The organism is Yinghuangia soli (genome assembly GCF_021502675.1).
Lineage (GTDB): Bacteria > Actinomycetota > Actinomycetes > Streptomycetales > Streptomycetaceae > Yinghuangia > Yinghuangia soli.
Genome location: NZ_JAKFHA010000001.1, coordinates 396,855 through 452,381, shown reverse-complemented (window position 1 = coordinate 452,381; position 55,527 = coordinate 396,855). Strand labels below are relative to the sequence as shown.

At 72.4% G+C, this 55,527-nt stretch carries 56 protein-coding genes (1 of these 56 cut by a window edge); 34 read left to right on the top strand and 22 right to left on the bottom strand.

The features are described from left to right. The 7 genes from LZ495_RS01895 to LZ495_RS01865 form a co-directional block, all read left to right on the top strand. Positions 1–207, top strand: partial view of an enoyl-CoA hydratase/isomerase family protein gene (locus LZ495_RS01895; protein WP_235050044.1) — the final stretch only. The gene continues 636 nt to the left of window position 1, outside the view; only the last 207 of its 843 coding nucleotides appear in the window; its start codon lies beyond the left edge, outside the window; its stop codon occupies positions 205–207. 7 nt (positions 208–214) lie between these two features. Next, entirely contained in the window at positions 215–1,510 is a 1,296-nt protein-coding gene (locus LZ495_RS01890) for an acyl-CoA dehydrogenase family protein (protein ID WP_235050043.1), read from the top strand. A 3-nt stretch (positions 1,511–1,513) separates the two neighbouring features. Beyond that, positions 1,514–2,269 carry an enoyl-CoA hydratase/isomerase family protein gene (locus LZ495_RS01885; RefSeq protein WP_235050042.1) on the top strand — a complete coding sequence of 252 codons (756 nt, stop codon included), beginning with the start codon at positions 1,514–1,516 and terminating at the stop codon, positions 2,267–2,269. Beyond that, positions 2,266–3,087 carry an enoyl-CoA hydratase/isomerase family protein gene (locus tag LZ495_RS01880; RefSeq protein WP_235050041.1) on the top strand — a complete coding sequence of 274 codons (822 nt, stop codon included), beginning with the start codon at positions 2,266–2,268 and terminating at the stop codon, positions 3,085–3,087. The genes LZ495_RS01885 and LZ495_RS01880 overlap by 4 nt, the downstream gene beginning before the upstream one ends. Further along, complete coding sequence (locus tag LZ495_RS01875) at positions 3,078–4,586, top strand: class I adenylate-forming enzyme family protein (RefSeq protein ID WP_235050040.1); 1,509 nt, start codon at positions 3,078–3,080, stop codon at positions 4,584–4,586. The genes LZ495_RS01880 and LZ495_RS01875 overlap by 10 nt, the downstream gene beginning before the upstream one ends. Further along, complete coding sequence (locus LZ495_RS01870) at positions 4,583–6,166, top strand: AMP-binding protein (RefSeq protein ID WP_235050039.1); 1,584 nt, start codon at positions 4,583–4,585, stop codon at positions 6,164–6,166. The genes LZ495_RS01875 and LZ495_RS01870 overlap by 4 nt, the downstream gene beginning before the upstream one ends. A gap of 229 nt (positions 6,167–6,395) precedes the next feature. Continuing rightward, entirely contained in the window at positions 6,396–7,271 is an 876-nt protein-coding gene (locus LZ495_RS01865) for a helix-turn-helix domain-containing protein (protein ID WP_235050038.1), read from the top strand. A gap of 104 nt (positions 7,272–7,375) precedes the next feature. Here LZ495_RS01865 and LZ495_RS01860 read toward each other — a convergent pair whose 3' ends face one another. Beyond that, positions 7,376–8,038, bottom strand: a complete 663-nt coding sequence (locus LZ495_RS01860) for an ATP-grasp domain-containing protein (protein ID WP_235050037.1) — start codon at positions 8,036–8,038, stop codon at positions 7,376–7,378. A 612-nt stretch (positions 8,039–8,650) separates the two neighbouring features. After that, positions 8,651–9,553, bottom strand: a complete 903-nt coding sequence (locus LZ495_RS01855; protein WP_235050461.1) for a LysR family transcriptional regulator — start codon at positions 9,551–9,553, stop codon at positions 8,651–8,653. Between the two features lie 190 nt (positions 9,554–9,743). Between LZ495_RS01855 and LZ495_RS01850 the strand changes: the two genes are divergently transcribed. Together LZ495_RS01850 and LZ495_RS01845 are read left to right on the top strand one after the other, a co-directional pair. Next, entirely contained in the window at positions 9,744–10,949 is a 1,206-nt protein-coding gene (locus LZ495_RS01850) for a TDT family transporter (RefSeq protein ID WP_235050036.1), read from the top strand. Between the two features lie 36 nt (positions 10,950–10,985). Beyond that, positions 10,986–11,570 carry a hypothetical protein gene (locus LZ495_RS01845; protein WP_235050035.1) on the top strand — a complete coding sequence of 195 codons (585 nt, stop codon included), beginning with the start codon at positions 10,986–10,988 and terminating at the stop codon, positions 11,568–11,570. A gap of 30 nt (positions 11,571–11,600) precedes the next feature. On the opposite strand, the gene LZ495_RS01840 is transcribed toward LZ495_RS01845, so the two are convergent. Then, positions 11,601–11,882 carry a metal-sensitive transcriptional regulator gene (locus tag LZ495_RS01840; protein ID WP_235050034.1) on the bottom strand — a complete coding sequence of 94 codons (282 nt, stop codon included), beginning with the start codon at positions 11,880–11,882 and terminating at the stop codon, positions 11,601–11,603. Between the two features lie 193 nt (positions 11,883–12,075). After that, a complete protein-coding gene (locus tag LZ495_RS01835; protein WP_235050033.1) occupies positions 12,076–13,887 on the bottom strand; it encodes a glycoside hydrolase family 3 protein in 1,812 nt (603 codons plus the stop codon). A gap of 164 nt (positions 13,888–14,051) precedes the next feature. On the opposite strand from LZ495_RS01835, the gene LZ495_RS01830 reads away from it, so the two are divergent. After that, entirely contained in the window at positions 14,052–14,705 is a 654-nt protein-coding gene (locus LZ495_RS01830; RefSeq protein WP_235050032.1) for a TVP38/TMEM64 family protein, read from the top strand. Here the strand turns inward: LZ495_RS01830 and LZ495_RS44615 are convergent. Then, entirely contained in the window at positions 14,668–15,225 is a 558-nt protein-coding gene (locus LZ495_RS44615) for a potassium channel family protein (RefSeq protein WP_235050031.1), read from the bottom strand. The two genes, LZ495_RS01830 and LZ495_RS44615, sit on opposite strands and share 38 nt — an antisense overlap. A gap of 174 nt (positions 15,226–15,399) precedes the next feature. Here LZ495_RS44615 and LZ495_RS01820 point away from each other — a divergent pair, with 174 nt between their 5' ends. From LZ495_RS01820 to LZ495_RS01810, 3 genes are all read left to right on the top strand, one after another. Next, the gene (locus tag LZ495_RS01820) at positions 15,400–15,837 is read left to right on the top strand and encodes a DUF6325 family protein (protein WP_235050030.1); all 438 of its coding nucleotides are present in this window, start codon (positions 15,400–15,402) and stop codon (positions 15,835–15,837) included. A 65-nt stretch (positions 15,838–15,902) separates the two neighbouring features. Beyond that, positions 15,903–16,211, top strand: a complete 309-nt coding sequence (locus tag LZ495_RS01815) for an SHOCT domain-containing protein (protein ID WP_235050460.1) — start codon at positions 15,903–15,905, stop codon at positions 16,209–16,211. 81 nt (positions 16,212–16,292) lie between these two features. Then, positions 16,293–16,457 (top strand): hypothetical protein, encoded by a 165-nt coding sequence (locus tag LZ495_RS01810; protein WP_235050029.1) that lies wholly within the window; start codon positions 16,293–16,295, stop codon positions 16,455–16,457. Positions 16,458–16,502: 45 nt separating this feature from the next. Here LZ495_RS01810 and LZ495_RS01805 read toward each other — a convergent pair whose 3' ends face one another. From LZ495_RS01805 to LZ495_RS01795, 3 genes are all read right to left on the bottom strand, one after another. Continuing rightward, positions 16,503–17,345: an aldo/keto reductase gene (locus LZ495_RS01805; protein ID WP_235050028.1), complete on the bottom strand. Its 843-nt coding sequence runs from the start codon at positions 17,343–17,345 to the stop codon at positions 16,503–16,505. A gap of 93 nt (positions 17,346–17,438) precedes the next feature. Then, on the bottom strand, positions 17,439–19,007 hold the full coding sequence (locus tag LZ495_RS01800; protein WP_235050027.1) for a VWA domain-containing protein: 1,569 nt from the start codon (positions 19,005–19,007) through the stop codon (positions 17,439–17,441). A 48-nt stretch (positions 19,008–19,055) separates the two neighbouring features. Beyond that, positions 19,056–19,712 carry a histidine phosphatase family protein gene (locus tag LZ495_RS01795; protein WP_235050026.1) on the bottom strand — a complete coding sequence of 219 codons (657 nt, stop codon included), beginning with the start codon at positions 19,710–19,712 and terminating at the stop codon, positions 19,056–19,058. A 350-nt stretch (positions 19,713–20,062) separates the two neighbouring features. Here LZ495_RS01795 and LZ495_RS01790 point away from each other — a divergent pair, with 350 nt between their 5' ends. Next, on the top strand, positions 20,063–20,266 hold the full coding sequence (locus LZ495_RS01790) for a cold-shock protein (protein ID WP_235050025.1): 204 nt from the start codon (positions 20,063–20,065) through the stop codon (positions 20,264–20,266). A gap of 139 nt (positions 20,267–20,405) precedes the next feature. Here LZ495_RS01790 and LZ495_RS01785 read toward each other — a convergent pair whose 3' ends face one another. From LZ495_RS01785 to LZ495_RS01775, 3 genes are all read right to left on the bottom strand, one after another. Continuing rightward, complete coding sequence (locus LZ495_RS01785; protein WP_235050024.1) at positions 20,406–22,148, bottom strand: MFS transporter; 1,743 nt, start codon at positions 22,146–22,148, stop codon at positions 20,406–20,408. Positions 22,149–22,502: 354 nt separating this feature from the next. Next, positions 22,503–23,138 carry a nucleoside/nucleotide kinase family protein gene (locus LZ495_RS01780; protein WP_235050023.1) on the bottom strand — a complete coding sequence of 212 codons (636 nt, stop codon included), beginning with the start codon at positions 23,136–23,138 and terminating at the stop codon, positions 22,503–22,505. 33 nt (positions 23,139–23,171) lie between these two features. Then, positions 23,172–23,924 (bottom strand): SIR2 family NAD-dependent protein deacylase, encoded by a 753-nt coding sequence (locus LZ495_RS01775; protein ID WP_235050022.1) that lies wholly within the window; start codon positions 23,922–23,924, stop codon positions 23,172–23,174. A gap of 122 nt (positions 23,925–24,046) precedes the next feature. Here LZ495_RS01775 and LZ495_RS01770 point away from each other — a divergent pair, with 122 nt between their 5' ends. Continuing rightward, positions 24,047–24,496: a PaaI family thioesterase gene (locus LZ495_RS01770; protein ID WP_235050021.1), complete on the top strand. Its 450-nt coding sequence runs from the start codon at positions 24,047–24,049 to the stop codon at positions 24,494–24,496. A 40-nt stretch (positions 24,497–24,536) separates the two neighbouring features. Continuing rightward, positions 24,537–24,959: an ASCH domain-containing protein gene (locus LZ495_RS01765; protein ID WP_235050020.1), complete on the top strand. Its 423-nt coding sequence runs from the start codon at positions 24,537–24,539 to the stop codon at positions 24,957–24,959. A 7-nt stretch (positions 24,960–24,966) separates the two neighbouring features. On the opposite strand, the gene LZ495_RS01760 is transcribed toward LZ495_RS01765, so the two are convergent. Further along, entirely contained in the window at positions 24,967–25,737 is a 771-nt protein-coding gene (locus LZ495_RS01760; RefSeq protein WP_235050019.1) for an enoyl-CoA hydratase family protein, read from the bottom strand. Positions 25,738–25,948: 211 nt separating this feature from the next. Further along, positions 25,949–26,569, bottom strand: a complete 621-nt coding sequence (locus LZ495_RS01755) for an SACE_7040 family transcriptional regulator (protein WP_372498517.1) — start codon at positions 26,567–26,569, stop codon at positions 25,949–25,951. Positions 26,570–26,809: 240 nt separating this feature from the next. Between LZ495_RS01755 and LZ495_RS01750 the strand changes: the two genes are divergently transcribed. The 4 genes from LZ495_RS01750 to LZ495_RS01735 are packed head-to-tail and all read left to right on the top strand — an operon-like array spanning position 26,810 to position 32,521. Beyond that, positions 26,810–28,351, top strand: a complete 1,542-nt coding sequence (locus tag LZ495_RS01750) for a carboxyl transferase domain-containing protein (protein ID WP_235050459.1) — start codon at positions 26,810–26,812, stop codon at positions 28,349–28,351. A 17-nt stretch (positions 28,352–28,368) separates the two neighbouring features. Continuing rightward, on the top strand, positions 28,369–30,408 hold the full coding sequence (locus LZ495_RS01745) for an acetyl/propionyl/methylcrotonyl-CoA carboxylase subunit alpha (RefSeq protein ID WP_372498503.1): 2,040 nt from the start codon (positions 28,369–28,371) through the stop codon (positions 30,406–30,408). An 11-nt stretch (positions 30,409–30,419) separates the two neighbouring features. After that, on the top strand, positions 30,420–31,337 hold the full coding sequence (locus LZ495_RS01740) for a hydroxymethylglutaryl-CoA lyase (protein ID WP_235050458.1): 918 nt from the start codon (positions 30,420–30,422) through the stop codon (positions 31,335–31,337). Positions 31,338–31,342: 5 nt separating this feature from the next. Then, positions 31,343–32,521, top strand: a complete 1,179-nt coding sequence (locus LZ495_RS01735) for an acyl-CoA dehydrogenase family protein (protein WP_235050016.1) — start codon at positions 31,343–31,345, stop codon at positions 32,519–32,521. A 109-nt stretch (positions 32,522–32,630) separates the two neighbouring features. On the opposite strand, the gene LZ495_RS01730 is transcribed toward LZ495_RS01735, so the two are convergent. Next, the gene (locus tag LZ495_RS01730; protein WP_235050015.1) at positions 32,631–34,112 is read right to left on the bottom strand and encodes an MFS transporter; all 1,482 of its coding nucleotides are present in this window, start codon (positions 34,110–34,112) and stop codon (positions 32,631–32,633) included. Between the two features lie 103 nt (positions 34,113–34,215). Here LZ495_RS01730 and LZ495_RS01725 point away from each other — a divergent pair, with 103 nt between their 5' ends. The 6 genes from LZ495_RS01725 (at position 34,216) to LZ495_RS01700 (ending at position 38,858) form a co-directional block, all read left to right on the top strand. Further along, complete coding sequence (locus LZ495_RS01725; RefSeq protein WP_235050014.1) at positions 34,216–35,250, top strand: helix-turn-helix transcriptional regulator; 1,035 nt, start codon at positions 34,216–34,218, stop codon at positions 35,248–35,250. Between the two features lie 170 nt (positions 35,251–35,420). Continuing rightward, the gene (locus LZ495_RS01720) at positions 35,421–36,335 is read left to right on the top strand and encodes an SDR family NAD(P)-dependent oxidoreductase (protein WP_235050013.1); all 915 of its coding nucleotides are present in this window, start codon (positions 35,421–35,423) and stop codon (positions 36,333–36,335) included. A 121-nt stretch (positions 36,336–36,456) separates the two neighbouring features. Continuing rightward, positions 36,457–37,062 (top strand): malonic semialdehyde reductase, encoded by a 606-nt coding sequence (locus LZ495_RS01715; protein WP_235050012.1) that lies wholly within the window; start codon positions 36,457–36,459, stop codon positions 37,060–37,062. Between the two features lie 234 nt (positions 37,063–37,296). Further along, on the top strand, positions 37,297–37,959 hold the full coding sequence (locus LZ495_RS01710) for an alpha-ketoglutarate-dependent dioxygenase AlkB family protein (protein ID WP_235050011.1): 663 nt from the start codon (positions 37,297–37,299) through the stop codon (positions 37,957–37,959). A 43-nt stretch (positions 37,960–38,002) separates the two neighbouring features. Beyond that, positions 38,003–38,293: a YiaA/YiaB family inner membrane protein gene (locus tag LZ495_RS01705; protein WP_235050010.1), complete on the top strand. Its 291-nt coding sequence runs from the start codon at positions 38,003–38,005 to the stop codon at positions 38,291–38,293. A gap of 97 nt (positions 38,294–38,390) precedes the next feature. Then, a complete protein-coding gene (locus tag LZ495_RS01700; protein ID WP_235050009.1) occupies positions 38,391–38,858 on the top strand; it encodes a YbaK/EbsC family protein in 468 nt (155 codons plus the stop codon). A 114-nt stretch (positions 38,859–38,972) separates the two neighbouring features. On the opposite strand, the gene LZ495_RS01695 is transcribed toward LZ495_RS01700, so the two are convergent. The 6 genes from LZ495_RS01695 to LZ495_RS01670 all read right to left on the bottom strand — a co-directional run bounded on the left by LZ495_RS01695 (position 38,973) and on the right by LZ495_RS01670 (position 44,498). After that, positions 38,973–40,502, bottom strand: coding sequence for an acyl-CoA synthetase (locus LZ495_RS01695; RefSeq protein ID WP_235050008.1), 1,530 nt, complete (start codon positions 40,500–40,502; stop codon positions 38,973–38,975). Positions 40,503–40,651: 149 nt separating this feature from the next. Next, entirely contained in the window at positions 40,652–41,695 is a 1,044-nt protein-coding gene (locus LZ495_RS01690; protein ID WP_235050007.1) for a thermonuclease family protein, read from the bottom strand. Positions 41,696–41,771: 76 nt separating this feature from the next. After that, positions 41,772–42,434: a nucleoside/nucleotide kinase family protein gene (locus tag LZ495_RS01685; protein ID WP_235050006.1), complete on the bottom strand. Its 663-nt coding sequence runs from the start codon at positions 42,432–42,434 to the stop codon at positions 41,772–41,774. Positions 42,435–42,445: 11 nt separating this feature from the next. Beyond that, complete coding sequence (locus LZ495_RS01680; RefSeq protein WP_235050005.1) at positions 42,446–42,919, bottom strand: GlcG/HbpS family heme-binding protein; 474 nt, start codon at positions 42,917–42,919, stop codon at positions 42,446–42,448. Positions 42,920–43,111: 192 nt separating this feature from the next. Beyond that, positions 43,112–43,870, bottom strand: a complete 759-nt coding sequence (locus LZ495_RS43725) for a hypothetical protein (protein ID WP_268822175.1) — start codon at positions 43,868–43,870, stop codon at positions 43,112–43,114. Positions 43,871–44,141: 271 nt separating this feature from the next. After that, entirely contained in the window at positions 44,142–44,498 is a 357-nt protein-coding gene (locus LZ495_RS01670; RefSeq protein ID WP_372498502.1) for an O-methyltransferase, read from the bottom strand. A 395-nt stretch (positions 44,499–44,893) separates the two neighbouring features. Here LZ495_RS01670 and LZ495_RS01665 point away from each other — a divergent pair, with 395 nt between their 5' ends. The 4 genes from LZ495_RS01665 (at position 44,894) to LZ495_RS01650 (ending at position 48,724) form a co-directional block, all read left to right on the top strand. After that, positions 44,894–45,484, top strand: coding sequence for an HD domain-containing protein (locus LZ495_RS01665; protein WP_235050004.1), 591 nt, complete (start codon positions 44,894–44,896; stop codon positions 45,482–45,484). A gap of 246 nt (positions 45,485–45,730) precedes the next feature. After that, a complete protein-coding gene (locus tag LZ495_RS01660; protein WP_372498501.1) occupies positions 45,731–46,717 on the top strand; it encodes an ADP-ribosylglycohydrolase family protein in 987 nt (328 codons plus the stop codon). A gap of 135 nt (positions 46,718–46,852) precedes the next feature. Then, on the top strand, positions 46,853–48,175 hold the full coding sequence (locus tag LZ495_RS01655; RefSeq protein WP_235050002.1) for a hypothetical protein: 1,323 nt from the start codon (positions 46,853–46,855) through the stop codon (positions 48,173–48,175). 162 nt (positions 48,176–48,337) lie between these two features. Beyond that, positions 48,338–48,724, top strand: a complete 387-nt coding sequence (locus tag LZ495_RS01650; protein WP_235050001.1) for a VOC family protein — start codon at positions 48,338–48,340, stop codon at positions 48,722–48,724. A 67-nt stretch (positions 48,725–48,791) separates the two neighbouring features. On the opposite strand, the gene LZ495_RS01645 is transcribed toward LZ495_RS01650, so the two are convergent. Together LZ495_RS01645 and LZ495_RS01640 are read right to left on the bottom strand one after the other, a co-directional pair. Continuing rightward, positions 48,792–49,820: an LLM class F420-dependent oxidoreductase gene (locus tag LZ495_RS01645; RefSeq protein ID WP_235050000.1), complete on the bottom strand. Its 1,029-nt coding sequence runs from the start codon at positions 49,818–49,820 to the stop codon at positions 48,792–48,794. 69 nt (positions 49,821–49,889) lie between these two features. Further along, a complete protein-coding gene (locus LZ495_RS01640; RefSeq protein ID WP_235049999.1) occupies positions 49,890–51,314 on the bottom strand; it encodes an aldehyde dehydrogenase family protein in 1,425 nt (474 codons plus the stop codon). A gap of 370 nt (positions 51,315–51,684) precedes the next feature. Here LZ495_RS01640 and LZ495_RS01635 point away from each other — a divergent pair, with 370 nt between their 5' ends. Genes LZ495_RS01635 through LZ495_RS01620 form a run of 4 tightly spaced genes read left to right on the top strand, consistent with a single transcriptional unit; the run spans position 51,685 to position 55,386 of the window. Then, positions 51,685–52,893, top strand: coding sequence for a thiolase family protein (locus LZ495_RS01635; protein ID WP_235049998.1), 1,209 nt, complete (start codon positions 51,685–51,687; stop codon positions 52,891–52,893). After that, a complete protein-coding gene (locus tag LZ495_RS01630) occupies positions 52,890–53,384 on the top strand; it encodes a Zn-ribbon domain-containing OB-fold protein (protein WP_235049997.1) in 495 nt (164 codons plus the stop codon). The genes LZ495_RS01635 and LZ495_RS01630 overlap by 4 nt, the downstream gene beginning before the upstream one ends. Beyond that, positions 53,381–54,571, top strand: a complete 1,191-nt coding sequence (locus tag LZ495_RS01625) for a thiolase family protein (RefSeq protein WP_235049996.1) — start codon at positions 53,381–53,383, stop codon at positions 54,569–54,571. Before LZ495_RS01630 ends, LZ495_RS01625 begins: the two co-directional genes overlap by 4 nt. A gap of 53 nt (positions 54,572–54,624) precedes the next feature. Continuing rightward, complete coding sequence (locus tag LZ495_RS01620) at positions 54,625–55,386, top strand: 3-hydroxyacyl-CoA dehydrogenase (RefSeq protein WP_235049995.1); 762 nt, start codon at positions 54,625–54,627, stop codon at positions 55,384–55,386. The last annotated feature ends 141 nt before the right edge of the window (positions 55,387–55,527 follow it).

The window sequence follows — 55,527 nt, the reverse complement described above, 5'->3', positions numbered from 1 at the left end:
GCCGAGGTGGCCGCCGGGCTCGCGAGCGGACCGACCGTCGCCCTCGGCCTGACCAAGTGGCTGCTGCACAACGGCAACTCCGCGACGCTGGAACAGCAGCTCCGGGACGAGGGCTTCGCCATGGAACTCTCCTCGCGCAGCCACGACTTCCGCGAGGGCATGGCCGCCTTCACCGGCAAGCGCCCGGCCGCGTTCGAAGGCCGGTGACCCGGACGTGGCCGACCTCGTCGACGCCGACGGCAAACTGCTGCTCCCGGACCGCAGCCGGGTCGCGCACGTCGCCCGCGCGGTCCGCGCCTGGGTCGAGGCGTACGTCCCGGCCGCCTGGATCGACGCCGCCGCACATGGCCGGGCGGCGATCCGCGCGGTCCGCCCGCGCAGCGCATACGAGTCCTGGTACCCGGTGTTCGGCCGCTCCGGACTGGTCGCACCCACCTGGGAACCGGAGTACGGCGGCCTCGGCCTGACCCGCGAGGAGGCCCGCGCCGCGGACGCCGTGCTGCGGCCGTACAACCTCGGCCGCCTCAACCCGCTCGGCCTCGGCAACGCGGCCCCCGCGCTGTTCGCGCACGGCACCGAGGCGCAGAAGCTGCGCTTCCTGCCGCCGATCGTGCGCAACGAGGAGTTCTGGTGCCAGCTGTTCAGCGAGCCCGGCGCCGGCTCCGACCTCGCCTCGCTCGCCACCCGCGCGGAACGCGACGCGGCCGGCGACTGGGCGGTCACCGGCCAGAAAGTCTGGACGACCTGGGGGTTCCGGGCGGACTTCGGCGTGCTGCTGGCGCGGACCGATCCGGACCGCACCAAACGCAAGGGCCTCACGTACTTCCTCATCGACCTGCGCCAACCCGGCCTCGAGATAAGGCCGTTGCGGACCATGGCCGGCGAGGCCGAATTCAGCGAGGTGTTCCTCGACCGCGCCCACGTACCGGACGCCTACCGGATCGGCGCGGTCGGCGACGGCTGGAAGGTGGCCGGCGCGACGCTCTCCGGCGAGCGCCAGATGGTCTCCGGGGCCGGCTCGGGCGGCGTGGACCGCATCGGCGGCTCCGGCGTCGGGCACCTCGTCGCCCTGGCCCGGCGGATCAGCGCCGAAGGCCGCCCCGGCGGCTGGACCGACCCCGTCGTACGCCAGGAACTCATGCGCCTCTACAGCGAGGAGCGCATCCGGGCCTGGACCAACGAACGCGTGCGCGACGGCGTCAAGGCGGGCCGCGCACCCGGCCCCGCGAGCTCGATCGGCAAAGTCCACCAAGGCGAACTCAACCAGCGCATGCAGGCGATGGCCGCCGAACTCCTCGGCGCCTTCGGGCAGGCCTGGGAATCCGATGCGGACACGTACGAGGAGGCGCTGCCGCACGAGGTCCGCGGCATGCTGCGCAGCCGGGCCAACACCATCGAAGGCGGGACGTCCGAGGTCAACCGGAACATCCTCGCCGAGCGGGTGCTGGGCCTGCCGCGCGAACCCGACCCGTGGCTGGACACCCCCTGGCGCGACGTGCCGAGGAGCTGACCGATGACCGCCTCGCCCGCCTCACCGTCCCCGTCCGCCGGTTCCGCCGGGGCCGCGCCGCGCACCTACACCCGGCTCGCCGTCGAACGCCGCGGCCCGGTCGGCTGGCTGGTGTTCGACCGGCCCGCGCAGGGCAATGCCATGGACGCCGCGATGCTCGACGAACTCGAATACGCCTGGCGCGAGTTGGATGACGACCCGGCGGTCCGGGTGATCGTGAACACCGGCCGCGGGAAGGCCTTCCAGACCGGGTTGGACGTCGCCCAGCTCGCCCGCGACCCCGCCGCGCTCCGCGAGCAGTCCCGGCGCACCAAACGCTCCGAACTGCGGCTGACGGCCCATCACAACAAGGTCCGCAAACCGGTGATCGCCGCGGTCAACGGCATCTGCGCGGGCGGCGGACTGCACTTCGTCGCGGACGCCGACGTGGTCATCGCGTCCTCCGCGGCGGTCTTCCTCGACCCGCACGTCACCGTCGGCCAGGTCTCCGCCGCCGAAGCGGTCACCCTGGCCCGACGCATGCCGTTCGAACCGGTCATGCGGATGGTGCTGGCCGGCCGCCACGAACGCATCACCGCGCAGCGGGCGTACGAACTGGGCATGGTGGGCGAGGTGGTCGACCCGCCCGAGAGCCTGACCGAGGCGGCCCAGGCGCTGGCCGAGACCATCGCCCGGCACCCGCCCGAACGACTGGCCGCCGCCAAGGCGGCGCTGTGGCAGGCCCTGGAACAGCCCGGCGTGGGAGGGAAGGCGACGTGACGTACCCGGAACTCGAGCACCTCAAGCTGGAACGGCGCGGTCCGGTCGGTTGGTTGATCAACAACCGGCCCGACCGGCTGAACGCGATGAACAACGCGATGCGCGACGAATTCGCGGTGGCCTGGCAGGTGCTGGATGCCGACCCCGAGGTGCGGGTCATCGTGCACACCGGTGAAGGCCGGGCGTTCCAGACCGGCGTGGACGTCGCGGAGATCGCCGGCGACGGGGTCGGGATGGAGCGGTACCGGCAGTCGATGGAGGAGTTCGACGTCCACTTCACTGCGTGGCACCAAGGGGTCGCCAAGCCGGTGATCACCGCGGTGAACGGGCTGTGCGCGGGCGGCGCGTTCCACTGGGTCGCCGATGCGGACATCGTGCTGGCGGCCTCCGACGCGCAGTTCTTCGACCCCCACGTGTCGGTCGGCCAGGTCGTGGCGATCGAGGCGATCGGGCTGCTGCGCAAGATGCCGTTCGAGGCGGTCATGCGGATGGCGCTGACCGGCCGGCACGAGCGGATGTCCGCGCAGCGCGCGTACGAACTCGGCATGGTCGGCGAGGTCGTCGACCCGCCCGAGCGGCTGCGCGAGGCGGCCCAGGAGCTCGGCGAGAAGATCGCTCGAAACTCGCCCGCCGCGATGGCCGCCACCAAACGCGCGCTCTGGGGCGCGCTGGAGACCGGCCTGACCGAGGCCTGCCGGGCCGGCGCGAAGGAGCTGGTGTCCATGTGGGGGCACCCGGACCAGGAGGAAGGCCCGCGCGCCTTCGCCGAGAAGCGCGAACCGAAGTGGGCTCCGCCGGACGGTGCGGGATGCGCCTGACCGAACTGCTCGCCGCCCGCGACGACGACGCCACCACCGTCGCGATCCACACCGACACGCGCGAAGTGTCCCGAGCCGCGCTGCGGGACGGCGCACACGCGCTCGCCGCCGTGCTGCGGTCCGCCGGGGTGCGCACCGGCCAGGCCGTCGCGGTCATGCCCGGCGACGGAGCGGACGCGGTCGCGGCACTGTTCGGGGTGTGGCTGGCCGACGCCGTCTACGTCCCGCTCAACCCGCGCCTGACGGACGCCGAAGTGGACCGCGTCCTGGCGGCGGTCCGCCCGGCGCTGGTCGTCACGGACCCCACGCGCGCCTGGCGCTTCCCGGGCCGGCCGGTCGTCGTCGCGGTCCCGGAGGTGGTCCGGTCCGCGTACCGCTGGCTGCCGCCCGACGCCCTGGCCGACCCCCGGGCACCCGCGCACGACGCCGACACCGCCCTGATCCAGTTCACCTCCGGGACCACCGGCCGCCCCAAGCCCGTCCTGCTCCGGCACAGCGGCATCTCCGCCCTCCTCGAACCGGTCCTCGACCGGCTGGTCGGCCGCGCCCGCACCCGGCCCGCCGAGCCGATGCCCAACCTCATCCCCACCTCGATGTCGCTGTGGGCGGGCATCTACAACGTGCTCTTCGCCTTCCGCGTCGGCGCGCCCGTGATCCTCATGGAGCACTTCGACACCGCCCGCTTCACCGCCTACGTCCGGCGCTTCGGGATCCGGTCCGTCGTCCTGCCGCCGGCCGCCATGGTGATGCTCGCCGACGACCCGGCGGTCGCCGACCTCGCCCCGCTGCGGTACGTGCGCAGCATCACCGCACCGCTGTCCCCGTTCCAGGCCCGGCGGTTCCGCGACCGCTTCGGCATCACCGTGCTCAACTGCTACGGGCAGACCGAGATCGGCGGCGAGATCGTGGGCTGGAACGCCGCGGACGCCCGCGCCTACGGCGAGGAGAAGCTCGGCGCGGTGGGCCGGCCCCACGACGGAGTCGCGCTGCGCGTGGCGGACGCCGACGGCACCGAACTCCCGTGCGGCGCGTCGGGCGAGCTGTGGGTGCGCACCCCGGCACTCGCGGCCGGCTACGCGGACGGCACCGCGCTGGCCGAACGCCTGGGCCCGGACGGCTGGTTCCGTACCGGCGACATCGGCCGGGTGGACGCCGAGGGCTTCCTGTGGATCGACGGCCGGGTCTCGGACATGATCAACCGCGGCGGTCTGAAGGTCTTCCCCGCCGAGGTCGCCGAAGTCCTCCGACTGGCCCCGGGCGTCGCGGACGCCGCCGTCGTCGGGATGCCCGACCCCCGTCTCGGCGAGGTGCCGTACGCCTTCATCGTGCCGACTCCCGGGCACACAGCGGACGTTGCCGACCTGGACGCGTGGTGCCGGACCCACCTCGCCCCCTTCAAGGCTCCGGCCCGGTATGTCACCGTGGACGCCCTGCCCCGCAACGAAGCGGGCAAGGTCCTGACCGGCGAACTCGCGGCCCTCGGACGGAGACAGGCATGAAGCAGACCGTCGCGCACCTGGTCCGGACCGCAGCGGACCGCTACGAGGACGCCGAGGCCGTGGTGGACGGCGACACCGTGCTCAGCTTCCGGCAACTCGCAGACGAGGTCATGCGGTTCGCCCGCGCCGCGGAAGCCCGCGGGCTGGAGCCGGGAGACCGGGTGGCGATCTGGGCACCGAACTCGGCACGCTGGCTCATCGCCGCACTCGGCGTCCTCACCGCCGGCGGCACCGTCGTCACCGTCAACACCCGCTACCGCGGCGCCGAGGCCGCCGACCTGCTGCGCCGCTCGCAGGCCGTCATGCTGTTCGTGCACCAGGGCTTCCTGGGCTACGACTACGTCGGCGAACTGGCCAAGGCGGCCGGGCCGTCCGGGCTGCCCGCGCTGCGGCTCACCGCCGACGTCGGCGACGCGGCCCCCGAAGCGGCGCCCGCGCCGCTCTCCTGGGAGGGCTTCCTCGCCGAGGCCGAGCGCATGACCGACGACCACGCCCTCGCCGTACTCGACTCCATCCGGCCGACGGACACCTCGCACATCATCTTCACCTCGGGGACCACCGGCGCACCCAAGGGCGTCCTGCTGCACCACCGGGCCCTGGTCCGCCTCTATGCCGCGTACTCCGGGATCTGGGGCATCCAGGAGGGCGACCGCTACCTCGTGCCGCTGCCGTTCTTCCACATGGGCGGGCAGTCGGCCGTGCTGTCCTGCTTGACCCGGGGCGCGGCGATCCTGCCGCTCGCGGTCTTCGACCCGGGGGAGGTGCTCGCGCTCGTCGACCGGCTCAAGGTCAGCGTGCTGATCGGCGCCCCGACGGTGTTCGCGGCACTCCTCGACCACCCGGACCGCGCCCGCCACGACCTGTCCTCACTGCGCCTCGCCGCGACCGGGGCCGCGGTGGTCCCGGTCCGGCTGGTGGAGCGCTGCAAGGCGGAACTGCCGTTCGAGAACTTCATCACCGCCTACGGGCTCACCGAGTGCCACGGCACCGCGACCATGTGCCGGGACGACGACGACCCCGCGACGGTCGCCGCGACCAGCGGCAGCGCGCTGCCGTCCGTCGAGGTCAAGGTGGTCGGCCCGGACGGCCGCGACCGGCCGGCCGGCGAGCCCGGCGAGATCTGGGTGCGCGGCTACAACGTGACGCACGGCTACCTCGACGACCCGGAGGCCACCTCGGCCGCGGTCGACCTGGACGGCTGGCTGCACACCGGCGACATCGGCCACCTGGACGCGCGCGGCAACCTCGCCATCACCGACCGGCTCAAGGACCTGTTCATCGTGGGCGGCTTCAACGTGTCCCCGGCCGAGGTCGAGCAGGTCATGGCCCGGCACCCGGCGGTCTCCGAGGCCGCGGTCATCGGCGTGCCGGACGCCCGCCTCGGCGAGGTGGGCCGGGCGTACGTGATCGCCAAGCCCGGAGCGGCCGCGGACGCCGACGAGATCGGTGCCTGGCTGCGCGAGCGGCTCGCCAACTTCAAGGTGCCGCGGACCATCGAGGTGGTCGCCACGCTGCCGCGCAACGCGACCGGGAAGGTGCAGAAGACGGAGCTCAGAGCCGCCTATCGCGACCGCAATTGACCGTTCGTGCCCCGGGTGCATACACAAACGGACGCAAACCTTCCGGAAAAACCCTGAGGATTGCGCCGGAACCGACCGTTCAGGGGTTCTCCGGACCACCGCGCGCTGGCTAGCATCCGAGCGTTTCCCGCAACCCGTGACGTCCCCGTCTTCAGCACGGCCGTACGCCCCGGACCTGCGGGGCGGGTGACGGAACGGCAGCGCTCGGATCGGTTCCGGAGGCCTTGCCATGCCGTACCGCACACTCATCTCGCCCGCGCACGAAATCGTCGAGGTACCGCCGCACCCCCGCTTACGCCCCGGCGTGTGCTTCTACCGGGGACTGCGCATCGACACCGACCAGCCGCGCCGCCGCCTCGAACTCCCGGTCGGCGTGGCCACTCTGCTGCTCGGCTTCGACCACCGCCTCGCGGTCGCCCCGGTCGACGCGGACGCCCCCACGGCTCCGACGACCTTCAACTCGCTGTTCACCGGCATGCGCACCAAAGCCGCGATCGGCGAACACCCCGGCTCGCTGCACGGCATCGAGATCGTGATGCGCCCCTGGGCCGCGTACGCGATGTTCGGCGTGCCCATGCACCAGGTCGCGGACCGCCTCGTGGAACCCTCCGACCTCGGCGGCGCCGTGGTCGGCCGCCTCGCCGAGCGCCTCGCCGAACTCCCCGACTGGCCGTCCCGCTTCGCCGCCCTCGACGAGATGCTGGTGCGCTGGCAGTCCGCGGGACCCGGCGTCGCCCCGCGCGTCCTGCACGCCTGGGACATCCTGCACGACTCCGCCGGCACCCTCCCGATCGGCGACCTCGCCGCCGAACTCGACTGGAGCGAACGCCAACTCGAACGCCGCTTCCGCGAGCAGATGGGCCTCAGCCCCAAGTCCGCGGCGCGCATCCTGCGCCTGCAGCACGCCCTCCGGATGCTCACCGCCGGCCGCCCCCTCGCCGAGATCGCCTCCCGGGCCGGCTTCTACGACCAATCGCACCTCAACCGCGAAATCCGCAACGCCACCGGCCTGACCCCCGGCGCCTTCCTGGCCCAGGCCCTACGCGGCCCGGCCGCCCCGAACCGCCTCAACGGCAACGTGACGACGCTGATGCTGGAGCCCTGACGGGCTGAACGGCCCTGCCGGCACGGTGACTCCGCAGGAATGAACACCGCGCCGCCCCGTCCGAAGCCACCGCCGCGAATCGACACGTGTCGACCGGCTTCCCGTCACGGCATGAGCAGTGGTTCCAGCAGGAGTTCCGGGGCCACCCCGGCCGCGCGGTCGCTCACTTGGCCGTCGCCGACCTCCACGACCCGCCACCGGCCGTCCGCCCGCAGTGCCAGGTCCGTCGTCACGAAGGCCACGTCCAACTCCGCGACCGCGGCCCGCACGTCGGCGCCGATCTCCGGCTCGGCCAAGGCCTCCGGCGTATCCGGATGCGGCGTCACGAGCACCGGCTCGCCGCGCACCCACCACACGCGGGCCTCCGTCCCGGTGAAGTCCTCGTACGCCCGCAGCACGACACCGCCGGTCAGGAACTCGTCCTGCCCGCGCACGAACGCCTCGGCCACGCCCGTCAGATGCGCGGTATCGGCCAGGTCGGGCACGAAGCAGGCGGTGTCCCACTCATACTTGCGGGACTTCACCCAGTCCTTGACCACCGCCGCCCCCGGCGGCAGCCCCGCGGCCAACGCCGCGAGCTCTCCGGTGTCCGGCATCGTCGCCGGAGCCAACGGCAACCACACACTCACAGGCGTGAGTTCCCGGAACACCGCGTACCAGCCGGGCAACTCATGCGCGCGGGCGTACGCGTCCGGCGAGGTCACCAACTCCACCCCGCGGTCGCGAAGCGCGGCGTCGAGGGCCCGGTAGTCAGGGGAGGGGATCATCCAGCCGCGGTAGAAGACGCGCCCCAGGCCCCGAGGCACCCGCGCAACCGCAGCACAAGCATCACCCCGCAGCAGCGCGTCATGGTCAATGCGTGCCACACCCGCCCCCGCATCCCGAGCCGAGCCCGCCTCCGCCGCAAAATGCGGATCAACCCTCCGCGGGTCCAGCGGATCCCCGGGCACAAGCAACGCAACAACCATCCGCCCACCCTAGGCCGCGGCCGTCGAACCTTGACGCGCACCAACGCCCCCCGCCACCAACAAGCGTCGGCCCGCCGCCCGCCGCCCGCCGCCGACCAACCCCCGGCCGTAGCTGCGTACCCCGCGCCCTTTGCTGCCTCGAGTTCTGGCGATGCGCTGCCCTGCCTGCCCCCGGTTTGCGCCTCACACCCTCACGCCGCCCCGGCCCCGATGCCCAAGTCCTCCTCCTGCAGCCGCGCTTGCTGCGGCGCTGCTCCGGCGGAGTGACGCCTTCGCCGCCAGGCCTCTGCGCATCGCGGTTTCGTGCGTCCACGGCTATCTGCTTCCCCCTCGCGGCTCCCCAAGCCCGATGCCTAGCTCCCTGTAACGCTCCTGCCGCGCCGGCCGCAGGGCCCGGTCCGGGCGGGCGGGTCAAGGCTTGGTGCGGCGGGCGGTGGCTCGGGTCAGGGTGAGCAATTCTCGTGCGGGGCCTGTGGGTTGGGTGCCGTGCGGCCATACGGCGCGGAGGGCTCGGTCCAGGGTGAGGTCGGCGACCTCCACGGCGACCAGGCGTCCCGAGGCCAGGTCGTCGGCGACGGCGAGGGAGCTGAGGACCGCGGGGCCTGCGCCCGAGACCGCGGCGGCTTTCAGGGCGGTGGTGGACGCCAGTTCGAGCAGGGGTGCGGCCGGGCCGCCGTGTGCGGCCAGGGCCGCGGACAGCACCTCGCGCGTGCCGGAGCCCTGTTCGCGCTGGACCAGCGGTGCCGCGGCCAGTTCGGCCGCGGTGAGCGGACTGCGGCGGCGGGACCAGGGGTGGCCCGGGGCGACCACCACGGTCAACCGGTCGCGGGCGACCACCGCGGAGTCCAGGCCGCGCGGTGCCCGGCTGCCCTCGGTGAACCCCAGGTCGGCCTCGCCGGCCAGCAGCCGCGCGGCCACGTCCGTGGAGTTCGCCACCCGCAGCGACACCGACACCCCGGGACGGGCGTCGCGTAGGGTGACCAGCCAGCGCGGCAGCAGGTACTCGGCGACCGTGAGGCTCGCCTCGACGCGCAGCCGCGAGTCGTGGTCCTCGCGCAGCGCGGTCAGGCCCGCGTCCAGCTCGTCCGCGGCCTCCAGGAGCGGCCGCGCCCAGTCGGTGACCAGCACCCCGGCCGGGGTCAGGACCGAGCCCCGCGGCGTGCGCTCCAGCAGCGGAAAGCCGGCCAGCCGTTCGAGGGTGTGCATGCGGGCGCTCGCCGCGGGCTGGGAGATGCCCGCCTCGCGGGCGGCCCGCCCCAGTGAGCCGAGCCGCGCGACCGCGAGCAGCAGCTCCAGCGAGGACAGATCGGGCATGCGTGAGGACAAGGGCACGGCCTCAGCATACGAGAGCACTCATAACCCTGCCTTATGGCCTCATCGGGACAAGACGGCTACCGGGGACGATCTTGACCGGCGAACGTTGAAGAATGAACGAGCGCAGCGAGAGAATCAAACAAGAGGATGCGCTTCGCGAATGCGGTGCCGAGCGAAGCGAGGTGCCTGCATGAGCACCGCGACCTGGACCCGAACCCGGCTTCTGCACGAGCTGGACCGTCCCGCCGACGTCTTCCGCAACCTCGGACCGAACTGGTTCGCCGCGGTCATGGGCACCGGCATCGTCGCGAACGCCGCCGCCACCCTCCCGGTCCGCGTCACCGGGCTGCACACCGCGGCCTTCCTGGTCTGGCTGCTCGCCTCGGTGCTGCTGGTCGCCCTCGTGGCCGGCACCGCCGTGCACTGGGCCCGGCACCGCGAGGCCGCCCGCGGGCACCACCTGAACCCCGCGATGGCCCCCTTCTACGGCGCACCCCCGATGGCCCTGCTCACCATCGCCGCCGGCACGGTCACCTTCGGGCCCGAGCTGTTCGGCACCGAGACCGCGGTCGGCATCGGCGCGGTGCTGTGGACGGCCGGCACGCTGGCCGGACTGGCCTCCGCGGTGGCCGTGCCGTACCTCATGATCACCCGGCACGACCTGCGCCTGGACAGCGTGTTCGCCACCTGGCTGATGCCCGTGGTGCCCCCGATGGTCTCGGCCGCCACCGGCCCCCTGCTGGTGCCGCACCTGGCGCACGGGGAGGCCCGTACCGCCCTGCTGTTCGCCTGCTACGCGATGTTCGGGATCAGCCTGTTCGCCACCGTCGCGCTGCTCCCGCTGATCTGGACGCGCCTGGTCCTGCACCGCACCGGCCCCGCCGTCATGGTCCCCACCCTCTGGATCGTGCTCGGCCCCCTGGGCCAGTCGGTGACCGCCGCCAACACGCTGGGCTCGGTCGCCCACGTGGCGGTCTCGCCGCAACTCGCCTCCGCCTTCGAGGCCTTCGGCATCCTGTACGGCATCCCCGTGCTCGGCTTCGCCCTGGTCTGGATGGGCCTCGCCGCCGCCCTCACCTGGCGGGCCGCGCGCAGCGGACTGCCCTTCGCGATGACGTGGTGGGGCTTCACCTTCCCGGTCGGCACCTGCGTCACCGGCGCCACCGGCCTCGCCGTGCACACCGGCTCGACGGCCTTCAAGGCACTCGCCGTGGCCCTGTACGTGCTGCTGGTCGCCGCATGGCTGGTGGTCGGCACCCGCACCGCCCGCGGCTGCCTGAGCGGCCGCCTGTTCCGCACCCCGCCCGCAGCCCCCGCCGCCGCCACCGCGACGGCCGCAGCGGCGACTCCCGCAGTGCCGGCCCGCCCCGTGCCCGCGGCTCTCGCGTCACGCTAGCCAGGCGACCGGGGGGAGCCTCTAGGCTGACGTGTCATGAGGTCCCTCGTGCCGCCGCCGCCCGAGGGATCGGCCTTGGCCGTGCCGGACACCCGCCGTGCGCTGCGCGGCTGCCGCTGGCGGGCGTGGGGCCTGATCGTCCTCGGTGCGGTCCTCTACGCCGGGGCCTGGGTCCTCGAACGCCTCTCCGACGTCCCGCCGGTATGCACGCTCGCCGCGATCCTCGCGGCCGGCTGCGCGGCCGTCTTCGGGATCGTCGGGCACGTCCAGGCCACCCGGATGCGCCGCGTGCTGGCCCGGCACAAGTGGGTGGCCTGCTCCTGCCGCTTCCACGAGCCGGCCCGCTACCCCAACGCCGGCAACCAGCCGGTCATCGTGCTCATCGACCCGGCCCGCGACGGCGCCCAGCACGTCCTGGCCGTGGTCGCCGGTGCGCGGCGGACGCGTCCGCTGCGGCCCTGCGACGGCTCCAAGGTCTGGTTCGCGGGCGACCCGGCCCGCGGCGGCGTGGTCTCCCCGCCCGGCGGCGGCCATCTGCTGTGGACCCGGCCGGTGCTGCTGCGGCCCTGGAGCCGCTACGTCAAGCAGCAGGCCACCGGCACCAACCCGGCCGGGGCGTAAAGCGCTTCGAGCCGGTGCGAGCCATTCGGCTCAGGACCGCACCAGGCGGGCGATCGCCGCCGATGCCTCGCGTACCTTCTCCTCGGCGTCCGCACCGCCGCCCGCGACCGCCTCGGCCACGCAGCAGGCCATGTGCTCGTCCAGCAGCGCCAGTGCGAACGACTGCAACGCCCGTGTCGCAGCGGACACTTGCGTGAGGACGTCGATGCAATAGGTGTCGTTCTCGACCATGCGCTGCAGCCCGCGGATCTGCCCCTCGATACGCCGCAGCCGCTTGAGGACATCGTCCTTGTGGTGGCTGTACCCGGTCATCGCCGCCCCCTCCGGTCGCCCCGGTCACCGTGTCTCCAGTGTGCCCGGCAGCCCGGGAATGCGACGACCCCGCAATGCGACGGCCCCGCCGCGGGGGCTTCCCCGGCGGGGCCGTCATGCTGCCGGAGCAGCCGCCATCAAGACATCAGGACATCAAGACATCAAGACATCAGGGCGTCAGAACGCGACGCGCTCAGTACGAGAGGCCGTGGCCGTACTCGAAGACCGCGTTCTTGCTGTCGCTCGGCACGTCGGAGCGCTGCGCCTCGACGTCCGCCATCGAACCGGGCAGCTGGAACGGCAGCTTGCCCTCCGGCGCGCGGCGCCCGAACAGCACGTCCAGCAGCGGGCCGTCCGCGGCACCGTAGTTGGCCACCAGGGCCGCCGACGCCGCGGCGATCTCCGGGATGACCGCCGGACGCTCCAGGTAGATGTCGACCACGGTCGGCACCTTGCCGCACACGTCCAGGACCGGTGCGAGCTTGTCCTCGGGGAACGCCAGCGTGCCGGAGTGGAAGAACGACTCGAAGAAGCCCGGGCGCTCCTCGAACGGGGTCCGCATTCGCAGGATGGCCACATCGGCCTCCTCGGGCGAGGCCACGACGGTGCCGTACTCGGCGGCGACTGCCGCGTCGACGCCCTCGACGTACACCTTGGTGCCCGCGGCCAGCGGCAGGACCGGCGCCTCGGTGCCGTTCTTCAGCAGCGTGATCGAGCGGCTCTGCGCGATGCGCCCGGCCTCCAGCGCCTCCGGCGTGCCGACCAGCGCGGCGGCCGCCTCGACGTCCACGAACGGGTTCTCGAACAGGCCGAGCACGAACTTCTCGCGCAGCAGGCGCCGCACCGACACGTCCAGGCGGGCCTCGTCGACCTTGCCGTCCTTGACCAGGCCGACCACGAGCTCGGGGCGCGCCTCGCCGCCGAACTGGTCGCAGCCCGCCTCGATCACCAGCGCGACCCGCTCGGACTCGCTCAGGTGCTCGACGCCCCAGGCCCGGGCGACGTGCGGCTCGCCGAAGATCAGCGAGTCGGAGATCAGGCCCCAGTCGGTGCACACGATGCCGTCGAAGCCGAGCTCCTCGCGCAGCAGACCGGTGATGACGCCCTTGTTGAAGCCGAATGCGACCGGCTCCATGTCGGTGTCCACCGGCATGCCGTAGTACGGCATCATCTGCGACGTGCCGGCCTCCAGCGCCTTCTTGAACGGCTCCAGGTGGTACTCGAACATGCCACCCGGGTAGACCTGCTCGCGGCCGTGCGGGAAGTGCGGGTCTTCGCCGTCCTTCTGCGGGCCGCCGCCCGGGAAGTGCTTGGTCATGCAGGCGACCGACGCGGCGCCCAGCGGGCCCTCGCCCTGGAAGCCGCGGATGTACTCCGCCACCAGGCGCCCGGTCAGCTCGGCGTTCTCCCCGAAGGTCGCGTTGATGCGCGACCAGCGCGGCTCGGTGGCCAGGTCGATCTGCGGGTGCAGCGCCAGCCGGATGCCGACCGCCAGGTACTCGCGGCGGGCCAGGTCGGCGAAGTCCCGGACCAGCTTCTCGTCGCGGATCGCGGCCAGGCCGCAGGTCTCCGGGAACTGCGCGAAGCCCTGCGCAAGCGCCGCGGTGCCCGGGTTGTCGGTGAAGTGGTGGCGCGGGTCGGTGGACAGCGTCGCCGGGATGCCGAGCCGCGTGCTCAGCGCGATCTCCTGCATCTTGTTGTGCCAGGCCGCGATCTGCTCGGGCCGCGCGCCGCCGAGCAGGTTGAAGTGGTTCATCTGCAGGCCTTCGACCATCTCGCGGACGGTCTTGCCCATCGGCTGGTCGGCCGGGTCGTCGATGAACAGCCCGTCGGGGCCGATCATCGCGATGGTCTGGAACATCAGACCGGCCTTCTCCTCCAGCGTCATGCGCCCGAGGAGGTCCTCGACGCGCTCGTCGACCGGGAGGGAGGCGTCCTCGTACGGGGCCGTGGCGCCGCCGCGGAAGGCATTGCGCGCCGAAGCGTCCGCGCTGGTCTGGGTCATGGTCTCGGCCTCCTGGGGAACGGGTGGATCGCGCGGTGCATCGTCCCATGAAAACCTACCGAGCACTAGGTTTTAGCGCACAGGCACCTCGGCCGTCCGCCCGCGCCCGTACAATCACCTGGTCGGACCGCAGGGCGGACACGCACGAACCAGGGGGAACGCACATGGTGAGCGCCGTGCGCGGCTCCTTGCTGGACGCCTACCACTGGTCCGACGACACCGTCCGCGGCACCCTCGACGCCCTGCGCGACACCCTCTACAACGGCGCCTGGACCGAATACCCGACGCCCGTCGTCATCAGCCTGTTCATCGTCATCTGCACGCTCGGGGTGGCCTTCTTCGTCCCCAAGACGCTGCTCGCGCCGGCCGCCGGCGCCCTGTTCGGGGCGCTCACCGGCACCGCCGTCGCGATGGCCGGCGCCATCCTCGGCAGCCTGCTCGCCTTCTGGATCGGCCGCCGCCTGGGCCGCGAACGGGTGCGCGGCTGGCTGCACCGCAAGCAGGCCCTCGCCGACCTCGACGCCCGCCTCACCCGGCACGGCCTGCTCCCCGTCGTGGTGCTGCGCCTGGTCCCGGTCATGCCGGGCTTCGTGGTCAACTACGGCGCCGCGGCCACCGGCATCCGGGTCCGGCACTTCGGCGTCGGCAGCGCCATCGGCCTGCTGCCCGCCACCATGGTCCAGTGCGCGGCCGGCGCCTCGGTCCGGGAGGGCGTGACGCCCTCGGTCGTGGTCACCCTGACGCTCGGGATCCTGGCCGTCGCGATCGCCACGCTGCTCATCAAGCGGAGCCGGTCCCGCTCCGTCGGCGCTGCTTGATCCGGGCCAGCGCGACCGACCCCGCGGCACCCAGGAACACCAGGTTGAACACGATGTGCACCATCACCGCGATACGCGCGGCCTGCCCGGTCGCATGGATGTCGCCGTACCCGACGGTCGCGGTCGTCACGAGCGTGAAGTAGAGCCCGTCCGTCTTCGTCTCCAGGCCGTCGAACTGCCCGGAGTCCTGGGACAACCGGAAATACACCGTCGCGAAGAACGCCAGGCTCACCATCACGGTCAGCAGCAGCCCCTCGGCCCGCGCGGACACCGAATCCGCCGGTTCGCGCATGATCAGGTAGAGGATCAGCCCGGCCAGCCCTGCCACGCACACCGCGAAGATCAGGCAGCGTACGACGAACGACTCGCCGTCGAAATCGTCCGGCAGCATGTAGTACCCGAGGACCACCAGAGCCAGCGTGCACGCGGCGCGCAGCGCCATCCAGCGCAGCGGCCTGTTCCCCGGCCCGGACTCCGCGCGCGCATCCCTCACCACGCTGCCACCCTCACTGTCGCCCACCTGCCCATGCTGTGCCACCTGCGCCGATCCCGCCACAGCAGTTGACCCGGGTGGACCCGAGCAGTCCTGCGCCCCACCCGTCGCTGCTGTTGCGGGCCCCCGGGCCCCGGGTTTGACTGAGGAGACCCGGGACATTTCGGAACGGATCCGGTGCAGGAAAGGCGGCAGCGCGCGATGGACGCGATCGAACTGGGACCGGTCGACTGCATGGTGGTCGAATTCCCCGGCAGCAATTTCCGCGGCGAGATCGCCCCGGCGCTGGCGGCGCTGGTCAACAGCGGCACCATCCGCATCCTCGACCTGACGTTCATCCGCAAGGACGCGGACGGCAGCCTCACCCATCTGGAGCTCGACGCGATCGACCCGTCCGCGGTCAGCGCCTTCGACGAACTCGACGGCACCATCGCCGGGCTGCTCAGCCCGGACGACATCGCGGCCATCGGCGCGGCCCTGCCGGAGGACTCGTCGGCCGCCCTGCTGGTCTGGGAGAACACCTGGGCGGCCCGCGTCGCCTCCGCGGTCGGACGCGCGGACGGCCGGGTCACCCTCTTCGAACGCATCCCCGCGGACGTCGCCGAGGCGGCCATGCTCGCCGCCGCCGCGGCCGGCTGACCGCAGCCCTTCCCGAACTTACGGACTTACGGACTTACGGAGTACCCATGCTGATGCGAGGTCCGATGATGCGCCGCGGTCCCGGCCTGCTGGGCGCGGCCGCACGTACCGCGGTCGTGGCCGGCACCGCCACCGCGGTGAGCGGCCGCGTGCGGCAGCGCCAGGCCGACCGCAGGGCCGAGCAAGACGCCGCCGCGCAGTACGAGGCCCAGCAGCAGGCCCAGGCGTACGCGCCGCCGCCTGCCGCGCCCGCGGCCCCGGCCCAGGACAGCGTCGTCGACCAGCTCGAACGCCTGGCCGCGCTGCGCAGCCAGGGCATCCTCTCCGACGCCGAGTTCGACGCGCAGAAGGCCCGCATCCTCGCCGGCGGCTGACGCCCCCGGGCACCAGGCCGGGGGAAGGACGGCGAGCAGGACGGCGAGCAGGACGGCGAGCAGGACGGGAGGCCGGGGGCAGTGAGCACCTTCCACTTCCTGCTGGCGGCCGCGTGGTTCCTGCTGTGGATCCTCACCTTCCACACCGGCTTCGGGGTCGCCGGCCGCTTCCTGCGCCGCCGAGGGACGCGCACCGAGGCCGTCCGCCGCCGCGATGCCCCCGGCGGCCCGCCGGACAAGCACTGAGCCCGCCCCCGGATCCCCCAGGGGCGGGCTCTATCGGTGCTGTCCTCAGCCGTCGTAGCCGAGGTTGAACGTGTCCGGGTCCGGGCCCGTCCGGCGCCCGCGGTCCAGCCCTTCCAGCGCGGCCAGGTCCGCGTCGTCCAGTGCGAAGTCGAACACCGCGATGTTCTCCGCGATCCGGGCCGGCGTCACCGACTTGGGGATCACGATGTTGCCCAGCTGCACATGCCAGCGCAGCACCACCTGGGCCGCGGACCGCCCGTGCTTCTCCGCGAGGCCGGCCACCACGGGGTCGGTCAGCAGCGCGCCGCCCTTGGCCAGCGGGCTCCAGGCCTCCGTCCGCACCCCGAACTCGGCGTGGAAGGCCCGCAGCTCCTGCTGCTGCAGGTACGGGTGCAACTCGACCTGGTTGACCGCCGGGATGACGCCCGCGCCGTCGAACAGCCGCTCCAGGTGCGGGATCTGGAAGTTCGACACGCCGATCGCCCGGATCCGCTGGTCGGCGTACAGCTTCTCGAAGGCCTGCCAGGTGTCCACGTACCGGTCCGCGGCCGGCATCGGCCAGTGGATCAGGTACAGGTCGACGTACTCCACGCCCAGCTTCGCCAGGCTGTCGTCGAACGCCCGCAGCGTCGCGTCGTAGCCCTGGTTGCGGTTCCACAGCTTGGTCGTCACGAAGACGTCCTCGCGGGCCAGCCCGGACGCGGCAAGCGCCGCGCCCACGCCGGTCTCGTTCTCGTACGCGGCCGCAGTGTCGATGCTGCGGTAGCCCGCCTCCAGCGCGGTGCGCACCGCCACCTCGGTCTCGGCGGGCGGCACCTGCCACACGCCGAAGCCGAGTTGCGGGATCTCCACGCCGTTGTTCAGGGTGATGCCGGGAACGGTGCTCACGGGTGTGCTTCCTCCGGTCGGACGCGGCCGGCCCGCCTGCCACGCGGCGGGCCGGTCTCAACACAAGTACCCATGATCATCGCGTTCTTGCGGCTACTGGGTGAGCAGGCCCATGCTGCGCGCCCGGTTCAGCCAGTCGGGGTACTCCTCCATCATCAGCTCGAACAGCGCCTCGTCGGTGAGGTTCGCCGGGTCGGTGACCGCGAAGAAGGCCGCGTTGTCGGTGTAGCGGCCCTGCATGTTGTCGAGTTCCTCGAGGAACGCGAAGCCGCCGGTGAGCTTCTCGATGAGCTTGTTCTGCAGCCGCTCGCCGAGCTTCAGCTTCTTCTTCGGGGCGTTCGGGTCGACCGCGTTGGGGTCGGTCTTGTCGACCGCCTTGGGGGACGGCCCGATGCCCATGAACTGCCAGAACATCGGCTCGTAGCTGGAGTGCACGACCTGCTCGCGGGTCTGCTGCTCGGTGGTGGTCATGCCGTCGGTGATGAACATGACGTACACCGGCACCCGGTCGGACAGCGGGGCGTACCGCTGCGCCGCGGTCTTGAAGTAGTTCTCGCGCACCAGGCGCATCGCCGCCGCGTAGTCGGTACCGCCTTCGAGGGGGTACTTCTGCAGCATCAGGTCGGTCCAGCCGCGGTAGTTCTTCAGGTTCAGGCTGCCGGCCTCGTGGCCCTGCATGCCGAACAGGAAGACGTCCACCTCGCCGTTGTCGTCGAACCGCAGGCCGAGCGACAGCACGCGCTCGACCAGCGCCTGCACCTTCCCGGACTGGTACAGGTTGTGCATCGAGCCGGAGATGTCCAGGCACAGTGCGACGCGGGCGGTGTGCTCGCCCAGCCCGCGCTTCTCCAGGCTGATCGCGGCCTTCTTGGTGAGGTCCAGGACGCGGCCGTGGCCCTCCTCGGAGAGCTTCTTCTCCATGTTGACGAGCTTCTGCTTCTTCAGGCTCACCGGGCCCGAGGACGCTTGCGCGGCCGGCTGCGCGGGGGCGGTCGGCGGCGCGGTGGCCGGCATCGGGGGCGCGGTGCGCACCGCGGCGTGGTTCGGCGCGGTCTGCACCGCGGACGGCGGCATGGGCGGCGGCGTGTACGTCGCCGGGGCGGCCGGCATGGGCGGTGCCGCGGGCGGCTCGGGCTCGGCGTCCACCGCGATGCCGAAGTCGGTGGCCAGCCCGGCCAGGCCGGACGCGTAGCCCTGGCCTACCGCGCGGAACTTCCAGGCGCCGTTGCGCAGGTACAGCTCACCGAACAGGAACGCGGTCTCGGTGGACGCGTCCGCGATGTCGAAGACGGCGTGCTCGCGGCCCGCCTCGTCGAGCAGCTTGAGGGCCAGTCCGGGAACTTGGCCAAACGTTCCTCCATCTGCAGACGCACCGATCACAATGCGCACCACACCGGTCGGAACCCGGTTCAGATCGACCTTCACGGCGTCCGTGGCGACACCGTCCGCGCCCGTCTGCTTCCCCGCGTGCGTGACCGCGCCGGACGGGTGCGAGGGCTGGTTGTAGAAGATGAAGTCGTCCTCGCCGCGCACCTTGCCGTCGTCGCCGAGGAGCAAGGCCGATACGTCGACGTCCGGCGCGCCGCCGGTCCGCCACGAGACCACCGCACGCAGCGAGGAGGTCGGGACTGGAATGTTCGCGCCTTTGGACATCGTGGTCATGCTGCACATCATGCCGCGTCCGCCCGGCTGCCGGGCGGGTGGTCCCGGCTATTTCCAGCGTACGAACGGCCGGTCGAGGCGGTAGCGCCCGTCGTCACCGCGCAGCAGTATGCGCGTCTCGGCGTTGGACGGGTTGCTCAGGCACTCGAACTCCTCGACGGACCAGTGGAACCAGCGCATGCAGAACAGCCGCATGGTCAGCCCGTGCGTCACCAGCAGCACGTTGCGGTCCGGGCCGTACTGCTCGGCGTGCCGCGCGAAGTCCCGGTGCATGGTCTCCAGGAACGCGCCGACCCGGTCGTATACGTCGGCCCCCGACTCGCCGTGCGCGAAGCGGTAGTAGAAGTGGCCGTACGCGTCGCGGGCGGCGCGCTGCTGGTCCATGTCGCCCATTTCCTGCAGATTGCCCCAGTCCTGCTCGCGCAGCCGCGGCTCCTCCTTGACCCGCGTCGAGGCCGGGTCCAGGCCCAGGTGCCGGAATGTCTCCCTGGTGCGGCGGTACGGCGACACGAAGGCCGTCACGTGCTCGGCACCGAAGAGCGCGCGCAGTTCCGCGCCGGTCTTCTCGCTCTGCGCCCGGCCGCGCTCGGTCAGGGCCAGGGCGTGGTCCGGCACCTTCTCGTAGATGCCCGGGTCGACGTTGCCCTGCGACTCGCCGTGCCGGACCAGCACGATGCGCTTGGGGCGGGCGCTGATGTCGATCATGCCGGGACTCTAGGGGCGGCAGGGGCCTGACGTGCGGGTTCCGGGCGGCCGACACGTCCCGCGGCACGCCCCCGACGCGCCCGGGACGCGCCCGGGCGCACGCCTCCGACCTGCACGGACTCCGACATTTCGCGTTTCCCGCGAAGGGTGTGCTAACGTCTTACTCGTTGCAGTTGTGGTTCCCAGCGAAATCTGTGTGCACCTGTCGAGTTGCGGCGGGTGCATTTTTTATTTCGTTGGATGATTTCGGTATCGGTGATTCATTGCCTTTCCGAATTCAGGGTGATCATCACGGCGACACCGGGTCCACGAGGTGTGGATTCGGCAACCTTCCCCTGAAGGAGAGTCATATGGCTACCGGCACCGTGAAGTGGTTCAACTCGGAAAAGGGCTTCGGCTTCATCGCGCAGGACGGCGGCGGCGACGACGTCTTCGCGCACTTCTCGGCCATCCAGTCGACCGGCTTCCGCGAGCTCATCGAGGGCCAGCAGGTCGAGTTCGACGTGGTCCAGGGCCAGAAGGGCCTGCAGGCGGAGAACATCCGCACGATCTGAGCCTCGCGCTCTGATCCGTGAGCCCACCGCTCACTCACCCGCAGGGGCTGCGGCCGGCATCATGCCGGCGGCAGCCCCTGCGGCGTTTCCGCGGTGCGGGTCCGGACCCGTGCCGGTCCGGCCCCGCACACCTGCCTGCCTAGTCGGACCCCTCCGCGGACGATCCGCCCGACGGCGCCGCGGCCGGGGCGCTCACCAGCTCGGCCAGCTCGGCGGCCACCTTCCGCTCGTGCTCGGCAGCGTCCGCCTTGGCCTTCTTCGGGTTCCAGCGGCCGGCCATCAGGAAGACGGTCGGGATGAAGAGCGCCTGGCAGGCGATGGTGAACCACCACCACCGCTTCCACTCGTCCGGCGCCTTCTTCTGCTCCTTCTGGAAGTCGTCCAGGATCCGCAGCTCGTTCTGCTTGGCCTGGACCTCCATCAGCTTCTCCGCGCCGATCTCGGCGAACGCCCGGCCCAGCAGGGCCGGCGGCACTTCCTCGAGCTTCTGGTACTTGCCCAGCTCGGCGATCAGCTCGGGGTGCTGCTGCACGGTCACCGCGGCCTGCCCGGCGCTCGCCAGCGCGGCGCGCGCCTCGGGCTCGTCGTTCACCAGCGGGGTGACCGAGGTGACGATGAGCGGCGTGAAGATCGCCGACACCGACACCACCACGCGCAGGATCCAGCCCCACACCGCGAGCCCGGTCGCGGTGGCCGCCGGGTTGTGCTTCTCCACGGTCTCGGTGAACGCGGCCATCCACGGTGCGAAGGCCAGCCCGCTGAACAACCCGATTCCGACCAGCAGCCACGCGAAGTGGTAATAGCCGGTGCCTATTTCGTCGGTGCGCAGGGCGAACAGCAAGGTGAGCACCACGGTTCCGACGCCGCCGAGCAGCATGAACGGTTTTCGCACCTTGAGCAGGTCCGAGACGATGCCGACCAGGACCAGGCCCAGCGCATTCGACACCCAATACCAGTTGGCCAGCGCGTTGGTCCGCTGTTCGGAGTAGCCGAAGGTCGTCGCGTAGTAGACGACCAGGTTGCCGACCGCGGAATAGTAGAACATCAGGTGCAGCGCGATGCCGAGCGACGGGACCAGGATGTCCGTCCGCATCATCTGCTTCCACTGGCCCTTGAGCAGCGCATCGGTGTCCAGGCCGCGGGCCCGCGCCTCGACCAGCGCGCGGTCCTGCAGGCTCACCATGAGCTGGTCGCGGATCGGCGGGGACAGCTCGCGCAGGCCGAACAGCGCGATCACGAAGACCGCAAGGCCCGCGTAGCCGGCGAACCGGAACTGGTCCTGCCAGCCGTGGTCGTCCAGCGTGTTGCTGGTGACGATGGTGGTCGCCAGCGAGCCGATCACCGGGCCGAGGGTCCAGAAGCCCATCGCCGCGGCGCGCCCGACCTGCGGTGAGAAGTCGCGGATCAGCGCGGGCGAGGCGACCAGCACCATGCCTTCGACGAACGAGACGACCGCCATGTAGAACATGAGCTGGTTCTTGCTGTCCGCGTTCGGCACCGCGAAGGTGATCAGCAGGCCCACCAGGAGCAGGCCGTACACCACGAGGTTCGCGCGGCCCCACCGGTCGGCGAGGCCCGCGAGCAGCGAGGCGAACGCGCCGGCCAGGTTGCCGACCACCGAGATCATGGTGGCGAACATGTACGTCATGCCGAACTCTTGGATGAGCGAGGTCGACACCGAGTACTGCACGTACAGCTCGTAGTAGAGGACGATCCCGGCGAGCGTCGAGATGAACAGGTAGAACACGCGTGGCGTGGTGTCCGGGTAGCGCGCCAACTGGCGGCGCCACAGCCAGTTCACCGAACTCGTCGGTCCGGCTGCGGGGGGCGGCAGGGGTTCTCTGGCGCCGGCGTCGCCCTGCGGCGACGTGGTCTCGGGCATACGGCCTCCTCGGAGCGCTCGCTCGGGCAGGAGCGATTCGGATCGCCGAACTGGGCGCTGTGCAGGGCAGATTGGTGCACGGGCAGGCAAAGCGGCGAAGCCGGTCCGGGACGGCGCAGGGGGTATCGCATGCGCAACCTCGGACCAGATGCGGTGCGTGGCGCGGTGACGAGCGGAGCGAGCGTAGTACCGGGCGGTAGCGCGTACCAGAGGGATAGCTAACGTTCGATCGGCAATTTGCGCAGCCGGGTGTCCGCTCGCCGGTACGCAGGTCAAAGGCCGGTCAACGGGCGGCCGGCGGCCCGGCCGGCCGGCTTCGGGCAGCCTTGGCTAAGTCGGCGGCCGACGGACCGGTCAGTTCGCCGCCTCGACGAGTGCCGGGCGCCGCGGGTCGTCCCAGCGCACCACGATGTCCGCGGACTCCTCGGGGAAGCACTCCGCGCGGTACTTGTCGTAGGCGGGCAGCGTCCACTGCTCGTCGTCCGGCGTGCGGCGCGCGAGTGCGCCCGCCGACAGCTGCAGGTGGACCGTCAGATCGAGCGGCAGTCCGCGCCCGAGCAGCAGCGGACCGTCGAGCAGCAGCACGCCGCCGCGCGGCAGTTCGGTGTACGCGGCGCGCGTGGCGCGGTCCCGGGCGGCGTCCCAGAGTGTGGGCAGCAGGCGCCCGGTGCCGCCCGGGCCGAGCGGGTCCAACACCTCGCGCTGCAGGCCCTTTTCGTCCAGCCAGGACCAATAGAAGGAGTCGGCGTCGCGGCGGCCGAGTTCGAAGCGCACCGAGGCGGGGCGCAGGAAGTCGTCCGCGGACACGCGCTGGACGGGGTGCCCGGCGGCCCGGACCAGGTCGACCAGCGCGTCGGCGAGATCGCCGGGCCGGGCGGCGGCCGCGCCGTCCACCGCGACGCGCAGCCATCCGCCGGCCGGGGCGCGCGCGGCGACGGCCTCGGCGACGTGCTCGGCGAGGGCCTCCGGAGTCATCGGGCGTACGTGCACGGTCCCATCCTGCCCGGTCGCGCCAGGGAGGCGTCAGGACCGGTCGGCCAGCAGGTCCCGGACCAGGCCGGGCAGCGCGGTGCCGATCGGCTCGCGCAGCACGGCGGTCGCGACGCCGTCGTAACCGGTCGGCCCGGCGTTCACGATGACCAGGTCGGCGCCCGCCGCTACGGCCTTGTCGCAGAGCCCGGCGGCGGGCTGGACCTCCAGCGACGAGCCGGCCGCCAGCATGAGATCGCACGAGCCGGCCAGCGCGGCGGCCATCGCGAACACGCCGCGGTCCAGGAGGTCTCCGAAGAACACGGCGTCCGGCTTGAGCACTCCGCCGCAGCACAGGCACAGCGGCTCGGTCTCGCCTTCGCGCACCCGCGCCACCACTTCGGTGGTCGCGGTACGGCCGCCGCACCGCTGGCAGCACGTGGTCGCCATGGTGCCGTGCACCTCGTGGACGGTGGCGGGGTCGGACCCGGCGGCCTGGTGCAGCCCATCGACGTTCTGCGTGACGATCCCGGCGAGCAGCCCGCCCGCGGCGAGGTCCACCAGCGCGCGGTGTGCGTCGTTGGGCTCGTAGGCCCGGCCGTGGCCCTCGGCGCACCAGGACCAGAAGGCGCAGCGCACCTCACGGTCCGTCAGGAAGCTTGCTGCGTCGACCATTTGCAGCGCCCGGGGGGCGCGCGTCCAGAGCCCTTCGGGGCCGCGGAAGTCGGGGATGCCGGAGTCGGTGGAGATCCCGGCCCCGGTGAGGGCGACGACTCGTGTGTAGGTCTTCTTCAAGGTGTCGGCCACGGACAGGAAGGTAGTTGGTTGCCGCCCCCGGCAGCGATCAGGTTTCCTTGCCGCCTTGCCAACGATAAGGATTCCTGTCTAAATAACGACAGGAAACCTGACTATATGACGGAGGCAAGCGCATGGCCGCACCGCACAACGACTTCGCGAACATGGGCTGGGTGAAGTTCCTCGGCTTCAAGACCACTGAGGCCGCGGCCGGCCGCTGCGTGATCCGGCTCGACCCGCAGCCCGCGCACCTCAACCACAACGGCGACGTCAACGCCGCCGTGCTCTTCGGCCTCGCCGAGATCGCCGGCGCGGGCGCCCTGGTCTCCGGCCTCGGCGACTTCGCCGCCAAGGCCTTCGTGGTGGCCCGCCGCGGCGACATCGAATACGTCGGCCGAGCCCGAGGCGCGGTCACCGCGACCGGCGCCATACCCGCCGACGTCTTCGCGGACATCCGCGAACGCGCCGCACGCAAGGAGGAATTGGAAGTGCCCTGCCCCGTGACCCTGACCGACGACGCAGGCGCCACGATCAGCACGGCTTCGGTCGTGATGCTCATCAGGCCCCGCCGCGAGCGCTCATAATGCGTCGCGGGCACGCCTGACGGGCCTTACCGTCGGGCGGATGAGCGACTACTCGGACCTGCCCGTCTGCCAGTTCGCGTTTCCCGGGCCGCTGCGCGACCGGCTGGTCGCCGCGGTTCTCGCGGGGGAGAAGACCTCGACCACCGGCCTGCTGTCGGACTACGAGTTCGAGGACGAACCGCTGCCGTCCGCGGGGGACCGCATGGTCGTGGTCGACTCCGCGGATCGGCCGGTCGCGGTGATCGAAGTGACCGAGGTGCGTACGCTGCCGCTCGCCGACGTCGAATGGGAGCACGTGCGCGACGAAGGCGAGGGGCACGCGTCGATCGCCGCTTGGCGGGCCGGGCACGAGGCGTACTGGCACGGCCCCGACATGCGGGCCTGGCGCGGCGACCCGGACTTCCGCGTCGACGACACCACCATCGTGGTGGCCGAACGCTTCCGGCTGGTCGCCGCACTCTGAGGTCGCACTACTGGGCGTCGGTCACCCAGCGCGGCGGGCGGCGCTCCTTGAAGGCGCGCATGCCCTCGGCGGCTTCCTCGGAGGCGAAGAGTTCCGCGGACCGGCGGACGGCCGCCGGGCCCTCGGCCGCGACGCGTTCCGCGAGTGCGGCGCCCAGCAGCTGCTTGGTGGCGGTCAGGCCCTGCCGGGACGCCAGCCGCAGGCCGCCGAGCAGGTGCGCGGCGGCGGCGTCCGCGCCCTCGATGCCGTCGCCGGCCATCGTGAGCAGCCCGATGCGCTGCGCCTCGGCGCCGTCGAACTCCTCGCCGGTCAGGAAGTAGCGCGACGCGGCCCGCGGGTCCAGGCGCGGCAGCGTGGTCACCGAGATGATCGCGGGCGCGAGGCCGAGGCGCACCTCGGAGAACGCGAACGTGGTGGACGCGGGCGCGACCGCGAGGTCGCACGCGCCGACCAGGCCGAGCCCGCCGGCTCGCGCGTTGCCGCGCAGGTGCGCGAGGACCGGGACCGGGAGTTCGACGATCTGCCGCAGCAGGCCCATGAGCCGGACCGTGCCGCGCTCCATGCCTCCGTCCGCGGCCTCGGACAGGTCGGCGCCCGCGCAGAACGTCGGGCCGGTGTGGGTGAGGACGACGGCCCGGACCGCCTCGTCGGCGGCGACGGCCGTGAGGTGGGCGTCGAGCTCGTCCATCAGCGCCGCGGAGAGCGCGTTGCGGTTCTTGGGCGAGTCGAGCGTGATCGTCGCGACGGCGGCATCGGTGGACAGGGAGACCAGGGACATCGGCGTGATCCTCGGGGAGTCGGTGGGGCGAACGGCGGTTCGCCGCGGATGCGGTGCCTCGCTCAGGCGCCGGGACGGGCATTCCCCGGCGCTCGGGCGGCCACGGGGGCGGAGGGGGGTGATTGCGCAGGTCGGGCAGTGCGGGGCCGGTGACTCCGACGGTCGGGCGGCTCCGGCGTCCTGCGCGCTCGTCCGTGCTGCATTAGCTGCTCTAGCTGCCCGCCGCGGCGAAGGCGCCCAGCGCCAGCGTCCTCAGCAGTTCGGCCATCGCGTCCGGTCCCGGCGGGCGCGGGCCGCGGTGGCGGGTGGCGCTGTGCGGGGTGGAGTTCAGCAGTCCGAAGACCGCGTGCACCGCGGCGCGGGCGCGGGATTCGCCGTCGGAGGTGCGGCCGAATCCGGGGTACGCCTCCAGCACCACGGTCACCCATATCTCCACGTACGCGCGCTGCAGCCGCCGGACCGTGCGCTGCTCGGCCTCCGGCAGGCTGGCCAGGTCGCGGTCGTGCAGCACGATCAGGGCCGGCTCGCCGATCGCGAAGGCGACATGCCCGCGCACCAGCGCATCCAGCGCCTCCGCCGCCGGGGCGTCCCCGGCCACGCACGCGCGGCCGCCCGCGAGCAGGCGCTCGCTGATGCCGACCAGGAGCTCCGCGAGCATCGCGTCCTTGCCGCGGAAATGCCGGTACAGGCCGGGTCCGGTGATGCCGGACGCCGCACCGATCTCGTCCACGCTCACCCCGTGGAACCCGCGCGCGGCGAACAGCTGCGCGGCCTCGTCGAGGATCTGCGCGCGGCGCGGGCTCTTGACCTGGTCTGGCGACATGGCCTCCATGCTAGACACGCATGTGAACGATCGCTAACGTCAGGGTCGTCAAGTCTTGTTAACGATCGCTAACCAGCGGGCACGTACAGGACAGGGCCCACACACGGAGGCGGCGGCATGCGGGCAACCCCCACCATCCCCGGCGTCCGAGCGGACGGCGGCCGACCCGGCGCGGCCGGGCTCGGCCCCAGGCTCGGCACCCGGGCGGACGTGCACGGCGAGGCGTACCGCGCCAACACGCTGGCGCACATGGCCGAGGTCGCCGACCTGCGCCGCCGGCTCGCCGCCGCGGCCCTGGGCGGCGGCGAGACGGCCCGGGCCCGGCACACCGCCCGCGGCAAGCTGCTGCCGCGCGAGCGCGTGGACGCCCTGCTCGACCCCGGCTCCCCGTTCCTGGAGGTCGCCCCCCTGGCCGCCGACGGCATGTACGGCGGTGCCGCACCCGCGGCGGGCGTGGTGGCCGGCATCGGCCGGGTCTCGGGCCGCGAGGTGCTGGTCGTCGCCAACGACGCCACGGTCAAGGGCGGCACCTACTACCCGCTGACCGTCAAGAAGCACCTGAGGGCGCAGGAGATCGCGTACGAGAACCGCCTGCCCTGCGTGTACCTGGTCGACTCGGGCGGCGCCTTCCTGCCCATGCAGGACGAGGTCTTCCCGGACCGCGACCACTTCGGCCGCATCTTCTTCAACCAGGCCCGCATGTCCGCGGCCGGGATCCCGCAGATCAGCGCGGTGCTCGGCTCGTGCACCGCGGGCGGCGCCTACGTGCCGGCGATGAGCGACCAGACGGTCATCGTGCGCGGCCAGGGCACGATCTTCCTGGGCGGCCCGCCGCTGGTGAAGGCGGCCACCGGCGAGGAGGTCACCGCCGAGGAGCTGGGCGGCGGCGAGGTTCACGCCCGCACCTCCGGCGTCGTCGACCACCTCGCCGAGGACGACGCGCACGCGCTGCGCATCGTGCGCGACATCGTCGCCGGGCTCGGCCCGCGCGCGCCGCGCCCGTGGGACGTCGCGCCGGTCGAGGAGCCCGCCGTCGACCCGGTCGGGCTGTACGGCGTGGTCCCGGCCGACAATCGCACCCCCTACGACGTGCGCGAGGTCATCGCCCGCCTGGTCGACGGCTCGCGGTTCGCCGAGTTCAAGGCCGAGTACGGCACCACCCTGGTCACCGGCTTCGCCCGCATCCACGGCCACCCGGTCGGCATCGTCGCCAACAACGGCATCCTGTTCTCCGAATCCGCGCTCAAGGGCGCGCACTTCATCGAGCTGTGCGACCAGCGTGCGATCCCGCTGCTGTTCCTGCAGAACATCACCGGCTTCATGGTCGGCAAGGCCTACGAGAACGGCGGCATCGCCAAGCACGGCGCCAAGATGGTCACCGCCGTCGCCACCACGCGCGTGCCCAAACTGACCGTGGTCATCGGCGGTTCGCACGGGGCGGGCAACTACTCGATGTGCGGACGGGCGTACTCGCCGCGGTTCCTGTGGATGTGGCCGGGCGCGAAGATCTCGGTGATGGGCGGCGAGCAGGCCGCAACCGTGCTGGCCACCGTCAAGCGCGACCAGCTCGCCGCGCGCGGCGAGGACTGGTCGACGGACGACGAACTCGCCTTCCGGCAGCCGATCCTGGACCAGTACGCGGACCAGGGCAGCGCCTACTACGCCAGTGCCCGGCTGTGGGACGACGGCGTCATCGACCCGCTCGACACCCGCACCGCGGTCGGCCTCGCACTCACCGCGTGCGCCAACGCCCCGCTCGCCGACCCCGGCTTCGGCCTCTTCCGGATGTGACCGCCATGGAAAAGGACATGGAAAAGGAACAGTCTGTGCAGACACGGCAGTTCGACACGGTCCTGGTGGCGAACCGCGGCGAGATCGCGAGCCGCATCATCCGTACCCTCGCCGGCCTCGGCATCCGCTCGGCGGTCGTGTACACGGATGCGGACGCCGACTCCCGCGCGGTCCGCGAGGCCGACGTCGCGGTGCACATCGCCGACTACCTCGACATCGCCGCGGTGGTCGCCGCCGCGCAGCGGGCCGGGGCGCAGGCCGTGCATCCCGGCTACGGATTCCTCGCCGAGAACGCCGCGTTCGCCGCCGCGGTCGAGGCCGCCGGGCTGGTCTTCGTCGGCCCGCCGGCCGCCGCGATCGAGCTGATGGGCGACAAGATCAGGGCCAAGCAGACGGTCGCCGCGTACGGCGTCCCGGTGGTGCCGGGCAGCAGCGGCTCCGGCCTGACCGACGCCGAACTCGCCGACGAGGCCCGCAAGGTCGGCCTGCCGGTCCTGCTCAAGCCGTCCGCGGGCGGCGGCGGCAAGGGCATGCACCTGGTCCGCGACGAGGCCCGCCTCGCCGAGGAGATCGCCGCCGCCCGGCGCGAGGCCGCGGGCGCGTTCGGCGACGACACGCTGCTGGTGGAGCGCTGGATCGACCGGCCCCGGCACATCGAGATCCAGGTGCTCGCCGACGGCCACGGCAACGTCGTCCACCTGGGCGAACGCGAGTGCAGCCTGCAGCGCCGGCACCAGAAGATCATCGAGGAGGCCCCCTCGGTCCTGCTCGACGCGGCCACCCGGGCCGCGATGGGGCAGGCCGCGATCGAGGCGGCCCGCTCCTGCGGCTACCGGGGCGCCGGCACCGTCGAGTTCATCGTGTCGGCCGCGCAGCCCGACGAGCCGTTCTTCATGGAGATGAACACCCGGCTCCAGGTCGAGCACCCGGTCACCGAAATGGTCACCGGCATCGACCTGGTCGCGTGGCAGATCCGCATCGCGGCCGGCGAGGCGCTCGACTTCGGGCAGGACGACGTCCGCCTCGACGGGCACGCCGTCGAAGCCCGCGTGTACGCCGAGGACCCGGCCCGCGGATTCCTCCCCAGCGGCGGCCGCGTCCTCGTGCTCGACGAGCCGCACGGGCCCGGCATCCGCGTCGACTCCGGGCTGGACGAGGGCTACGTGGTGGGGAGTTCGTACGACCCCATGCTCGCCAAGGTCATCGCGCACGGCCCCGACCGGGCCACCGCACTGCACCGGCTGCGCGGCGCGCTGGAGCGCTTCCCGGTCCTCGGCCTGCGCACCAACACCCGCTTCCTGACCCGGCTCCTGGCCCACGAGGACGTCGTCGCGGGGCGCCTGGACACCGGCCTGGTCGAGGCCGCGCTCGACGGCCTGGTCGCCGCCGAACCGGCCGGCCCCGCCGCGGTGGCCGCCGCCCTGCTCGCCCAGGCCCGGCTCGAACCGGCCGCCCAGGGAACCGGCGGCGGCTGGGTGGACCCGTTCTCGGTGCCGTCCGGCTGGCGGCTCGGCGAATACGCCGCCACCGTGCACCGGTTCCGCATCGACGGCGCCGAACCGGTCGCCGTACGCGTCCACGGACGCGCCGCGCACGCCGAAGTCGGCCACGCCGACGGGGAGATGGTCCCCGCGCAGGCCGTGCTCGACGGGGACCGGCTGCGCGTGACATACGGCGGCCTCACCGAGACCTTCCGGCACGCACAGGCCGAAGACGGCAGTACCTGGCTGTCCCGCGGCGCCGACACCTGGCGCATCGTCCCCTTCGACCCCGTCGAGGCGGGCGCGGGCGGCGGCGCCGGAGCCGGCGACGGGACGCTGATCGCGCCGATGCCCGGCACCGTCACCGTGGTCAAGGCCGCGGTCGGCGACCGAGTCACGGCCGGGCAGGCGGTGGTCGTGGTCGAGGCGATGAAGATGGAGCACGCGGTCGCCGCACCGTTCGACGGCACCGTCGCCGAACTGCGGGTGGACGCCGGGACCCGGGTCGCCCTCGACGAAGTCCTCGCCGTCGTCCATCCGGTGGACTCCGGCGAAGCCGAGGAGGAGGCGTCGTGAACGGCCTGCCCATGGTGGTCCCCGAGGCCGGACTGCCGGCCGCGGTGACCATCCACGAAGTCGGCCCGCGCGACGGGCTGCAGAACGAATCCGCCGTCGTGCCCACCGAGGTCAAGGCGGAGTTCGTCCGCCGGCTCGTCGACGCCGGGCTCGGCACCGTCGAGACCACGAGCTTCGTACCGGCCAAGTGGGTCCCGCAACTGGGCGACGCCGAGGACCTGTTCGCCCAGGTCCGCGACCTGCCCGCGGACCTGCCGGTCCTGGTGCCGAACGAACGCGGCCTGGACCGCGCCCTCGAACTCGGCGCCCGGCACGTCGCCGTCTTCGCCAGCGCCACCGAGACCTTCGCGCAGCGCAACCTGAACCGCAGCCTGGACGCCGCCCTCGACATGTTCGAGCCGGTGGCCGCCCGCGCGACCGCGGAGGGCGTCCGGGTCCGCGGCTACCTGTCGATGTGCTTCGGCGACCCCTGGGAAGGCCCCGTCGACCCGGCGCGCGTCGTCGACGTCGGCGCCCGCCTGCTCGGGATGGGCTGCGCGCAGCTCAGCCTCGGCGACACCATCGGCGTCGCCACACCCGGCCAAGTCACCGCCCTGCTGGCCCGGTTCGCCGCGGCCGGCATCGGCGCCGACAAGATCGCCGTGCACTTCCACGACACCTACGGGCAGGCGCTGGCCAACACGCTCGCCGCGCTGCGCGCTGGCGTCGCCACGGTCGACGCCTCGGCCGGCGGCCTCGGCGGCTGCCCGTACGCAAAGAGCGCCACCGGCAACCTCGCCACCGAAGACCTGGTGTGGATGCTGACCGGACTCGGCATCGACACCGGTGCCGACCTCGGCCGCCTCGTCGCCACAAGCGCGTGGATGGCCGGCCACCTGGGCCGACCCAGCCCGTCCCGTACCGTCCGCGCACTCGCGGGGGAGAGGTAGACGACATGCTCGACCACCGGCTCGACGACGAACTCGAGCTTCTGCGCAGCACCGTCCGCGAGTTCGCCAATGACGTGGTCGCCCCGGTCATCGGCGACTACTACGAGCGCCACGCGTTCCCGTACCCGATCGTGCGCGAGATGGGGAAGATGGGCCTGTTCGGCCTGCCGTTCCCCGAGGAGTACGGCGGCATGGGCGGCGACTACCTCGCCCTCGGCATCGCGCTGGAGGAACTGGCCCGGGTGGACTCGTCGGTGGCCATCACCCTCGAGGCTGCGGTGTCGCTCGGCGCCATGCCCATTTACAAGTTCGGCACCGAGTCGCAGAAGCAGCAGTGGCTGCCGAAGCTGTGCAGCGGCGAGATGCTCGGCGCCTTCGGGCTCACCGAACCGGACGGCGGCTCGGACGCGGGCGCCACCCGCACCACCGCCCGCCGCGACGAGGCCACCGGCGAATGGGTGATCAACGGCAGCAAGTGCTTCATCACCAACTCCGGCACCGACATCACCGGCCTCGTCACCGTCACCGCGGTCACCGGCACCAAGCCGGACGGCGGCAAGGAGATCTCCACGATCATCGTGCCGTCCGGGACCCCCGGCATGACGGTCGCGCCGTCCTACTCCAAGGTCGGCTGGAACGCCTCGGACACCCACGAACTCTCGTTCGACGACTGCCGGGTGCCGCTGGAGAACCTCCTCGGCGCGCAGGGCCGCGGCTACGCGCAGTTCCTCGGCATCCTGGACGAGGGCCGCATCGCCATCGCCGCGCTGGCCACCGGCCTCGCGCAGGGCTGCGTGGACGAGTCGGTGCGGTATGCCGGAGAGCGCAAGGCGTTCGGCCGTCCGATCGGCGCGAACCAGGCCATCGCCTTCAAGCTGGCCGACATGGAACTGCGCGCGCACACCTCGCGGTTGGCCTGGCGGCACGCGGCATCCCGCATGGTGCACGGCGAGTCGTTCAAGCAGGAAGCCGCACTCGCGAAGCTGTACACCTCTGAGGCGGCCGTCGACAACGCCCGCGAAGCCACCCAGATCCACGGCGGCTACGGCTTCATGAACGAGTACGCGGTGGCCCGCTTCTGGCGCGACTGCAAGATCCTCGAGATCGGGGAGGGGACGTCGGAGGTCCAGCGCATGCTGATCGCCCGCGGCCTGGGCGTCGGAGAGACCCTGGCCGCCCGCTGACCCTGGCGGCTCGACCCGCCGGTCTCACTGACGGACCTTTTGGCGTCTCGGCCCGCCCGATCAAGCATCGGGCGGGCCGAGGTGCGTCGGGCAGCCGCGGGACTCCCGATCAGCGTCCGGCGACCGCCCGCCGCAGCCGGTCGACCAGCACCGCGGTGGCCAGCGCCAGCGCGCACAGCACGCCCACCGCAACGTAGGTCCCAGTCCGCCAGTCGTCCGCGTCCGGGGCATCACCGACCACCGCGAACAGCGCCGAGCCGATGGCCGAAGCCCCGGTCGCGAGGCCGACCTGCATCGCGGTGGACAGCACCCCGCCCGCGAGCCCAGCCCGGTCCACCGGCAGTGCGGCCAGCGTCAAGCCGAGGAGCGGGACCATCACCAGGCCCCAGCCGAGCCCGGCCACGAACAGCGGACCGGCGATCTCGGCCAAGGTGAGCCCGTCCTCCTCGGCACCGGCCACCGCCGCGAACCCGGCCAGCCCGGCCGCGAACACCAGCGCGCCCACGGAGAGCACCGCCGCGCCGAAGCGGGCCACCAGCCGCTGCGCGAGCAGCGAGATCCCGAGGAATCCGGACGCCGCGGCGGCCATCGCCAGCCCCGACCGGATCGGGCTGAAGCCGTGCCCCAGCTGCAGGATCATCGCCAGCGTGAACATGAACCCGCCCACGCAGGTCGCGAAGACAGCCATCGCGCCCAGGCCCAGCCGGGCCGCGGGCAGCCGCAGCAGCGACGGCGGCAGCAGCGGGGTGCGGTCGGCCGCCTCCTTGCGGTGCTGCGACCGCACGAACGCGAAGGCGGCGGGCAGCACCGCGGCCAGGCTCGCCCACGTCCACACCGGCCACCCCTCGGAGCGGCCCAGCGTGAGCGGGACCAGCAGCAGCGCGATGGCCGCGGCCAGCGAGAACGCCCCGCGCACGTCGATCGGCGCGGCCGCCGGGGCCCGGGTCTCCGGTACGAGCCGCCCGGCGAGCGCCAGTGCGGCCAGCCCGATCGGGACGTTGACCAGGAACAGCGGCCGCCAGTCCGCGCCGAACAGATCGGCGTGCAGCAGCAGCCCGCCCGCGACCTGGCCGACCGCACCCGCGGAACCGACCACGACGCCCAGGATCCCGACCGCCTTCTGCCGGTCGGCGCCCTCGAAGCCGGCCTGGATCGCGGCCAGGCACTGCGGGAACATCAGCGCCGCGGTCAGCCCCTGCAGGACCCGGAACGCGATGAGCGCCTCGACGCCCGGCGCCAGGCCGCAGGCCGCGGACATCACGGTGAAGCCGGCCATGCCCGCCATGAAGAGCCGGCGCCGCCCGTACCGGTCGCCCAGGCGGCCGCCCGCGACCAGGGTGCAGGCGTACGCGACGCCGTAGCCGGAGACAGTGAGTTCGAGCTGCGCCTCGCTGGCGCCCAGGTCGGCGCCGATGTTCGCGAGGGCCACGTTGACGATGAACGCGTCCAGGACCGGCAGGAACGCGCCGAGCAGCAGGATGGGCAGGGCCCGCCACCAGCGGGCGGTATCGGCGGAGCCCCGCGGCGCGCCCGGCAGGGCGGCGGGCGCCCGGACCACGAGGGAGGGGGTGGGGACAGAGGTCTTTGCCATGCCCGCAACCCTCGCCGCGCCGCGACACCGGTACCGAGAGCCTGCGGATGCTGTTACTGGTTCAACCTGGATGGCCCGCCGCCGCAGGGAGAGGATGTCCGGTATGACGATCGGCATGGAACGCGAGGTGGCCGGGCCGGCGGCGGGCAGCAGGCCGGTGATCGGAGCGGGTATCGGACCGGGGACCGGGCGCGGGGCCGGGATCGGGACGGGGACCGAGCTGGAGGCCGGTGCCCGCCGGACCCGTCCGTCGCGCGCCCGTACCGCGGAACGGCGGCGGATGCTCGGCGAGTTCATCAGATCCCGGCGGGAGCGCACGACCCCCGAGGCGGTCGGGCTGCCGCCCGGGCCGCGCCGCCGCACCCCCGGGCTGCGCCGCGAGGAGGTCGCGATGCTCGGCGGCATCGGGATCACCTGGTACACGTGGCTGGAGCAGGGCCGCTCGGTCAACGTCTCGGCGCAGGTGCTGCTGTCGGTGGTGCGGGTCCTCGGCATGGACGACGTCGAGCGCGCCCACGTCTTCACACTCGCCGAACTCTCCGACCCCGAGCACCTGGTCCTGCCGCCCCTGGTGGCGCCCGGTATCCAGGTGATGCTGGACCAGCTCGACCCGCTGCCGGCCGTCGTGGTCGGGCCGCGCTGGGAGATCCTCGCGGGCAACCGGGCGTACCGGGGCATGATCGGCGACTACACCCAGCTGCCCGAGCCGGCCCGCAACCTGATGTGGCTGTACTTCGTCGACCCGGAGTGGCAGTACCTGTCCGAGGACTGGGCGGACACCGCGCGGAAGATGGTCGCCAAACTCCGCTCCGCCACCGCGGCGGACGCGGGCGACCCGGACCGCGAGGCGCTGCTGCAGCGTCTGCGCGCCGCGTCGCCGGTGTTCCGCGAACTGTGGGAGCACCAGGACGTGCAGGGCATGAACGGGCACCTCAAGACGGTCCGGCACCGCGAGGCGGGCGACCTGGACGTCGAGGTCCTGCACCTGCTCGCGGGCGACCAGCGGGGTACGCGCGTCACCGTCTACACGCCGCGCGACGAGGAGACCCGGGCCCGAATGGCCCGGCTCCTGGAGATCGCACCGCGGTCGCTGGCCCACCTGGCCCACCTGGCCGAGCCGGTCCGCACGGTGGCCTGACGGCGTTCGGCGGGGGCGGGCTGCCGCGCAGCCGTCGGCGGCAGGCGCGGCAGGAGCGGCGGTGCCACCGGAAACCCGGCGTTCTCTTGACCTCACTCGCGAAAACCTGTTGTCTCTGGACGTAGGCAGGCGCACGGTGCGCTTGTGTTCGCGATCCGGTGGAGGCGAAGGTGGCGGAGATCCGCTTCGACGGCCAGGCGGTCCTGGTGACCGGTGCGGGACGCGGCCTCGGCCGCGAGCACGCCCTCGCCCTCGCGGCCCGCGGCGCGCAGGTCGTGGTCAACGACGTCGCCGACGCGACCGGAGCGAGCCCGGCGGACGACGTGGTCGCCGAGATCACCGCAGCGGGCGGCACCGCGGTCGCGGACACGCACAGCGTCGTGGACGAGGCCGACGCGCTGGTCGGCACCGCGCTGGACGCCTTCGGCCGGCTGGACGCCCTCGTCAACAACGCCGGCATCTCGCACGGCGGCATGTTCGACCAGATCCCCGCGGAGATGTTCGACAAGATGCTGGCCATCCACCTGGCCGGCACCGTCCACGTGACACGTGCCGCCTGGCCGCACCTCAAGACGACCCGCGGCCGCATCGTGAACACCAGCTCGAACTCGCTGTTCGGCATCCTGGGCACCAGCCACTACATCACCGCCAAGGGCGGCGTCCTCGGCCTGACCAAGTCGCTCGCGATGGACGGCCGCGCCGACGGCATCCGGGTCAACGCGATCATGCCGGTCGCCTTCACCCGCATGACCGCGGCGATCCCCGACCCCGTGTTCCGCGGCTTCCTGGAGAAGCACTTCACCGCGGACAAGGTCGCGCCCTTCGTGGTCTGGCTGGCCGGGGCCGACGTGCCGGTCAGCGGCGAGGTCTTCAGCGTGGGCGGCGGCCGGGCGGCGCGCGTCGTGCTGGGCGTCGCGGGCGACGCGGTGGCCGACACCCCCGAGGCGTACGGCGAGCAGGTGGAGCGCCTGATGGACCTGAGCGACGTCGCCTTCCCGTCGGACGCCACCCGCGAGGTGCTCCTTGCGGTCAGCGGGCTCGGGCTGTCCGTCGACGAGCTGGCCGGGGCCTGGAAGCAGCAGTAGCCCCAGCCAGGGGTCTCAAGCCGCGGACCAGGGCCGGGGCGGGCCTGGCGCGATTTGGGAATAGTTGATGGCTCAACTACTGTTCTTCCGGCACGCCCCCGAAGCACCCGAAGGACACCCGATGAGCACCAACCCCGCCCTGGTCCTGGACGACGCCGCGCAGGACCTGCTGTTCCGCGAGGCCCGCACCGCCAACACCTTCTCCGCCGAGCCGGTCACCGACGAGCAGATGCAGGCCGTCTACGACCTGCTCAAGTACGCGCCGACCGCCATGAACCAGCAGCCGCTGCGCATCGTCCTGGTCCGCTCCGACGAGGGCAAGGCGCGCCTGCTCCCGCTGCTCATGGAGGGCAACCGCGCCAAGACCGAGAGCGCGCCGCTGACCGCGATCCTGGCCGCCGACCTGGACTTCCACGAGCACCTGCCGAAGGTCTTCCCGCACTTCCCCGGGGCCCGCGACATGTTCGCCGGCAACGAGGAGATGCGCGTCGCCTCGGCGATCCAGAACGCCACGCTGCAGGCCGGCTACTTCACCCTCGCGGTGCGTGCCGCAGGCCTGTCCGCCGGTCCGATGACCGGCTTCGACGCGGACGGCGTCAGCAAGGAGTTCTTCCCGGACGGGAACGGTCGCGCCCTGGTCATCGTCAACCTCGGCAAGCCGGGCGAGAACGCCTGGTTCCCGCGCTCGCCGCGCCTGGACTACGACGAGGTCGTCACCACCGTCTGAGCCGTCTGCGCCGTCTGCGCCGTCTGCGCCGTCTGCGCCGTCCGAGCTGCCCGGGCGGTTCCGACCGCCCGCACCGCGGCCCGCCGCGCCCCTGCTGAGGGGGCGCCGCGGGCCGCAGCCGCGTGCGGGCTCCGGGCCGGCTCCGTGCCGGCTCTGTGCTGGTTTCTGTGCTGGTTTTTGTGCCGGCGCGGCACGCGTCGATGCCGCGTCGGTGCCGGACCCTAGGGTGGCGGTATGTCCGCCTTGTTTCCCCGCGAGCGCCGCGAGGTCGCGCCCGGCGCGCTGCACGTCCCCGGGTGGCTGGACGACGCGGAACAGGCCCGGCTGCTGGCCGCCTGCCGTGCGTGGGCGCGGCCGCCGGCCGGACTCGAGACGGTCGTGCTGCCGGGCGGCGGTGTGATGTCGGTGCGCTCCGTCTCGCTCGGCCTGACCTGGCAGCCGTACCACTACGTGCCGGTCACCGCGGCGGGCGAGCCGGTCAAGCCGTTCCCGGACTGGCTCGGCGCGCTGGGGCGGCGCGCGGTGGCCGAGGCGTACGGCCCGGCCGCGGGGGAGGCGTACGCGCCGGACATGGCGCTGGTCAACTTCTACGACGACCGGGCCCGCATGGGACTGCACCAGGACCGGTACGAGGCGGGCTCGGAGCCCGTGGTGTCGCTGAGCCTCGGCGACACCTGCGTCTTCCGACTCGGCAACACCGAGACGCGGACCCGGCCTTGGACCGATCTCGAACTCGAGTCCGGCGACCTTTTCGTGTTCGGCGGGCCCTCGCGCTTCGCGTACCACGGCGTGCCGAAGACGTACCCCGGCACCGGCCCCGCGGGGCTCGGCCTCAAGGGGCGGCTCAACATCACCATCCGCGTCTCCGGGCTTGCCCGACCACCGCAGAATGAGTAGGCGTACTCAGGCATTCCGTATGACGGGGCGTCACCATGCCTCTATGACAACCCCGTTGCAACCCAAGAACACCGCGATGTTCTACATCCAGGCCTGGATCTCGTTCCTCGTCGCCATGACGTCGATGGGGGTCGCCATCGCCTATCTGCCGGTGTCCGCATGGATCCGCGCCTTCTTCGCTCTCGGCGCGCTGTTCCTGGTCACCTCGTCCTTCACGCTCGCCAAGGTCATCCGGGACCGCCAGGAGACCGAGTCGATGGTCAACCGCGTCGACCAGGCCCGCCTCGAGCGCCTCCTGTCCGACCACGACATGTTCCGGCCCGAAGCGGTGTGACCGCATGGGCCGGGCGGCACGTTGGCGGCACGCCATGCGGTCCCGCGGCTGCGCATCGGGACCGCACCGCACTTGGCCGCCCAGTAGGGTCCTGGGTATGACCAACGCGCTCGACCGCGTCGTCGCGGACCTTGCCCGGCACGGCATCGAAGGTGCCGTGCAAGAGCTGCCCGCCGACGTGCCCACCGCCGCCGCGGCCGCCGCACACCTCGGGTGCGAGGTCGGGGCGATCGCCAACAGCCTCATCTTCGACGCCGACGGGGCACCGCTGCTCGTGCTGACCAGCGGCGCCCACCGCGTCGACACCAAACTCGTGGCCGGCCTCGTCGGCGCGGCCAAAGTACGCCGCGCGGACGCCGACTTCGTGTACGCGGCCACCGGCCAGCGCATCGGCGGCGTGGCCCCGGTCGGGCACCCCGCGCCGGTCCGCACCATCGTGGACGCCTGGCTCGGCAAGTACGACCGGGTCTGGGCGGCCGGCGGGCTCGCTCACACGGTGTTCCCCACCACGCTGGAGGAACTCGTGCGCGTGACGGGCGGCACGGTCGCCGAGGTCGGCGCCTGACGCCGTACCGCCGCCACCCGGGCGCTGATCCGCGGCCCGGCACTTCGCTGCGTGCGGCCCCGGCCCGCGTTGCTGCGGCCGGCCCGCCCAGCCAGCCCCTGCGCGCCGCGGCGCCTACTCGTACCGGGCCCTGATGAGCCGCTTCACCAGCTTTCCGGTAGGCGACCGCGGCAGGTCGTCGACGAAGTCGATACTGCGCGGCGCCTTGTAGTGCGCGATGCGCTCCCGGACGAAGTCGATGAGCTCGCGCTCGAGTCCGGGCCCGGTCGGGACGCCGGGGGCGGCCTGCACGACCGCCTTCACCTGCTCGCCGAGGTCTTCGTCGGGTAGGCCGATGACCGCCACGTCGTACACCTTGGGGTGCAGCGCGAGGGCGTTCTCGACCTCCTGCGGGTAGATGTTGACGCCACCCGAGATGATCATGAACGCCTTGCGGTCGGTCAGGAACAGGAAGCCTTCGTCGTCGGCGTAGCCGACGTCGCCGGTGGTGGTCCACGTCGGGTGCTGCGGGTGCTGCGTCTCGCGGGTCTTGGCCTGGTCGCCGTGGTACTCGAACGGGACTTCGTCGCGCTCGAAGTACACCGTTCCCACGCTGCCGGAGGGGAGTTCGGTGCCCTCGTCGTCGCAGATGTGCAGCACCCCGAGCGCGGCGCGGCCGACCGAGCCCGGCTTGGCGAGCCACTGCGCGGAGTCGATGAGCGTGACGCCGTTGGCCTCGGTGGCCGCGTAGTACTCGAACAGCGTCGGGCCCCACCAGTCGATCATCGCCCGCTTGACCTCGACCGGGCAGGGCGCGGCGGCGTGGATCGCGACGCGCAGCGAGTCGAGTTCGTAGCGGTCCCGGACTTCCTCGGGCAGCTTGAGCATGCGCACGAACATGGTGGGCACCCACTGCGAGTGAGTGACGCGGTGCTCCTCGATGGCGGCCAGCGCCTTTTCCGCATCGAAACGTTCCATCATGATCACCGTCCCGCCGGTGCGGTGCACGAGGCTGCAGAAGCGCAGCGGTGCCGCGTGGTACGCGGGGGCGGGGGAGAGGTAGACGGAATCCTCGTCGAACCCGTAGATCGCGGCGAAGACGGCGACGAGCGTGTCGCCCGGCTCGTGGATCTGGCGGTCCGGCAGCGGCGAGCGAACACCCTTGGGGCGTCCGGTGGTTCCCGAGGAGTACAGCATGTCGGCGCCGGCCGGTTCGACGTCCAGCGGTTCGCCGGAGACCTGCTTGAGCGCGCCGAGGTAGTCCGTGTGGCCGGCCACCGGCCCGTCGTACGCCAGCCGGACCTCGACGCCGGGCGTGGTCCCGACCACGGCCTCCGCGAGCGGCCCGACCGCGGCTGAGGCGATCAGCGCCCGCGCTCCGCAGTCCTCGACGATGTACGCCACTTCGTCGGGGTTCAGGTGGTGGTTGACCGCGGTGACGTAGAGGCCGGACCGCAGCGCGGCCCAATACACCTCCAGATAGCGGACGTTGTTGTCGGACAGCAGTGCGATGCCGTCGCCGCGGCGGAGCCCCGCCTCGTGGAGCAGGCGGGCCAGGCGGGTGGAGTTCTCGTCGAGTTCTCGGTAGGTCAGCGAGCGGCCCGAGCCGGCCATGATGACGGCGGGCTTGTCGGGCGTCGTGCGGGCGTACGTTCCGGGATACATCGCGGACTCCTCGCCTTCGCAGGGGCAGACGAGGGCACCGTACTAGCGCTCGTTCAATACGGCCAGGGTGCGGCGGCGCGGCCCGTCACTTCTCCGCGCCACTTCCCCAGGTCACTTTCCCGCTCACTTCTGCAGGTCACTTCGGCAGGTCACTTCTCCACGAAAACCAGCGTCAGCGGATCCGCGGACATCGTCACGGTGTGCCCGCCCTGCTGGAGAAGGGTATGCAGGGCCTGCGAACGCCGGTTCCCGGCCACCACCACGCGGTCGTTGCGTCCCGGATTCGCGCGCAGCCACGCCGGGAACGTCGCGGGCGGCGGCCCGCCCAACCCCGTCGCGGTCTCGTTGGCGATGGCGGCCTCGGTCTCGCGCAGCCACTCGGTGACGCGGCGGAAGATCTTCGGGAACACCAGGTCGCCGCCGGGGCCGACGGACGTGTGGTCGACGACGCGGAAACGCGCGGTCGCATCGGACGCGTAGACGCCCAAGTGCGCTGCGCGGGCCCGGGACGCGGTCGCGGCGATCGCGGCGCGCAACTCGGGGCCGGTCGACGTGTACAGCAGCGGATACGCGTCCCCGGACGCCAGCATCCCCAGGTTGGCGCTCTGCCCGAGCAGATCGGCGTCCACCTCGATCCGGCTGCCGCCGCGTTCCGCCAAGGCCGCCGCGGCATCGCCGGTGAACAGGAACGCCACGGGCCTGCCGTGCACTTCGACCATCCGGGCGGCGATCACCGCGGGCAGCACCGCGGGCTCGGCGGCGGTCACCGTCATGTGATTGGCGGCCAGCGACACCGACGCGAACCCCAACTGCCGCAGGAGCGCATCGCGCGAACGGTCGCCGAAGGGCTGCTGCTGGCCCGCGTAATGGAGTTCGGGCGCGTCGATGCCGTCGAGGCGCAACTGCACGCTGCCGTCGGCCTTGATGTCGACGCGGTCGCCATGCGCCAACTGCCGCAGGATCTCCGGGTCGTGGGCCCGGAACCGTACCGAGTCGCCGTCCGGCTGCTTGCCGAGCACCAGCAAGTCCCCGGAGACGACCAGGTAGGCGGCGGGCGTCGGCTGCGGGGGTCCCGTGGGCGCCGGGATCGCCGGTGCAATATCCGTACGGGGCGGTTCTACGGCGGGCGCCGGGATCGTCGGCGCGGTATCCGTACGCGGCGGTTCTTCGGTGGGAGCTCCGGCCGTGGTCATATCGACACGGTGACAGGCCTGTGCGCCCTGCGGAGGCCCCGGTGCCGGAAACTTTGCCAACCGTTCAATTGTGCCGCTATTTGTCCGATTCCAGAGGCAACTCCGGTGGCACCACGCTGCGGTCACAGTGCACCTGGGACGGCTTCACCCATTCGCCGTTCGGCCTGTCGCTGCGCTCGACCCAGTCCCGGGCCGCGGACTCGCCCTTCCCGCCTGCCCGTTGCCGGTCCACCAGCCGCGTCTCACGCTCGGCATCCGGGGTCTCCACGTACCAGAGCAGGTCGATGCGGTTACGTGCCGCACGCCACTCCGGGGCGTCCGCAGCAAGGTAGTTGCCCTCGGTCACGATGAGGCGCGCGGCGGGCGGCACGACATGCCGGGCGGCCACGGGCGCGTGCAGCACACGGTCGTAGTCCGGGACGTACACGTCGTGGTCAGGCTCGGCCACCAGCCGTCCCAGCAGCGCCGCGTAGCCCCACGCATCGAACGTATCCGGCGCGCCCTTGCGGTCCAGGCGGCCGATGCGGACCAGCTGCGGATCCGACAGGTGGAAGCCGTCGAGCGGGACGTACGCCGCGGTGCCGGCGCCGAGCCGCGCGTCCACGGCTGCCACGAGATGCCGGGCCAGCGTCGACTTGCCGGCCGCGGGCGGCCCGGCCAGGCCGAGCACCTTGCGCCGCGTCCCGTCGACCAGCGCTGCGGCCTCGGCCGCCAGGGCGTCGAGACTGTCGCGTCCCACCTGATCCCCCCTCAGGCCCAGGCGTCCGCGGCTGCCTGGGCGCAGGCGATGTCGTCGTCGGCGTCCGGCGCCCCGCTGACCCCCACCCCGCCCACGATCCGCCCGCCCCAGCGCAGCGGCACCCCGCCGCCGAAGACCACGTACCGCCCGCCCGAGGCGGCATGGATCCCGTACAACCCGCCCCCGGGCGCGGCCGCCTCGGTCAGCTCGTGCGTCGCGCAGCTGTTGGCGACCGCGGTGTACGCCTTGGCGACCGCCAACTCCGGCCCGGCGATCTCGGCGCCGTCCATCCGCGCGAACGCCACCAGATTGCCGCCGCCGTCCACCACCGCGACCGACACCGCAAGCCCCCTCGCTGCCGCCTCGGCCAGCGCCGCATCGCACATCTCGCGGGCCTCTGCCAAAGCGACCTGGCGCACCATCAGCGGCCCGCGGCCCCCGGCCGCCGTGTCGTCCATACCGTCCATGTCGTCCATGTCGTCCATGATCGGCCAGCATGCCACCCGGACCCGCACCCGCCCCCGCACAGACCGCGGTCCGCCCCCGAGGCCCGGGTACCCGAAGGCACCCGAACCCCAGAGGCGGACCGGTCAGCCTCGCTCAACCGACCGCCACGCAATCCCGGCCCTCCACCGAAACCACTCCTGCACGATCGACCAAGTCCTGGCCGGCTGCGCTTACAGACCGGTCAGCTTCGTCACCGTCGCAGTCGCCACCGCAAGCAGATCCGTCGCCAGCGCCGTCACCGCCGCCTTGACGGCCTCGACGTCCGGCGGCACCTTCGTCGCCGCGGCCACCAGCGCCGCCGCGTTCTTCTTCAGACTGGCCAGCGCCTCGTCGAGGCTGAGCCCCGGCAGCGGCAGCGCCTTCCCGTCCGCCTGCGGCGCGACCGGCAGCACCGGCGGGGGCTTGACCGGCAGTTCGGCAGCACCCGGCAGCGCGGGGGTCCCCGGCAGGGCAGGCGTCCCGGGCAACGCCGGAGTACCCGGCAGAGCAGGCGTCCCCGGAAGCGCGGGCGCATCCGGCAGCGAAGGCGTCCCCGGAAGAGCAGGAGTCCCCGGAAGAGCAGGAGTACCCGGAAGAGCAGGCGTACCGGGCAATGCCGGCGTCCCCGGCAGCGCCGGCGCCGCCCCGCCCACCACGTCCTTCAACTTCTGGACCAGCGTCTCCAGCGCAGCGAGCTTCTCGTCCAGGACATCCGCATCCGGCTTCTCCACGGACGCCGCGCCCACCAGCCCGCCGACCGTCTTGAGCACCGAACCCAGCGCGCCGAGCTGGCCCACGGTCCCGGCCGCATCCGGCACCGCCGGCAACGCCGGCGCGGCAACCCGCGCCTCCGGCTTCTCGATGAACGCGGCCGCGGCACCGGCACCCGAGCCCACCACGGTCACACCAAGAGCGGCGGCGAGGGCGACGGAAGTCCACTTGCTGTGCATGACAAAGCATTCCTTTGCATCAGGGAGTTGGGCCGAGTGGCCTTCACCCACCCTTGACCGCGTTTCCCGCGCCCTGCCACCGCGGGTAGCCCGATCGGGGGGCTACCGGCGCGTACGGCCCAATCGATCATCACCCCCACGCAAACTGATCAAGAACCGATCAACCCCAATCGATAGCAGGCCCAAACCCCACACTCGCAAGAACCCCGCCGCACCACCCCACCCCTCAACCCACCCCCGCTTCCAAACCCTCCGCTACGCCACCCACCCCTCACCCCACCCGCGTAGCCAAGATCAACCCGCCCGCAGCATCCAGCTCGCACACCACAAGCCGAGGATCCGAAACCAGCGCCTCCCGCACCCCCGCCTGATGCGCCCGATGCTCCTCCGACCACCACGCCTCCGGCGTCATGTCGTCCACCAGCAACACCCCCCGCGGCCCCAACGCGGCAATCGTCAACTCCAACCCGAACCACTTCCCACCCGGCGAGTCCGCGTACACCAAGTCGAACACCCCCAACCCCGGCAGCAGTTCGACCGCATCCCCCAGATGGAACCGCACCCACTCAGGCCACGCATTGTCCCGAGCCCGAGCCGCCACCCCCGCATCCAACTCCACCGTCTCCACCCCGACATCCCCCCGCCCCGCCAGCCCACCCACCAACGCCGCCGTCCCCACCCCGGTCCCAGTCCCCAACTCCAAAACCCGCCCACCCACCGGCACCGCCCCCGCCAACACCCCCAACAACCGCCCCGTCCCCCCATTACTCGACATCCCGAACCCAAGCTCTTCGGCATGGGCCAACGCCCGTTCCAGCAGAGACTGGGCGGGAGTAGGGGAAGACTGCGGACCTGAGGGCACAGAAGCGTCGGACATGGGGGAATCCTTTCGACGTTCCCCTGATGCCGGCCACCGGGTTTCGAGCCGTCGGGTTGTCGAGACGAGGGATTCGATGCGCATCGTTCGCCGGGGGGTGGGGGAGTCGTCACGGAAGGGTTGCTGGGGTGACGTACCGTTAGGTGATGGCATCTGAAGCGTTGCGTCGGGCGCTGGTGGACGGCGCGGATCCGGACCCTCGCCCCCTGCCCGATCGCGTGGTCGATCTGTTGTGCAGGGTGGACGCGCCGCCGCGGCTGGCGGCGCACTTGCGGTTGGTTCATGACGTGGCGTGGCGGCTGGTGGGGTGGGTCGAACGGGAGTACCCGAAGCTGGAGTTCGACCGCGAGGCGGTGTTGTTCGGGGCCGCGACGCACGACATCGGCAAGGCGGTGCATCCGGAGGAACTGTCCGGCCCAGGGCACGCGCACGAGCTCGGTGGGTACGAACTCCTTTACGAGAGCGGGGTGGACGCCGAGCTGGCGCGCTTCGCTTGTACGCATGGGACGTGGTCGGAGCCCGGGTTGGCGGTCGAGGACTTGCTCGTGTGTCTGGCCGACAAGGTCTGGAAGGGCGCGCGTGTGACGTTGCTCGAGGACCTGGTGCTGGACCATCTGGTGGCATGTTCCGGGCGTGAGCGGTGGGACGTCTTCGGCGGGATGGACGAGGTGCTGGGCGACCTGGCGGCGGAGGCCGATGTGCGGCTGGCGTTCCAGGCTCGGCATCCGGTGGCGTGACTCAGGGGGAATGAGTTTGGTGGGCCGAGCGGCCGTCGGACAGCCGATGGTTTGACTGGGGTCGGGGATCCGTGGGCTGGGCGGCGGTCGGAATCCGGATGGTTGCCGTCGGTGGGTGGGCGGCACAATGGCCGGCATGGTGGCTATAGGTCGGGTCGAGGGGCCGTTGTCGGAGTTTGGTTGTCTTGAGCCGGCGGAGCCGCGTTGACCGGGTCCGCCGGACCCACCGGGCCCATCCGACCCGAAGTGACCGGAGGGCCGGACGCGCCAGGCCGGTCGGGGCGCGTTGCGGGGGCGGTGGTCGGGCTGGCCGTCGGGGATGCGTTGGGGGCGCCGTTCGAGTTCGGTTTGCCCGGGGGGTTCTCACGGCGGTTTCCGACGAGGGATGCGGCGCTGCGGGACGGCATGTGCGGCGGTGGCGGGTGGGAGCCCGGGGAGGCCACGGACGATACGCAGATGGCGTTGCACGTGGGGCTTTCGTTGGCGGCGCATGGCGGGTTGGAGCCGGCTGATGTGTTTCGGCGGTTTCGGAGCTGGGCTGCGGACGAGCCGAAGGACATCGGGCTCCAGGCCGAAGTGGTGCTGACGTCGGGGCTGCCCTGGGACGAGGCGGCGGAGGATTATCTGGCGCACCATCACCTGGCGGCCGGCAACGGCTCGTTGATGCGGGCGGTGACGGGAGCGGTGTTCTTCGCGGGGGAGGGGACCACCGCCAGTACCAGCGCCGCGCGGGCGCTCTCGGCGCTCACGCATGCCGATCCGGCGACAGGCGAGGGGTGCGTGGTCTTCCACGAGCTGGTACGCGTCGCGCTCGGCGGCGGGGACCCGCTTGCCGCGCTGCCAGCCGCCTTGGCGCTCGTGGACGAGGCGGAGCGGGCCCGGTGGGCTGTCGTCCTTGCGCCCGATTGGCATCCGGACGATGCCACCGAGTTCAACGGCGCGGTGTGGCCCGCGCTCGGTTCGGCGGTGTGGGCGCTGCGCTCGACGCCGACGTTCGCCGACGCCGTGTGCGCCGCGGTCGACCTGGGCGGCGACACCGACACCGTGGCCGCGGTGACCGGCGCGTTGGCGGGAGCCGTGTACGGGCTGGACGCGATCCCGGAGGCGTGGCGCGACGCAGTGCATGTCCCGCTGCCGGGTGCCGACCGGGCTGAGGAGTACGGGCCTTGGCGTTGCGCGGACCTGACCGCGCTGGCGCAGCGGCTGGCGCAGGCCGCGGGCGGGCCTTCATGACGGCGTCGCGCGATCTGGCGTAAGGTCACCGCCCACGGACCACCTCGCACGACCTCGCACGTCCACCCATCCTGAGTACGTGAGCGGCCACGGGAGTCGGTTATGCGGCATCGGCAGGTACGGCGTCGATACAGAGTGTGTCGACGCATACCGGGTCGCGACATACGCCGCGTACCGCGCCTGCTGTTCGGCCCGCTGCTCCTCGGCCTGGCCCTCGTCCTCGTGGCCGGTTGTACGTCGGAGTCCGGGCCCCCGCGCCGCTTCGGGGCCTCCGCGCCGCAGGTCGACCCGAACCTCCCGAATACGGCGAAGGAAGGCAAGGACCGCTACTACCAGGTGATGCAGGACGCCAATGGCCGGTGGGCGTTCCGGTCCCCCGACGCCAAGCCGTTCTTCTCGCTGGGCGTGAACGGGGTGCGCACCACGGAGGAGTCCGAACGCGGTTCCGGCCGCTGCCCGTACTGCGATGCGGTCGCCGGGAAGTACGCCACGCCGGACGCCTGGGCCCAGACCGCCGGAGACCGCCTGCAGTCGTGGGGGTTCAACACACTGGGGGCGTGGTCGCAGCCCGAGCTGTTCGCGGGCCGGTTCGCGTACACGCAGGTGATCGACTTCAGCGGACCGTGGCAGCCGGGCGCGGTGCCCGACTGGTTCGATCCGGATTTCGAGCGGCGTGCGGGCGAGATCGCGTCGAACGTGGTGCCCCCGCTGGCGCAGGACCGGCAGCTGCTGGGCTGGTTCCTGGACGACGACATCCGCTGGGGTCCGGACAGCCGGGCGGCGACCACGCTGCTGGACGACTACCTGGCGCTGCCCGTCGGCTCGCCCGGCCGCACGGCCGCGGAGCAGTTGCGCGGCAACCCGGCCGGCTTCCTGGAGCTTGCCGCGGCACGGTACTTCGAGGTCGCGGTACGCGCGGTCCGGGCGTTCGATGCGAACCACCTGATCCTGGGCGTCCGGGCGTCCGCCGTGGGGACGCCGGCCGAGGTGGTCAAGGCCGCGGGCCGCTGGGTGGACGTCTTCAGCGTCGACGCCTACCGCTACACCCCGGAGGTCTCCGAGGCGCTCGCACCGACCTGGACCGGTCCGGCGTACCCGCCCGAGCCCGACCTGCGCACGTTCCACGAACTCAGCGGCCGGCCGATCCTGGTCACCGAACTGTCCTCGCGCGCTGCGGACGCCGGGCTGCCGAACACCGTGCCCTCGGGCCTGCCCGTCGAGGCGACGCAGGAGCAGCGCGGCGTGCGGTACGGCGAGTATGTCGGCCCGCTGTTCGGCGCGCCCTGGGTGGTGGGTGTGCACTGGTACCGGTACGCGGACTCCCCGACCGGCGGCCGCGCGCAGCCGGACGACGGGCAGGACAGCAACTTCGGCCTGGTCTCGTCGTCGGACGAGCCCTGGGACCCGGTGGTGCAGCGCATGACCGAGGTCAACGCACGCGCGCCGTACCGGGGCTGACGGAGGGTCACCCTGCCGCGGCAGCCCGGTCACTCTGCCTCGGACGCCCCGGCACCTTGCCGCGGCGTCCGGGCACTGCACCGCGGCGGCCCGGTCACTGCACCGACCAGGCCGGACGAAAACCCGCGTGACCGGATCCGATGCCCTCCTTATGATCCGCGGATGACTTCTTTGGTGCGCCATGTGACGTTCGACTGCCACGACACCTACACGCTGGCCGGCTTCTGGGCCGAGGTCCTGGGCGGGAAGCGGAGCGACGAGGACTACCCGGGCGACCCGGAGGCCATGGTGGAGAGCGACTCGGTGACGCTGCTGTTCGTGCGCGTCCCGGACGACAAGCAGGTCAAGAACCGGGTGCACATGGACCTGCAGCCGCAGGACCGGACGCGCGACGAGGAGGTCGAGCGGCTGCTCGCGCTCGGCGCGAAGGTCTTCGACGACCAGCGCCGGCCGGACGGGACGGGCTGGGTGACCATGCAGGACCTGGAGGGCAACGAGTTCTGCGTGGAGCGCAGCGCACAGGAACGGGCCGCGGCGGTCGACGCCTGACATCCGCGCACCTCGGACTCGGCTGCCGAGCCCCGGCCTTTCGCATCCGGGGCTCGGCCCGGCGGTCTCAGGCCGTGAGCTCCCTGAGCCTGCGTACGTCCGCCAGCGGGTCGGTGCCGACCGGCGACACGTTGAGCACCGTCACCCTGGCCTCGCGGTACGCGGCGATCCGGTCGCGCACCCAGCCCTCCGGGCCGATCAGGTTGGTCAGTTCGATCAGTTCGTCGGGCAGCGCGGCCATGGCCTCCTTCTTGTGCCCGGCCAGGTAGAGCTCCTGGACGCGCTCGGCCTCGGCCTCGAAGCCGTACTTGGCCACCAGGTCGTTGTAGAAGTTGCGGCCCTTGGCGCCCATCCCGCCCACGTACAGCGCGGTGCCGGGACGGGCCAGTTCGCGCAGCCCGGCCACGTCGTCGCCGATCGCCAGCAGCCCGGCCGCGACGGTCTGCAGCGGGCCGAGCTGCGGGTCGCGCAGCGCCCCGCCCTCGGCGAGCGCCTTGCCCCACACCTGGTCCGCGCGCTCCGGCAGGAACAGGAACGGCAGCCAGCCTTCCGCGATTTCCGCGGTCAGCCGGACGTTCTGGGCGCCGAGCGCGGCCAGGTACACCGGGATCCGGTCGCGCAGCGGATGCGCGAGGATCTTGAGCGGCTTGCCGAGCCCGGTGCCCTGCCCGGCCGGCAGCGGCAGCGGGTACAGGCCCTCGTTGGTGATGATCTCGCGCCGCCAGATGCGCCGGCAGAGCTCGACCACCTCGCGGGTCCGGGCCACCGGCCGGTCGTACGGCACGCCGTGCCAGCCCTCGACGACCTGGGGCCCGGACGCCCCCAGGCCGAGGATCGCCCGGCCCTGCGAGACGGCGTCCAGACCGGCCGCGGTCTGCGCGATGAGCGCGGGGGTGCGCGAGTAGATCGGCAGGATGCCGGACGCGATCTGCATGCGCGTGGTGCGGGCGGCCAGGAAGCCCATGATCGACGGGGCGTCGAAGCCGTACGCCTCGGCGACGAACACCATGTCCAGGCCCGCGTCCTCGAGGGCGACCGCTTGCGCGACCGTGCTCTGGACGTCGCCGGCGTACTGCAGAGAGGTGGCCAGTTGCACAGGTTGCTCCTCGGGACGCGGGGTCGGACGGACGGACGGGCAGGACAGGACAGGACAGGTCCGGTGCGCTCAGCGCGCCCGGTGCAGCACCTTCAGCTCGGTGAAGCCGTGCAGCCCCCACGGCCCGTTCTCGACGCCGATGCCGCTCCACTTGGCACCGCCGAACGGCTGCCCCGGCCCCAGCGCCAGGTGGGTGTTCACCCAGGCGGTGCCGACGTCGAGCCGGGCCGCGACCTCCGCGGCGCGGTCCGCATCGCCCGACCACACCGAACCGCCGAGCCCGAACCGCCCGTTGTTGACGTGCTCGACGGTCGCCTCCAGGTCGCGGTACGCCACCACGGGCAGCGCCGGGCCGAACTGCTCCTCGTCCACGATCCGGGTGCCGTCCGCGAGCCCGGCCAGGATGGTCGGCTGGAAGAAGTAGCCGCCGCCGTCCCCGACCTCCAGCGGCTGCCCGCCCGCGACCGCGGTGGCACCGCCGGCCAGGGCGTCCGCGACCAGGCTGCCGACCCGCTCGTACTGCGGCTTGTTGTTGACCGGGCCGAGCTGCACGCCCTCGGTGGTGCCCGCGCCGACCCGCACCGCCTTGGCCTGCTCGGCGAGGGCGTCGACCAGGTCGTCGTGCAGGTTCTCGGGGACGTAGACGCGCTTGACCGCGGCGCACACCTGCCCGTTGTTCTGGAAGGCGCTCCAGAAGATCTTCGTGGCGATGGCCGCGACTTCCGCGTCGTCCAGGATGATCGCGGCGTCGTTGCCGCCGAGTTCCAGGGTCACGCGCTTGAGGTCGGGGGCGGCGGACGCGGCGACGTGCTTGCCGGTGGCCACCGAGCCGGTGAAGCTGATCTTGCGGGCCAGCGGGTGCCCGGTCATCCAGGCGCCCAGCTCGTCGCCGCCGCTGACCGTGTTGAGCACGCCGGCCGGCAGCACGTCGCGCAGGATCTCGCCGACCAGCAGCGTGGACAGCGGGGTGTACGGGGACGGCTTGATCACCACGGTGTTGCCGGCCCGCAGCGCCGGGGCGATCTTCCAGAAGGCCAGCGTCAGCGGGTAGTTCCACGGCGTGATGGCGGCCACCGTGCCGATCGGGCGGCGCACGACCTCGACGATGCCCTTGTCGTCGTCCTGGATGATCTCGCGCGGCAGGTCCAGGTCGGCGTAGTAGTTGAGCCATGCCGCCCCGGTGTACACCTCGCGGACCGCGTCGGCGATCGGCTTGCCCTGCTCGGCGGTCAGCACCGCGCCGATGTCCGCGGCCCGGGCCACCAGCGCGGCCGCGCACGCGCGCAGGGCCGTACGCCGGGTGTCGTCGTCGCGGCGCCAGGTCCCGAATGCGGCGGTCGCGGCGGCGAATGCGGCGTCCAGCTGCTCGCGCGAGCAGTCGGGGGCCTGCGCGAAGACGGCGCCGGTCGCCGGGTCGACCACGTCGATGGTCGCGCCTGCGGGGACCGCGGCGCCGTCGATGGTCATGCCGGGGGAGAGGGCGGCCTGCGTCATGGGTGACTCCGATCGCTGCTGCGGATGCGCGCCGGGCGCGCATGTCCGGGTGTCGTGCGGGTGCTGCTCGGTGACACGTGACGATGTCCGGAAGTCCTGACGAAGTCCAGAGATCCCGGCGGAGCTTGCGGACCGCCACAGCGATCCGCGGGACCTTCCGCGGGGCATTTCGGCAAGGCCGCCGACCCCCGGCCAACAGGTGCTACCCACCGCGTATTTGCTGCTAACCCCCGGGTCGAAAATCCGGCCGGTGCGTCGGTTCGGGTCTTGACACCCCGCGGCGAGCCCGGGATAGGCTGACCTTAGCGATCGTTCAGTAACTCTGTGGTTTAGTAACTCTGTGGTTCAGCAACTCTGTGTCGGGAGCCGCATGCAGGGCCGACCACCGCGCACCGACCAGGGGCGCGCAGCCGCATTGGTCGGCCTCGGCGAGACCGAGACCGGCAAGGTGTACGGCCGTACCGCACGTGACTTCGCCGCCGAGGCGGTCCGCCGCGCGGCCGCCGATGCCGGGCTGCGGCTCGCCGACCTCGACGGGCTGCTGGTCGCCAGTGGGCTCCGGCACGACCTCGACCTCACCCTGGCCAACGCCCTCGGGCTGACCGACCTGCGGCTGCTGTCCCAGGTCAACGCGTTCGGCGCGACCGCGGGCGCGATGGTCCAGTACGCCGCCGAAGCGGTGCTCTCCGGCGCCGCCGTCGCCGTCGCCTGCGTCTTCGCCGACGCCCCGCTGCGCCCCGGCAAGTCGACCGGTGTGGCCTACTCCACGGACCGCCCGCTGCCGCCCGGCCTGCCCGGACTGCGCGCCGCCGCAGGCGTCTTCGGGGTCAACACCCTGTATGCCCTGGCCGCCCGCCGGCACATGGAGGCGTACGGCACCACCAGCGAGCAGCTCGGCGCCATAGCCGTGCAGCAGCGCGCCTGGGCCGTGCACAACCCGCGCGCCCAGATGCGCGACCCGCTCACGCTCGCCGACCACCAGGCCTCGCGCTGGATCGCCGAACCCCTGCACCTCCTCGACTGCTGCCTGGTGTCCAACGGCGGCACCGCAGTCATCGTCACCTCGCCGGAACGCGCCGCCGACCTGCCCGCCGCCCCCGTCTACATCTGGGGCTACGGGCAGGGCCACCCCGGCAATCGCTACATGCGCGGGTCCGACTTCGGGCTGCGCACCGGCGCCGCCGCGGCCGGGCCCGCGGCCCTGGCGATGGCGGGCATCGGCCTGGACGACATCGGCATGCTGCAGCTGTACGACTGCTACACCTTCACCGTCCTGGTCACGCTCGAGGACTACGGCTTCTGCAAGAAGGGCGAAGGCGGCGACCTGGCCGCGTCCGGCATCCTGGGCCCCGGCGGCAGCCTGCCGACCAACACCGGGGGCGGCCAGCTGTCCGCGTCGTATCTGTGGGGCATGACACCGCTCGCCGAGGCGGTCAACCAGCTCCGCGGCCGCGCCGAACCCGAACGCCTCGTCCGCGACGTCGACTTCGCCATGGTCAGCGGCAACGGCGGAATCCTCGACCACCACAGCACCCTGATCCTGTCCGGCCACGACCGGCGCACCGCGGGGCGGCCATGACCGCCCCCGCGCCCGGGCCGCCCGGCGCCCCGATCCTGCGCCGCACCCCTGCGGACGCCCCCTTCTTCGACGCCGCCGCCCGCGGCGAGCTGCTGATCCGCGGCTGCCCGGCCTGCGCGTACGCCCTGCCCATGGACGCGTACGCCTGCCCGCACCCCGAGCACCCGCCCGGCGCCGACGGCCTGGGCTGGCTGCCCGCCTCCGGACGCGGGACGCTGGTCTCCTGGAGCAGCGTGCACCGCGCCCCGCACCCGGCCTTCGCGGGTCAAGTGCCGTACACCATCGCCCTCGTCGAACTCGACGAAGGCCCCTGGCTGGAGGCCCGCCTGGTCGGTGCCGACCCGGCCGGGCTGCGCGCCGGCCTCCGCCTGCGCGCCGCGTTCGTCCACCCGGCCGACCCGGCCGACGGCGAGTCCTTCCCGGTCTTCGCCCCGGACCACCCGACCCCGGACCACCCGACCCCCCTCGCGACGGGAGACCCCGCCCCATGACCACCGCAGTGATCGTCGACGCCGTCCGCAGCGCATCCGGAAAGGGCAAGCCCGGCGGCGCGCTGTCCGGGACCCACCCCGTCGCCCTGCTCGGCGACGTGCTGCGGCAGCTCGTCGGACGCAACGGCCTCGACCCGGCCCTGGTCGACGACGTCATCACCGGCTGCGTCTCGCAGGCCGGCGACCAGTCCCTCAACATCGCGCGCAACGCGCTGCTCGCCGCCGGATTCCCCGAGTCGGTGCCCGGCACCACCGTGGACCGGCAGTGCGGATCCAGCCAGCAGGCCGCGCACTTCGCCGCCCAGGGCGTCATCGCCGGGGCGTACGACATCGTCATCGCGGCCGGCGTCGAGTCGATGAGCCGTGTCCCGATGGGCTTCACCGCGCAGGGCCGCAACCCGTTCGAGCCGCTCGCCGAGCGCTACCCCGACGGCCTCATCCCGCAGGGTTACTCCGCCGAACTCATCGCTGCACGCTGGAAGTTCGGGCGCGAAGAGCTGGACGCCTTCTCGGCCCGCTCGCACCGGCTGGCGGCCGAGGCTGCCGCCGCGGGCGCATTCGACCGCGAGATCGTGCCGATCACGGTGGCCGGCCCCGACGGCAACCCGGTCGAGCACCGGACCGACGAGACGGTCCGCGCCTCGACCACCGCCGAAGGCCTCGCCGGCCTCAAGCCCGCCTTCTACCACGAGGCCATGGGCGCCCGGTTCCCGGAGATCGACTGGCGCATCACGCCCGGGAACTCCTCGCCGCTCACCGACGGCGCGTCCGCGATGCTCATCATGACCGAGGAGAAGGCGAACGAACTGGGCCTGACGCCGCGGGCCCGCTTCCACGCGTTCGCGGTGACCGGCGACGACCCGCTGCTCATGCTCACCGGTGTCATCCCGGCCACCCGCAAGGTCCTCGCCCGGGCCGGGATGTCGATCGACGACATCGACGTCTTCGAGGTCAACGAGGCGTTCGCGCCCGTCCCGCTGGCCTGGGCCAAGGACACCGGAGCGGACCTGGAGAAGACCAACATCCGCGGCGGGGCGATCGCGATCGGCCACCCGCTCGGCGCGTCCGGCGGGCGCCTGATGGCCACCATGCTCGGCATCCTGGAGGCCACCGGCGGCCGCTACGGCCTCCAGACGATGTGCGAGGGCGGCGGCATGGCCAATGCCACCATCATCGAACGCCTCTGACACCCGCGGAATTTGCTCACCACGACCACCGAACTCGCCTGCCAGGGGGCACGATGCGCATCGAGGGAAACGTCGCCGTCGTCACCGGAGGGGCTTCCGGCCTCGGCCGGGCGACCGCCGAACTGCTGTACGCCAAGGGCGCGTCCGTCGTCCTGATCGACCTGCCCTCGTCGCCGGGCAAGGAGGTCGCCGCGGCGCTGGGCGACCGGGCCGTGTTCGTCCCCGCGGATGTCACCTCCGAGGAGGAGATCGCCGCGGCGATGGACGCCGCGCAGGAGCTCGGCCGGCTCGCGATCTGCGTCAACTGCGCGGGCATCGGCAGCGCCACCCGCACGGTCGGCCGGACCGGCGCCTTCCCGCTGGACATGTTCGCCCGCACGATCAACGTCAACCTCATCGGCACCTTCAACGTGCTGCGGCTGGCCGCCGAGCGCATGACCGGCAACGAGCCCGAGGACGGCGACCGCGGCGTCATCGTCAACACCGCGTCGGTCGCGGCGTTCGACGGCCAGATCGGGCAGGCCGCGTACAGCGCGTCCAAGGGCGGCATCGTGGCCATGACCCTGCCCATCGCCCGCGACCTCGCGGCCCGCGCGATCCGGGTGATGACCATCGCCCCGGGCACCTTCGAGACCCCGCTCCTCGGGCTCCTGCCGCAGGAGGCCAAGGACTCGCTCGGCAAGCAGGTGCCGCACCCCAGCCGGCTCGGGCAGCCGTCCGAATTCGCCGCGCTGGTGGGGCATATCGTGGAGAACGCGATGCTGAACGGCGAAGTGATCCGGCTCGACGGCGCCATCCGGATGGCGCCGAAGTAGGGATCCGACGAGGATGTGCACGGTTCCCGGACGGGGACCGCGCGCATCCAGGGGGACCGAGACGCGGGGGGGGGGGGGGGCGGGGGCCGCCCCCCCCCCCGCCCCCCCCCCCCCCCCGCCCCCCCCGCGGCCCCCCCCCCA

Coding starts and splice junctions, on each gene's coding strand:
- LZ495_RS01885 (WP_235050042.1), top strand. CDS start 1,514: ATGACCGCCTCGCCCGCCTCACCGTCCCCGTCCGCCGGTTCCGCCGGG.
- LZ495_RS01875 (WP_235050040.1), top strand. CDS start 3,078: ATGCGCCTGACCGAACTGCTCGCCGCCCGCGACGACGACGCCACCACC.
- LZ495_RS01870 (WP_235050039.1), top strand. CDS start 4,583: ATGAAGCAGACCGTCGCGCACCTGGTCCGGACCGCAGCGGACCGCTAC.
- LZ495_RS01865 (WP_235050038.1), top strand. CDS start 6,396: ATGCCGTACCGCACACTCATCTCGCCCGCGCACGAAATCGTCGAGGTA.
- LZ495_RS01860 (WP_235050037.1), bottom strand. CDS start 8,038: ATGATCCCCTCCCCTGACTACCGGGCCCTCGACGCCGCGCTTCGCGAC.
- LZ495_RS01855 (WP_235050461.1), bottom strand. CDS start 9,553: ATGCCCGATCTGTCCTCGCTGGAGCTGCTGCTCGCGGTCGCGCGGCTC.
- LZ495_RS01850 (WP_235050036.1), top strand. CDS start 9,744: ATGAGCACCGCGACCTGGACCCGAACCCGGCTTCTGCACGAGCTGGAC.
- LZ495_RS01845 (WP_235050035.1), top strand. CDS start 10,986: ATGAGGTCCCTCGTGCCGCCGCCGCCCGAGGGATCGGCCTTGGCCGTG.
- LZ495_RS01840 (WP_235050034.1), bottom strand. CDS start 11,882: ATGACCGGGTACAGCCACCACAAGGACGATGTCCTCAAGCGGCTGCGG.
- LZ495_RS01835 (WP_235050033.1), bottom strand. CDS start 13,887: ATGACCCAGACCAGCGCGGACGCTTCGGCGCGCAATGCCTTCCGCGGC.
- LZ495_RS01830 (WP_235050032.1), top strand. CDS start 14,052: ATGGTGAGCGCCGTGCGCGGCTCCTTGCTGGACGCCTACCACTGGTCC.
- LZ495_RS01820 (WP_235050030.1), top strand. CDS start 15,400: ATGGACGCGATCGAACTGGGACCGGTCGACTGCATGGTGGTCGAATTC.
- LZ495_RS01815 (WP_235050460.1), top strand. CDS start 15,903: ATGATGCGCCGCGGTCCCGGCCTGCTGGGCGCGGCCGCACGTACCGCG.
- LZ495_RS01800 (WP_235050027.1), bottom strand. CDS start 19,007: ATGACCACGATGTCCAAAGGCGCGAACATTCCAGTCCCGACCTCCTCG.
- LZ495_RS01795 (WP_235050026.1), bottom strand. CDS start 19,712: ATGATCGACATCAGCGCCCGCCCCAAGCGCATCGTGCTGGTCCGGCAC.
- LZ495_RS01790 (WP_235050025.1), top strand. CDS start 20,063: ATGGCTACCGGCACCGTGAAGTGGTTCAACTCGGAAAAGGGCTTCGGC.
- LZ495_RS01785 (WP_235050024.1), bottom strand. CDS start 22,148: ATGCCCGAGACCACGTCGCCGCAGGGCGACGCCGGCGCCAGAGAACCC.
- LZ495_RS01770 (WP_235050021.1), top strand. CDS start 24,047: ATGGCCGCACCGCACAACGACTTCGCGAACATGGGCTGGGTGAAGTTC.
- LZ495_RS01765 (WP_235050020.1), top strand. CDS start 24,537: ATGAGCGACTACTCGGACCTGCCCGTCTGCCAGTTCGCGTTTCCCGGG.
- LZ495_RS01760 (WP_235050019.1), bottom strand. CDS start 25,737: ATGTCCCTGGTCTCCCTGTCCACCGATGCCGCCGTCGCGACGATCACG.
- LZ495_RS01755 (WP_372498517.1), bottom strand. CDS start 26,569: ATGGAGGCCATGTCGCCAGACCAGGTCAAGAGCCCGCGCCGCGCGCAG.
- LZ495_RS01750 (WP_235050459.1), top strand. CDS start 26,810: ATGGCCGAGGTCGCCGACCTGCGCCGCCGGCTCGCCGCCGCGGCCCTG.
- LZ495_RS01745 (WP_372498503.1), top strand. CDS start 28,369: ATGGAAAAGGAACAGTCTGTGCAGACACGGCAGTTCGACACGGTCCTG.
- LZ495_RS01740 (WP_235050458.1), top strand. CDS start 30,420: ATGGTGGTCCCCGAGGCCGGACTGCCGGCCGCGGTGACCATCCACGAA.
- LZ495_RS01735 (WP_235050016.1), top strand. CDS start 31,343: ATGCTCGACCACCGGCTCGACGACGAACTCGAGCTTCTGCGCAGCACC.
- LZ495_RS01730 (WP_235050015.1), bottom strand. CDS start 34,112: ATGGCAAAGACCTCTGTCCCCACCCCCTCCCTCGTGGTCCGGGCGCCC.
- LZ495_RS01725 (WP_235050014.1), top strand. CDS start 34,216: ATGACGATCGGCATGGAACGCGAGGTGGCCGGGCCGGCGGCGGGCAGC.
- LZ495_RS01715 (WP_235050012.1), top strand. CDS start 36,457: ATGAGCACCAACCCCGCCCTGGTCCTGGACGACGCCGCGCAGGACCTG.
- LZ495_RS01710 (WP_235050011.1), top strand. CDS start 37,297: ATGTCCGCCTTGTTTCCCCGCGAGCGCCGCGAGGTCGCGCCCGGCGCG.
- LZ495_RS01705 (WP_235050010.1), top strand. CDS start 38,003: ATGACAACCCCGTTGCAACCCAAGAACACCGCGATGTTCTACATCCAG.
- LZ495_RS01700 (WP_235050009.1), top strand. CDS start 38,391: ATGACCAACGCGCTCGACCGCGTCGTCGCGGACCTTGCCCGGCACGGC.
- LZ495_RS01695 (WP_235050008.1), bottom strand. CDS start 40,502: ATGTATCCCGGAACGTACGCCCGCACGACGCCCGACAAGCCCGCCGTC.
- LZ495_RS01690 (WP_235050007.1), bottom strand. CDS start 41,695: ATGACCACGGCCGGAGCTCCCACCGAAGAACCGCCGCGTACGGATACC.
- LZ495_RS01680 (WP_235050005.1), bottom strand. CDS start 42,919: ATGGACGACATGGACGACATGGACGGTATGGACGACACGGCGGCCGGG.
- LZ495_RS43725 (WP_268822175.1), bottom strand. CDS start 43,870: ATGCACAGCAAGTGGACTTCCGTCGCCCTCGCCGCCGCTCTTGGTGTG.
- LZ495_RS01665 (WP_235050004.1), top strand. CDS start 44,894: ATGGCATCTGAAGCGTTGCGTCGGGCGCTGGTGGACGGCGCGGATCCG.
- LZ495_RS01650 (WP_235050001.1), top strand. CDS start 48,338: ATGACTTCTTTGGTGCGCCATGTGACGTTCGACTGCCACGACACCTAC.
- LZ495_RS01640 (WP_235049999.1), bottom strand. CDS start 51,314: ATGACGCAGGCCGCCCTCTCCCCCGGCATGACCATCGACGGCGCCGCG.
- LZ495_RS01635 (WP_235049998.1), top strand. CDS start 51,685: ATGCAGGGCCGACCACCGCGCACCGACCAGGGGCGCGCAGCCGCATTG.
- LZ495_RS01630 (WP_235049997.1), top strand. CDS start 52,890: ATGACCGCCCCCGCGCCCGGGCCGCCCGGCGCCCCGATCCTGCGCCGC.
- LZ495_RS01625 (WP_235049996.1), top strand. CDS start 53,381: ATGACCACCGCAGTGATCGTCGACGCCGTCCGCAGCGCATCCGGAAAG.
- LZ495_RS01620 (WP_235049995.1), top strand. CDS start 54,625: ATGCGCATCGAGGGAAACGTCGCCGTCGTCACCGGAGGGGCTTCCGGC.